This window comes from Pseudanabaena cinerea FACHB-1277, from assembly GCF_014696345.1.
Lineage (GTDB): Bacteria > Cyanobacteriota > Cyanobacteriia > Pseudanabaenales > Pseudanabaenaceae > Pseudanabaena > Pseudanabaena cinerea.
The window spans coordinates 1-54188 of sequence record NZ_JACJPY010000022.1; the positions used below are offsets into that span (position 1 = coordinate 1).

Annotated in this window: 50 protein-coding genes and 2 pseudogenes; 44 read left to right on the forward strand and 8 right to left on the reverse strand. The window is 40.3% G+C overall.

Features of this window, described 5'->3' with window-relative positions:
- Positions 1-380 precede the first annotated feature (380 nt).
- Positions 381-644, reverse strand: a complete 264-nt coding sequence (locus tag H6F44_RS08930) for a hypothetical protein (protein WP_190350607.1) — start codon at positions 642-644, stop codon at positions 381-383.
- A gap of 228 nt (positions 645-872) precedes the next feature.
- The gene (locus tag H6F44_RS08935) at positions 873-3497 is read right to left on the reverse strand and encodes a DEAD/DEAH box helicase (RefSeq protein WP_190350608.1); all 2625 of its coding nucleotides are present in this window, start codon (positions 3495-3497) and stop codon (positions 873-875) included.
- A gap of 162 nt (positions 3498-3659) precedes the next feature.
- On the opposite strand from H6F44_RS08935, the gene H6F44_RS08940 reads away from it, so the two are divergent.
- On the forward strand, positions 3660-4370 hold the full coding sequence (locus H6F44_RS08940; protein ID WP_242016505.1) for a Uma2 family endonuclease: 711 nt from the start codon (positions 3660-3662) through the stop codon (positions 4368-4370).
- Positions 4367-5029, forward strand: a complete 663-nt coding sequence (locus H6F44_RS08945; RefSeq protein WP_199302053.1) for a GIY-YIG nuclease family protein — start codon at positions 4367-4369, stop codon at positions 5027-5029. Before H6F44_RS08940 ends, H6F44_RS08945 begins: the two co-directional genes overlap by 4 nt.
- 42 nt (positions 5030-5071) lie before the next feature.
- On the opposite strand, the gene H6F44_RS08950 is transcribed toward H6F44_RS08945, so the two are convergent.
- Both H6F44_RS08950 and H6F44_RS08955 read right to left on the reverse strand, forming a co-directional pair.
- Complete coding sequence (locus tag H6F44_RS08950) at positions 5072-5593, reverse strand: adenine phosphoribosyltransferase (RefSeq protein WP_190350609.1); 522 nt, start codon at positions 5591-5593, stop codon at positions 5072-5074.
- A 233-nt stretch (positions 5594-5826) separates the two neighbouring features.
- A complete protein-coding gene (locus H6F44_RS08955) occupies positions 5827-7491 on the reverse strand; it encodes a CTP synthase (RefSeq protein ID WP_190350610.1) in 1665 nt (554 codons plus the stop codon).
- A gap of 178 nt (positions 7492-7669) precedes the next feature.
- Between H6F44_RS08955 and H6F44_RS08960 the strand changes: the two genes are divergently transcribed.
- The 6 genes from H6F44_RS08960 (at position 7670) to purD (ending at position 15539) form a co-directional block, all read left to right on the forward strand.
- Positions 7670-8908, forward strand: coding sequence for a PQQ-dependent sugar dehydrogenase (locus tag H6F44_RS08960; protein ID WP_190350611.1), 1239 nt, complete (start codon positions 7670-7672; stop codon positions 8906-8908).
- 123 nt (positions 8909-9031) lie between these two features.
- Positions 9032-10087 (forward strand): ABC transporter permease, encoded by a 1056-nt coding sequence (locus H6F44_RS08965; protein ID WP_190350612.1) that lies wholly within the window; start codon positions 9032-9034, stop codon positions 10085-10087.
- Positions 10088-10131: 44 nt separating this feature from the next.
- Positions 10132-11403 (forward strand): DUF3352 domain-containing protein, encoded by a 1272-nt coding sequence (locus tag H6F44_RS08970; protein WP_190350613.1) that lies wholly within the window; start codon positions 10132-10134, stop codon positions 11401-11403.
- Positions 11404-11419: 16 nt separating this feature from the next.
- A complete protein-coding gene (locus H6F44_RS08975; protein ID WP_199302054.1) occupies positions 11420-13501 on the forward strand; it encodes a diguanylate cyclase domain-containing protein in 2082 nt (693 codons plus the stop codon).
- A gap of 104 nt (positions 13502-13605) precedes the next feature.
- Positions 13606-14211: a chromophore lyase CpcT/CpeT gene (locus tag H6F44_RS08980; protein WP_190350614.1), complete on the forward strand. Its 606-nt coding sequence runs from the start codon at positions 13606-13608 to the stop codon at positions 14209-14211.
- A 53-nt stretch (positions 14212-14264) separates the two neighbouring features.
- A complete protein-coding gene (gene purD, locus H6F44_RS08985) occupies positions 14265-15539 on the forward strand; it encodes a phosphoribosylamine--glycine ligase (protein WP_190350615.1) in 1275 nt (424 codons plus the stop codon).
- Positions 15540-15574: 35 nt separating this feature from the next.
- Here purD and H6F44_RS08990 read toward each other — a convergent pair whose 3' ends face one another.
- Positions 15575-16075: a hypothetical protein gene (locus tag H6F44_RS08990; protein ID WP_190350616.1), complete on the reverse strand. Its 501-nt coding sequence runs from the start codon at positions 16073-16075 to the stop codon at positions 15575-15577.
- 570 nt (positions 16076-16645) lie between these two features.
- On the opposite strand from H6F44_RS08990, the gene H6F44_RS08995 reads away from it, so the two are divergent.
- Positions 16646-17647: a ribonuclease T2 gene (locus H6F44_RS08995; RefSeq protein ID WP_206754448.1), complete on the forward strand. Its 1002-nt coding sequence runs from the start codon at positions 16646-16648 to the stop codon at positions 17645-17647.
- Positions 17648-17817: 170 nt separating this feature from the next.
- On the opposite strand, the gene scpB is transcribed toward H6F44_RS08995, so the two are convergent.
- The gene (gene scpB / locus H6F44_RS09000; protein WP_242016506.1) at positions 17818-18441 is read right to left on the reverse strand and encodes an SMC-Scp complex subunit ScpB; all 624 of its coding nucleotides are present in this window, start codon (positions 18439-18441) and stop codon (positions 17818-17820) included.
- An 81-nt stretch (positions 18442-18522) separates the two neighbouring features.
- Between scpB and H6F44_RS09005 the strand changes: the two genes are divergently transcribed.
- Positions 18523-18783 (forward strand): chlororespiratory reduction protein 7, encoded by a 261-nt coding sequence (locus tag H6F44_RS09005; protein WP_190350618.1) that lies wholly within the window; start codon positions 18523-18525, stop codon positions 18781-18783.
- A 7-nt stretch (positions 18784-18790) separates the two neighbouring features.
- Here the strand turns inward: H6F44_RS09005 and H6F44_RS09010 are convergent, their stop codons facing one another.
- Positions 18791-19567, reverse strand: coding sequence for a DevA family ABC transporter ATP-binding protein (locus H6F44_RS09010; protein WP_190350619.1), 777 nt, complete (start codon positions 19565-19567; stop codon positions 18791-18793).
- 217 nt (positions 19568-19784) lie between these two features.
- Between H6F44_RS09010 and H6F44_RS09015 the strand changes: the two genes are divergently transcribed.
- The 34 genes and pseudogenes from H6F44_RS09015 (at position 19785) to H6F44_RS09180 (ending at position 53012) form a co-directional block, all read left to right on the forward strand.
- Positions 19785-20399, forward strand: coding sequence for a hypothetical protein (locus H6F44_RS09015; RefSeq protein WP_190350620.1), 615 nt, complete (start codon positions 19785-19787; stop codon positions 20397-20399).
- 561 nt (positions 20400-20960) lie between these two features.
- Positions 20961-21224 (forward strand): hypothetical protein, encoded by a 264-nt coding sequence (locus H6F44_RS23140; protein WP_242016507.1) that lies wholly within the window; start codon positions 20961-20963, stop codon positions 21222-21224.
- Positions 21225-21394: 170 nt separating this feature from the next.
- A complete protein-coding gene (locus H6F44_RS09025) occupies positions 21395-22240 on the forward strand; it encodes a PD-(D/E)XK nuclease family protein (RefSeq protein WP_190350622.1) in 846 nt (281 codons plus the stop codon).
- A gap of 14 nt (positions 22241-22254) precedes the next feature.
- A complete protein-coding gene (locus tag H6F44_RS09030; protein ID WP_190350623.1) occupies positions 22255-23049 on the forward strand; it encodes a Uma2 family endonuclease in 795 nt (264 codons plus the stop codon).
- A gap of 457 nt (positions 23050-23506) precedes the next feature.
- The gene (locus H6F44_RS09035) at positions 23507-24790 is read left to right on the forward strand and encodes an ABC transporter ATP-binding protein (protein WP_199302055.1); all 1284 of its coding nucleotides are present in this window, start codon (positions 23507-23509) and stop codon (positions 24788-24790) included.
- On the forward strand, positions 24787-25554 hold the full coding sequence (rfbF, locus tag H6F44_RS09040; protein WP_190350624.1) for a glucose-1-phosphate cytidylyltransferase: 768 nt from the start codon (positions 24787-24789) through the stop codon (positions 25552-25554). Before H6F44_RS09035 ends, rfbF begins: the two co-directional genes overlap by 4 nt.
- The gene (rfbG, locus tag H6F44_RS09045) at positions 25548-26633 is read left to right on the forward strand and encodes a CDP-glucose 4,6-dehydratase (RefSeq protein WP_190350625.1); all 1086 of its coding nucleotides are present in this window, start codon (positions 25548-25550) and stop codon (positions 26631-26633) included. The genes rfbF and rfbG overlap by 7 nt, the downstream gene beginning before the upstream one ends.
- 90 nt (positions 26634-26723) lie before the next feature.
- Complete coding sequence (locus H6F44_RS09050; RefSeq protein ID WP_190350626.1) at positions 26724-27959, forward strand: class I SAM-dependent methyltransferase; 1236 nt, start codon at positions 26724-26726, stop codon at positions 27957-27959.
- On the forward strand, positions 27956-28498 hold the full coding sequence (gene rfbC / locus H6F44_RS09055; protein ID WP_190350627.1) for a dTDP-4-dehydrorhamnose 3,5-epimerase: 543 nt from the start codon (positions 27956-27958) through the stop codon (positions 28496-28498). Before H6F44_RS09050 ends, rfbC begins: the two co-directional genes overlap by 4 nt.
- 28 nt (positions 28499-28526) lie before the next feature.
- The gene (locus tag H6F44_RS09060) at positions 28527-30197 is read left to right on the forward strand and encodes a glycosyltransferase family 2 protein (RefSeq protein WP_190350628.1); all 1671 of its coding nucleotides are present in this window, start codon (positions 28527-28529) and stop codon (positions 30195-30197) included.
- Positions 30198-30462: 265 nt separating this feature from the next.
- Complete coding sequence (locus H6F44_RS09065; protein WP_190350629.1) at positions 30463-30903, forward strand: DUF29 domain-containing protein; 441 nt, start codon at positions 30463-30465, stop codon at positions 30901-30903.
- Positions 30904-31068: 165 nt separating this feature from the next.
- The gene (locus H6F44_RS09070) at positions 31069-31902 is read left to right on the forward strand and encodes an NAD-dependent epimerase/dehydratase family protein (RefSeq protein WP_190350630.1); all 834 of its coding nucleotides are present in this window, start codon (positions 31069-31071) and stop codon (positions 31900-31902) included.
- A complete protein-coding gene (locus H6F44_RS09075; protein ID WP_190350631.1) occupies positions 31899-32966 on the forward strand; it encodes a class I SAM-dependent methyltransferase in 1068 nt (355 codons plus the stop codon). Before H6F44_RS09070 ends, H6F44_RS09075 begins: the two co-directional genes overlap by 4 nt.
- Positions 32959-33663 (forward strand): cephalosporin hydroxylase family protein, encoded by a 705-nt coding sequence (locus H6F44_RS09080; RefSeq protein ID WP_199302056.1) that lies wholly within the window; start codon positions 32959-32961, stop codon positions 33661-33663. The genes H6F44_RS09075 and H6F44_RS09080 overlap by 8 nt, the downstream gene beginning before the upstream one ends.
- Positions 33664-33708: 45 nt before the next feature.
- Positions 33709-34314 (forward strand): DUF3782 domain-containing protein, encoded by a 606-nt coding sequence (locus tag H6F44_RS09085; RefSeq protein WP_190350633.1) that lies wholly within the window; start codon positions 33709-33711, stop codon positions 34312-34314.
- A gap of 2 nt (positions 34315-34316) precedes the next feature.
- Positions 34317-34517 (forward strand): annotated as a pseudogene (locus H6F44_RS23990) (CmcI family methyltransferase); the annotation flags it as partial.
- A 45-nt stretch (positions 34518-34562) separates the two neighbouring features.
- On the forward strand, positions 34563-34988 hold the full coding sequence (locus H6F44_RS09095; protein WP_190350657.1) for a DUF29 domain-containing protein: 426 nt from the start codon (positions 34563-34565) through the stop codon (positions 34986-34988).
- A 32-nt stretch (positions 34989-35020) separates the two neighbouring features.
- A pseudogene (locus H6F44_RS09100) lies at positions 35021-35311 on the forward strand (DUF3782 domain-containing protein); the annotation flags it as partial.
- A gap of 761 nt (positions 35312-36072) precedes the next feature.
- Complete coding sequence (locus H6F44_RS09105; RefSeq protein WP_190350635.1) at positions 36073-37020, forward strand: glycosyltransferase family 2 protein; 948 nt, start codon at positions 36073-36075, stop codon at positions 37018-37020.
- Between the two features lie 23 nt (positions 37021-37043).
- The gene (locus H6F44_RS09110) at positions 37044-38144 is read left to right on the forward strand and encodes a glycosyltransferase family 61 protein (protein ID WP_190350636.1); all 1101 of its coding nucleotides are present in this window, start codon (positions 37044-37046) and stop codon (positions 38142-38144) included.
- Between the two features lie 113 nt (positions 38145-38257).
- Entirely contained in the window at positions 38258-39313 is a 1056-nt protein-coding gene (locus tag H6F44_RS09115) for an NAD-dependent epimerase/dehydratase family protein (RefSeq protein WP_190350637.1), read from the forward strand.
- A 48-nt stretch (positions 39314-39361) separates the two neighbouring features.
- Positions 39362-40120: a Uma2 family endonuclease gene (locus H6F44_RS09120; RefSeq protein WP_190350638.1), complete on the forward strand. Its 759-nt coding sequence runs from the start codon at positions 39362-39364 to the stop codon at positions 40118-40120.
- 29 nt (positions 40121-40149) lie between these two features.
- Positions 40150-40890: an FkbM family methyltransferase gene (locus H6F44_RS09125; protein WP_190350639.1), complete on the forward strand. Its 741-nt coding sequence runs from the start codon at positions 40150-40152 to the stop codon at positions 40888-40890.
- Positions 40891-40914: 24 nt separating this feature from the next.
- On the forward strand, positions 40915-42096 hold the full coding sequence (locus H6F44_RS09130) for a glycosyltransferase family protein (RefSeq protein ID WP_190350640.1): 1182 nt from the start codon (positions 40915-40917) through the stop codon (positions 42094-42096).
- A gap of 13 nt (positions 42097-42109) precedes the next feature.
- Positions 42110-43291 carry a glycosyltransferase gene (locus H6F44_RS09135; protein ID WP_190350641.1) on the forward strand — a complete coding sequence of 394 codons (1182 nt, stop codon included), beginning with the start codon at positions 42110-42112 and terminating at the stop codon, positions 43289-43291.
- Between the two features lie 5 nt (positions 43292-43296).
- On the forward strand, positions 43297-44577 hold the full coding sequence (locus tag H6F44_RS09140) for a glycosyltransferase (RefSeq protein ID WP_190350642.1): 1281 nt from the start codon (positions 43297-43299) through the stop codon (positions 44575-44577).
- A gap of 14 nt (positions 44578-44591) precedes the next feature.
- Positions 44592-45689, forward strand: coding sequence for a glycosyltransferase family 10 domain-containing protein (locus H6F44_RS09145; RefSeq protein WP_190350643.1), 1098 nt, complete (start codon positions 44592-44594; stop codon positions 45687-45689).
- Between the two features lie 15 nt (positions 45690-45704).
- Positions 45705-46394 carry an acyltransferase gene (locus H6F44_RS09150; RefSeq protein WP_190350644.1) on the forward strand — a complete coding sequence of 230 codons (690 nt, stop codon included), beginning with the start codon at positions 45705-45707 and terminating at the stop codon, positions 46392-46394.
- A gap of 66 nt (positions 46395-46460) precedes the next feature.
- Positions 46461-47408, forward strand: a complete 948-nt coding sequence (locus tag H6F44_RS09155) for a hypothetical protein (RefSeq protein WP_190350645.1) — start codon at positions 46461-46463, stop codon at positions 47406-47408.
- Between the two features lie 155 nt (positions 47409-47563).
- Entirely contained in the window at positions 47564-48295 is a 732-nt protein-coding gene (locus H6F44_RS09160; RefSeq protein ID WP_190350646.1) for an FkbM family methyltransferase, read from the forward strand.
- 82 nt (positions 48296-48377) lie between these two features.
- Positions 48378-49241 carry a glycosyltransferase family 2 protein gene (locus tag H6F44_RS09165; protein ID WP_190350647.1) on the forward strand — a complete coding sequence of 288 codons (864 nt, stop codon included), beginning with the start codon at positions 48378-48380 and terminating at the stop codon, positions 49239-49241.
- Positions 49242-49256: 15 nt separating this feature from the next.
- Positions 49257-50477: a glycosyltransferase family 4 protein gene (locus H6F44_RS09170; RefSeq protein WP_190350648.1), complete on the forward strand. Its 1221-nt coding sequence runs from the start codon at positions 49257-49259 to the stop codon at positions 50475-50477.
- A 13-nt stretch (positions 50478-50490) separates the two neighbouring features.
- A complete protein-coding gene (locus tag H6F44_RS09175) occupies positions 50491-51837 on the forward strand; it encodes a hypothetical protein (protein ID WP_190350649.1) in 1347 nt (448 codons plus the stop codon).
- A 341-nt stretch (positions 51838-52178) separates the two neighbouring features.
- On the forward strand, positions 52179-53012 hold the full coding sequence (locus H6F44_RS09180; RefSeq protein ID WP_199302058.1) for a glycosyltransferase: 834 nt from the start codon (positions 52179-52181) through the stop codon (positions 53010-53012).
- Positions 53013-53038: 26 nt separating this feature from the next.
- Here the strand turns inward: H6F44_RS09180 and H6F44_RS09185 are convergent, their stop codons facing one another.
- A complete protein-coding gene (locus tag H6F44_RS09185; protein WP_190350651.1) occupies positions 53039-53803 on the reverse strand; it encodes a class I SAM-dependent methyltransferase in 765 nt (254 codons plus the stop codon).
- Positions 53804-54188 lie beyond the last annotated feature (385 nt).

A 54188-nucleotide genomic window follows, 5' to 3' on the forward strand; every position in this document is an offset into this window, starting at 1 on the left:
GCTTGATCGTCTAACAGTTCAGTTAGGGGAAACTTGATCATGTTTATGTCTGTTGTTGCGTCAAAACTTTTTTCCTATTTTACCATTTCACCTATTTACCCACATGAGCGAAGTATTCCAATATCGTCCATTCCTTTACCGATGGGACTACTATCCGCACTTGGATCAATGGGTTTGGAGTCTATCATGTATTTGTCGTCAATGCAGATAGAAGATGCCAATATGCTGGATTTGTTGGCTGGGTACACATTGCTGGACTGCAAACAGCTATAGATAAAGCAAAGAAAATATTTTGAGATTATCAACTTTAGAAAATATAAAAATATACCTAGTTAAACACGAGGCTTAAATAATACCCTATTGGACTTAGATAAGAATGGTCAGCTTTGCTTATCTAGAATTAATATACCTGTTCCACAGGCTACTGTATGTTCAAAAAATTCTTCAGAAACTTTACATGATTCAGAGTGAATACCTTCAACCTTATCCCGAACAAGTTGAATTGTTTTTCTACTTTGCTCAACAAAAACTAGGACATCTGAATAGGTATAAACATGACCATTGATTAAATGCCATATTGCGTCAAGGTACTCAAAAGTGAAACCCTCCCTAAAAGGTGTTGGAGAATTTGCTTGCTCAGACATTTTTGCTTTGAACTTAGAACCAATATCTCGAACCTTGTGAGATACAAATGGATTTACTTTTTAGAGGGACGATCGCTGTTTGGTTGATTTTTTAGAGAGGCGAACGCTGGCTGGTGCAAGATACTGAGATGTTTGCGAGGAATATTATTTCCTATCACATTTCAGAATTATTGATTAAGAAAATCTATAACGCTACTTTTAGAAATTAGTCAGTTAAATTTATTTACCTTAAATAACCTCATTGACAGGGAAGCGATCAATCATTTGGGCTGCCTGTTTTGCCGCTTGATATAACTGTGGTGGTAAATGTGGCACATGGGGAATTTGGTAGAGCAGGTCAATGGTGCGGCGCATTAATCGCACAATGTCTCCCTCATCGAGATTGGTGTTTTGGCAAAGTTCTGTCCATTCCATTCCCAATGCCCATTGCTCCACTAATCCCGTTAGCTCATAGTCTAGCCATGCAGGAATATCCACCTTACGATCGCGCTGTACTCTAAACAACTCACGGCGGCGATCGCCCAAACCATCGAGGGCATCTTCTACGGTTGGCGATAAGCCAAATTTGATCCAGTTGTCAGGGCGACTGTTTTCACTGACGATCGCCGCACAGACAGTGGCGAGATGATGGGAAGAAAGCCTATCCATTTCGCCAGAGAGAAGGGCGATCGCCAACCATAATTCATTCTCACCCCGCAGCGCCGCCACCACTTGACCTGTTTCGGTGGGTTGCGTACCTTCTAGGCATCCATAGTCTTGGAGAATATTCACCAAGCTCATAAATTCTTGCCAATGTCTTTGGCGGCGCTCATTGACCATTTCCTGTTGAAACTCAATTTGGCGCTGAAGTTGTTCGAGGCGGTTGACCTTCTTAAAAATTGCGCCGCGATCGGGCATTTTGGCAACAGGATGTTTATTCATTTCCGACTCTAGCGCCACCACCCTAGCTTGCTGCGTGATCACCTCTGGCGCGAGATCGGGCGCTGCTAAGGGCTGGATTTGTTGGGCGATCGCTAGGCTAGTTTCATCGCCATTGAGAGACTGTCCTAAGCGCAATGATAACTTCGCAGGATATTCGATATCTCCATCTAGCAATAAGTCTGTGCCAACCTGCACGATATCTTTGTAACCCACCACGTACCAGCGATTGTCTTGACCAAGACAGACAAACCAAGGAAACTGCCCTGAGCCTTGCACCTTTGCCGCCAGTACTGTATGCACGATCAGCCCTTTACTGGTGCGAATGGTGAGGGGCGAACCCGATAGCAAATAGGGGGCGTAGGAAGCTAGATCATGGAGCCGCATTTCTTCCGCCTGTTGTGCCAGCATTTTGAGAATGCGTTTTTCTTCCCGTAGGCGATCGCGCAACTTGTCATAGGCTTCTAACTGAGTTAGGTCAATATTCGCTAGATCATGTTCTAATTTGGCAATTTGCGCTGTAATTGCTTCGAGATTTTGAATTTGGGGTGCGAGATTGAGATCCGCTAAATACTGCCCAAAACTGCGCTCCACTAAGTCTCTGGCTTGATCGAGGGAATGGGTTTGCAAGAGATTCATCACCATGCCATAGCTAGGCGCAAATTGACTAACGAGGGGGTCAGCGCCAGAGGTGGCAAGGGTTGCCGCTTCTCGCGCACCTTCAAAGGGAGTCTGCACCGTCACCACATAGCCCACCTCATCCATGCCGCGCCGTCCTGCTCTGCCTGCCATTTGCAGAAATTCGGAGGCATTTAATAGCCGATGTCCGCGATCGGTGCGCTTGGATATACTAGAAATTACCGTAGTTCTTGCGGGCATATTAATCCCTGCGGCAAGGGTTTCGGTGGCAAAAACCACTTTCACCAATCCTTGCTGAAACATTTCCTCCACAAAGCCTTTCCAAGCAGGTAAAATCCCCGCATGGTGTGCCGCTACACCGCGATAAAGTGCGTCAATATGCACGGATTTACCAATCTCTGGATTAGCGGCAACAAAATTATCAATTTGCGGTTTCAGACGTAAATATTCTTCCGCATTCACTAGGGATATACTGCCAAGTTCGGTAATTGCCTTTTCGCAACCTCGGCGGCTAAAAATGAAATAGATGGCAGGTAACATATCCCTCTGGCGGAGATGGGATAAAACTGTGGTAATGGTGGGAACGATTTTATGGCGTTCTTCTTTAGTGGGAGGCTTATTGGTGAGTGGCTTTAGGCGCGGATTGATTTTTTGATTAGAACTATCGAGTAATGGGAAAAAGCCTTTGGTATTACAGAAGGAATGTTGTAACGGCACGGGGCGAAAATCAGAGTAAATTAGTTCCGTTTTTCCATGCACTTTATTTAGCCAATCCGTTAGCTGTTGGCTATTTGCCACCGTTGCTGAGAGTGCCACTAGCTGCACTTCTGTTGGGCAGTAGACGATCGACTCTTCCCAAACTGTCCCGCGCTGGCGATCGTTCATGTAGTGGCATTCATCTAGCACCACCACTTCCACATCAAGCAGGGATGTCCCCACTTCACCGATGGGCGTACCATAGAGCATATTCCGAAATATTTCCGTGGTCATCACCAAGATCGGCGCATCGCGGTTTACCGACATATCGCCCGTCAGTAAGCCGACCTTATCATCACCAAACTGTTGGCGAAAGTCGCGCAATTTTTGATTGGAAAGTGCCTTAAGCGGCGTTGTGTAAAATACGCGCCGATCGCCTGCGAGGGCGGCATGGATGGCATATTCACCAATGAGGGTCTTGCCTGAGCCTGTGGGCGCACAAACTACGACGGATCTTCCTGCTTGCAAGGCAGCGATCGCCTGTATTTGAAATGGGTCAAGTTCAAAGGGATATAGCTCTTGAGGGTCTAATGCTTGCACGCACTTATGCCTGAATAAAAGTTTAGAAATGAATGTTACAACCTAGAGGGCTGTAACCCAAATCCAAGAAATTTTTGAAAGCATTGCGAAGCAATGCCTGTCAAAGTTTTCTGGGGGTTGTTATATAATATATTACTGCTTAGGATTACAGGACTAACTAATATGGCGATCGCCACAAGTATTACAATTCCCAGACCTAGTAATGCCAACATGATTTCTGAAGTTAGCCCAGAAGTTATTAATTGGCAACAGGCGAATTGGCAGGATTATTTACGCTTTCGTGATGCCAATAATTCAGAAATAAACCGTTGCTTCTTTAATATTAGTTATTTATTCATTGAAATGGGTCAAGAGGGATTAACACACGCGAAAGTTAGTGATTTATTTATTTTTTTGTTGGTATTTTGGTTTAGCCGCAATCCAGAGATCATAGCGGAAACCTTTGGACGCTGCCTGATGGAAAAAGCACCACAACAAGCGGCGGCTCCTGATTTAGTTTTGTATGTGGGCGATCGCATCCCCGTTTGGCAAGAAGGCGAGCCAAGACGAATCGACCTGCATCAATGGCGCGTGCCAGACCTAGTGGGCGAAATTTCTGACACCACCCTAGCGATCGATCTCGATCAAAAGAAACGGCTATATGCAGCTTTAGGAATTCCCGAATATTGGGTAATTGATGCAAAGGGCAGCCAAGTTTTGATCTTTCAATTACAGGATGATGGCATTTATGTAGAGACAACTGCATCATCTGTGCTGAAGGGGTTGCCCGTAACCATACTCAGGCAAGCTTTACAAAAGCTACATCAAACCACCAATGTGAGAGCCGCGAGTTGGCTCATGGATCAAGTCGAGCAGTTACGGAATCAGGCATGAGCGAATCCGCCGATCCCTATAGGGTTGGGGCTAATGACCCTAGATCCATTCCCGAAACCTATCAACAAGAATCGCTGTTTGCAGGTTACGAATATCGCAGTTTTAAAGGCAGCTTGCGAGATAGTGGCGTTGGCTATGGCATGAGCGCAGCCTCTTTGCAAATTTGGAAAGAAGCGATCGCCAATTATCAACATTCCGCCCTTAGCGCCAGCCCAACCACCCAAACCAGCCTCTTTGAACTACCTGTCAACTATTGCGATCCCGATGCCATTAATCCCTTTGCGCTATCATTCCATCCTGCCGAATTCTATCGCTTACCTGCTATGGATAGTGGTGATGCCTGTATTTATTTTGTAATCGATCGCCTAGCATCAATCCCCAAAACAACGCGATCGCCAATTTTGTTATACATCGGCGAAACCTGTCGCTCTAGCAAGCGTTGGCAGGGTGTCCATGATTGCAAGCGCTATGTGACAAATTACCGAGAGTTGCACCATACCCATAGCATTCCCACGCAGATCGTGATGAGCTTTTGGTGGGATGCCCCGTCAAAAAGCTCACAGCGCCAAAAGTTAGAGCGATCGCTGATCACAAAATGGCGATCTCCCTTCAATAAAGAAAACTGGCAAACTTGGGGAACAACTTTTTTCGCTCTCTGATGAGTCAAATCTGAGTCAGAATCGCTTTATGCCCCAAGCTACTTAATAACTCGCTAGGGAAATAATCGGCACATTGGGCAGTGATTTTCTGCCATTGAGAAAATCTAACTCGATGAGAAAGCCATAAGCCACTAGCTCTGCGCCAGTCTGCTCAACTAGCTTGGCTGTAGCCGCCGCAGTTCCTCCCGTTGCAATCACATCATCAATGATAATGACGCGCTTACCAGCAGCGATCGCATCTTGATGGATCTCTAAAGTGTCCGTGCCATATTCCAAAGCATATTCCACCCGAAAAACTGCCGATGGTAGTTTCTTCGGCTTACGCACTGGTACAAAGCCGCAACCGAGGGCCATTGCTAAAGGCGCACCAAGGATAAACCCCCGCGATTCAATGCCGATAATATAATCAATATTGTCTATGGATATTTCGGCAAACTTGGCTTGAAAGGCTTTGATAATCGATGATAGTCCTTGGGAATGCGCTAATAATGGCGTAATGTCGCGGAAAATGATACCTGCTTGCGGAAAATCAGGAATATCACGAATAACACTTTTAAAATCCATATTTTAATTTTCTGTCAAAGGTGTAGCTATATTACAGCGCTTTGCGCTGACTGAAAACCCAGAGGATTTTCTGAAAGGAGCGCGGGATGATGCTTTCAAAAAATCCTCTGTAATTCATACTGTACTTCATATATGTATGGAGACTATACAGAGATTACATTACAGCCTATTGAGGCTTTTAGTAGTACAGAAAGGTTCTTGAGGGCGGCGCTTTCAAAAATCCTTCTGGGGTTTCATTCAACATAAAGCGTTGTTGCCAAGGCTAACTCCTGCGCTTCTTCGGGATGTGACTCCTGCTGCTGTTTACGGTCTAAAGCGGCTTTGATCAAACCTTGAAATAAAGGATGCGGACGACTAGGGCGCGATTGGAATTCGGGATGGAATTGGGTGGCAATGAAATAGGGATGGCTAGGCAGTTCCACTGTTTCCACTAAGCGACCATCGGGAGAAGTGCCACTAATTACATAACCAGATTCTAAAAAGAGCGATCGATAGGCATTATTAAATTCATAGCGATGGCGGTGACGCTCATAGATGATCGCCTCGTTATAAAGCTGATGGGCTAAAGTATGCGGCACAAGGCGGCAAGCATATAGCCCCAAGCGCATCGTGCCGCCCAAATTGACGACATCCTGCTGCTCTGGTAATAGGTGAATCACAGGATTTTTTGACTCTGGCGCAAACTCAGCACTATTAGCATCGCTAAGATTGACCACATTTCGCGCCCAATCTATGACAGCACATTGCATTCCCAAGCAGAGTCCTAAAAAGGGAATCTGGCGATCGCGGGCATAGCTGACGGCGGCAACCTTGCCATTGACCCCACGATGTCCAAAGCCCCCTGGAACAACGATCGCATCAATATCACCGAGAAACTTTTCTGCACCATAGACCTCAATATCTTCCGAATTGACCCAATGCAAATTGATATTACTGTTCAAAGCGATCGCCCCATGTTTGAGGGCTTCGATTACCGATAGATAGGCATCGGAAAGGCGCACATACTTACCCACGATCGCCACTTCAACCGTATGCTCAGAACGATAGAGGCGTTCGACAAGGGTCTGCCAACTCCGCAAATCAGGCTGACGTTGGGGCATTCCCAATAGGCGCAAAACCTGTTCCGCTAGTCCTTCCCGTTCCATGGCTAAGGGAACTTCGTAAATACTTTTCACATCCTGTCCTGTCATCACACATTCGGGCTGAATGTTACAGAACTCAGAGATTTTATCCTTAATATTTTGCGGTAATTGGCGATCGCTGCGGCAGACTAAAATATCGGGCTGAATTCCCACTGATTGCAATTCCTTCACCGAGTGTTGCGTGGGTTTAGTCTTCATCTCCCCCGCCGAAGGTATCCAAGGCATGAGCGTAACGTGCATATAGACCACATTTTCCCGACCCACATCCTTACGAAATTGACGAATTGCTTCGATAAAGGGCAAAGACTCAATATCCCCAACCGTGCCGCCGATTTCCACAATCACCATATCAGGATTGCCATTGTTAGCAACCCGATGAATGCGATCTTTTATTTCGCTAGTGATATGGGGTATTACCTGCACCGTGCCACCATGATAGTCACCTCGGCGTTCCTTATTGATCACCGCTTGATAAATCGCGCCCGTGGTGACATTACTCAGCTTAGACATAGAAGTGTCGGTAAAGCGTTCGTAATGCCCAAGGTCGAGATCGGTCTCTGCACCATCTTCAGTGACAAAAACTTCACCATGCTGAAATGGACTCATTGTGCCAGGATCAACGTTGATGTAGGGATCAAGTTTGAGGATTGCGATCGAATAGTCCCGTGATTTGAGTAAGCGCCCCAAACTAGCGGCAACGATACCCTTGCCAATACTAGAGACAACACCGCCAGTCACAAAGATATACTTAGCCATAAAATTTCGTCTTTAGGTGCAATGGTTAACTTTTCTTGACCATGCTTAACAGAGTGATTATATAGCAGTCCTTGCTAATGATTACAGCGCTGCAAATAACCCCTCATTGGTTGTAGACTAATCGCGAACTAGCCAGTTTTACTAAATAAAGGCAACAAAATTTTAGAAAACTTATGCCATGCTAAAGCACTCATTACTGGTCGCGATCGCGATATTTGCTAGTAGTTGTTCTAATGATGCTGTCCCCAATCTAGATCGGGGTAGTAGCAACAATGCCAATCAAGTAACGGCGATCGCCTCACCCACTGCCCAAGAGCCGAAATCACCAGACAAATCACCAGCAAAATCACCAACAAAAGCACCTAAAGGCTATCAAAAAGTTACCGTTATCGAAAATCTAGAAAGACCTTGGGGGATGGCGGAGCTACCTGATGGCTCGATGCTGATTACCGAGAGAGCGGGACGGGTTAAACTTTGGCAAAATGGCAAGGTGCAGCCAGTGGCATTAGAACTTCCCAATCTATTTGCCTCTGGACAGGGCGGCTTAATGGATATATCCTTACACCCACAATTTAGCCAAAATCGTTGGGTATATCTGACCTATTCATCGGGAGACTCTCAGGCAAATCGTACTAACTTGCTGAGGGCTAAGTTTGATGGTCAGGCTTTCAGCGAAGTGCAGGTTATTTTTAGCGTCACCCCTGAAAAGTCTGGCAATCAGCACTTCGGCTCGCGCATGACATGGTTGAGCGATCGCACTATGTTGTTAGCGATCGGCGATGGCGGCAATCCACCACTACAACTAGCAGGGGAATTAATTCGCAATCAAGCCCAAAAGCTAGATAGCAGATTAGGCAAGATTCTACGGATCAATGATGATGGCTCGATCCCCATAGATAACCCATTTGTTAAGCAAACTGGAGCCGATCCTGCGGTCTGGAGCTATGGACATCGCAACATTCAAGGACTATTTGCCGATCGCCTGTCTGGAAAAATCTGGTCAACGGAGCATGGCGCTCGTGGCGGTGATGAGCTAAATCTGGTGGAGGTGGGCAAAAACTATGGTTGGCCCCTTGTCACCCATAGCGAAGAATATGCAGGTGGTGAGATTTCTAAAGAAAGGTCGCGTCCCGATATGTCCGATCCCAAAATCGTTTGGACTCCTGCGATCGCCCCCTCTGGTTTGGTGATATATAGCGGCGATCGCTTTCCTGATTGGCAGGGACAAATCTTTGCAGGTGGTCTGGTGTCACGGGATGTGCAGAGAATCAAGTATGCAAACAACCAAGCTAAAGTCCAAGAAGCGATCGCCATTGGGCAGAGGGTAAGGGATGTGCGCCAAGGAGGGGATGGTTTGATTTATATCCTTACCGATGAGCAGAATGGGCAGTTAATTAGGCTAGAGCCTGTATTTTAGTAAACGCGATCAAGGATTGTAGGGGCAGTTCATGAACTGCCCCTACAATCCGATCGCAGGGCGCTGTATATTGAGAAGGGTTTAAGCAAAATTTACCGATACCCTATAACCCTGCCTGAGCCTATGTCTAGTCGTCTCAAAGCCCTTCTTTATTACATCTCAGCGCGGCTGATGCTTGCGCCGATCATGATCTGGGCGATCGCTACCCTTGTATTTATCCTCATGCGGGCGACCCCAGGCGATCCCATTGATGCAATTTTAGGCCCTCGCGCCCCAGAAATCGTTAAAGAGGAATTGCGCCAAAGGGTGGGTTTAGCAGGATCTTGGCTATCGCAATATCAGCGCTATCTCTATGACCTTTGTCATTTCAACACCGAAAAATTTAAATTTGAATTTAGCCTTGGTAAATCCATCAGTTCAGGGGATAAACCCGTCTGGCAGATTATCAAAAATTTCTTTCCCGCCACAGCCGAATTAGCGATCTATGCTCTATTGATTGCCCTTGTAATTGGCTTGAGCGTGGGGATTTTTGCGGCGCTGCGTCCCAATACAAAATGGGATGTGGGCGGTCGGTTGTTTGGGATCGTGACCTATTCGCTGCCTTTGTTTTGGGTGGGGATGATCCTGCAATTAATCTTTGCGGTGCAGTTGGGCTGGCTGCCCATTGGCACAAGATTTCCGCCTAGTCTCGATCCACCTGAAAATATAATTGGTTTATATACATTAGACGCATTGCTCAAGGGCGACTGGGAGGGATTCTTGACTAGTCTCCAATATTTGACCTTGCCTGCACTCAGTTTAGGAATTGTGATTAGCGGTATTTTTGAGCGGATTGTGCGGGTCAATTTGCAGCAAACCCTGCAATCAGACTATGTGGAGGCGGCAAGGGCGCGGGGGATCAAGCCGATGGCGATTCTATTTAACCATGCGCTGAAGAATGCGATGATCCCTGTAATTACAATTTTGGGGTTAACCCTAGCTTCGATGCTGGGCGGTGCGGTGTTAACGGAGGTGACTTTTTCTTGGCCTGGGCTTGCCAATCGCCTGTTTGAGGCGATCGTGGGGCGAGACTATCCTGTGGTGCAGGGAATTGTGATATTTTTTGCAGTGATCGTGACAATCGTGAGTATTCTGGTGGATATTGTCAATGCTTGGATTGATCCGCGCATTCGCTATTAGTGGGCGGCGACAGCTATACTTCAAACCTCAATAGGCTGTAATTTATGAACATTCAAAATCAGCAGGCTAAGGCAAATCCTTTAAAAAAGATTGAACCCGTTTTGGTGGCGATCGCCTTAGTGTCGGCGTTGTTGTTGCTATTGAGTATGACGACAGTGGCGCAAATTGTGGGGGCAGATCCCCGTGAGCTAATCCGAGGCACGCGCCAAAATATGGCGCGAAACCCAGAGACAGTGCAGTTTATATCCAAGCGATCGCCATTTTTTATATCACTGTTGGTCAAGCCAGAGCGCTTGCAAACCTTTAGCCAACTTGCCACCAATCCTAGCGATCGCGGCAAATTGCGCCATCAATTAGATTTTTTTAAACAGCAATTGCGGCAAAATTGGCTATTGGATTATGAAAAGGATATTCAACCTTGGCTGGATCAAGAAATCACGATCGCCAAGGTTGATTTAATTAAAGATGCCTATCTATTGGCAATGACTGCCAAAAGCCCACAGCTAGCTCAACAGGGTTTAGAAAAATTGTGGCGGAGATTGGCGCTCACTGGTTCAGATTTGCGCTTTGAGCAATATCAGGGCGTGGTAATTGCCAAGGTTTTACCCCCCGAAGATCATCGCGATCGCCCCACCATTGTTGGCGCAAGCTTGGGTAAGTTCGTTGTCTTTGCCCAAGATGTGGCAGTACTCCATGATGCCATCGATAATCTGCGATCGCCGAGTTTAGCGATTAGTGGTTTAGATAGTTACCGCGATCGCCTAGAGCAAATTAATCAATCACCAAAAAATAATAATAAATCAAATGAAATCGCGATCGCCTATCTCAACTTTGAGCGCACCCTTGAGCCTAATGATATGGACAGCAGCCCAGTAAATTTACTTGTGGGTTTAGGTCTAGAGCGCGATCACCTAGTTGCTAATACTTTTTTTGAGTCACTATGCAATCAATTTGACAGTTCTAAAATGGGCGCAGATATATCCTGTTTACAGGGGAAATATAACTTGCGTATCTCTCCCAGTTCATATCTGGGCGCAAATATATGGCAGCATTTTGATTGGCTATTGACGGCTAATACCAAGTCGCAATTGCCTGAAGTTACCCCCGCGATCGCCCATCTAGATGTGATCGCCAGAAATTATTTCACCGTTGGCACAGTAGCGATCGGTGATCAACCTGCCACTGTATGGGCAGATCTAGCCGCCAATCCCACTGGGGTTGCTGGCAAAGTTGTGGCGGTTCATACTCAAACCCCTAATCAGATTATTTTCTCCAATTCATTGGTGGCGATCTCCTCAGCATTACAGACTCATTAGGTATGGATAGATTGCAATGACTTTTTCTCCTTGGCAAAAAATACGGGCGCGATTACCCGCTAGAGTGCCATTGAGGTCGATCTTGATTGTGCCATTGGTTTTACAGGTAATCTCAATGGTGGGCATAGTTGGCTACTTCTCCAATGCTGGGGTGCAAATGTCTGTTGAAAGTATTGCCAAAGCCCTGCTCGCCGAAAAAAGCGATCGATTCAATCATGATATGTATGTTTATTGGTGTGATCCCATCCTGATTTCCCCAGAGGCTAAGGATTTAATCCAACAGGGTTTAATTAGTCCAGAAGACTTAGTAATTGTTCAGCAACTATTAGCAAGGCGATTAAAGTTCTTTCCGCCCAATATCAATGGTCATATCAATGGTCATGCTTTTGCTGTCAATCGCCGAGGACGATTAATTGCATCTTCTAGTGCCGAAGCGGAGAGCGCCCCTCCATCAACGTCAAATCCTGTTGCAGAGATTGCGTCCACTTCACAGCACATACTTGCCACCAATAGTCGCGATCGCCGCACCCGTCAGATTGCCAAGCACCTAAGCGATCGCTTCAACAGTCTTGAGCAAATTAATCAAAATTACTTTTTTAGATTTGAAGATGCGGGAAGTAAATACTTTGTCAAGGTTTTTCCTTTGCAACCTCCCCAAGATAGCATGATGTCATTGGCTAAGGGACTCAAAGGCTCCAACCCCGCATCACAAGCGATATCTCAAAACAATCTAGATATTCTCCAAAAACTAGACCTTTTAACCATTATTGCCATTGACGAAGCTGCATTCACATCAGATCTGAGCAATAATACTAATACGATAATTTTGCTATGTGGCATCGCAGCGATTCTGGCGATCGTCATTGGGAGCATTACTTCTGATTGGATCATTCAGCCGATTTTGCAGTTAAATGCAGTCACCAAACAGATATCCAATATCTACTTTGTCAAGCCTAAATCGCAAACCCGAATTCAAGAAATACAAGAATTAAACAATTGCTTTGTGGAGATGACTGAGCATTTACAGAGTTCTTTTGAGTCTCTAGTTGATCAAAAGTTATACGTTTCCAACCTACTAGAAGCCATGCCCATTGGGGTAGCAATCCATAGTGCTGACGGTGCGCTCACCTATCTTAACGATGTGGGACAAAGTTTGTTAAAAACCAAGATCATAGCGGTACAAACAGCAGATAACCTGCATAGTACTTTTCAAATCTACATCGCAAATACTGATCAACTTTACCCCGTGGATCAATTGCCTTCTAGCCAAGCCATTGCTGGTAAAACTTGCTATTTAGACAACTTAGAAATTGTGCACGGAGATGAGCGCATTCCCTTAGAGGCAAAAGCCGCCCCTGTTTTTAGTATCGAAGGAAAAGTGAATGGGGCGGTGGTGGTTTTTCGCGATATTAGCGACCGCAAAAAAACAGAAAGAATTCTTGCAGATTACAATCGCAAGTTAGAGCAGGATGTGCAGCAACGTACCCTCGATTTGCAGCAGGAAATTCAAGAACGGCAACAAGCAGAATTGGCATTGCGGCAAATAGAAATAGAGCTAACTAACGCAAATCAGGAGTTAGCTAGACTCGCCAACATTGACGGCTTAACCAAAATTGCTAATCGGCGGGGCTTTAACCAGCGCCTCGAATTGGAATGGCGGCGCATGATGCGAGAATCTCAACCCCTTGCTTTACTTTTGTTTGATGTTGATTATTTCAAGCTCTATAACGATCATTATGGTCATCAACTAGGCGATCGCTGTTTAGAAAAGCTTGCGGAAACAGTGGATTTAATCATGCGCCGCCCTGCGGATATGGTGGCTCGCTATGGGGGAGAAGAGTTTGTAGTCATTTTGCCGAATACCAATCTTGAGGGGGCGGCGATCGTGGCTGCCTTGATTCACCAAGCCATTCGGAACTTAGCGATACCCCATCAGCGATCGCTAGTTAGTGAGATTGTCTCCGTGAGTTTAGGTATCTCTTGCTTTGTGCCGACCCTTGAGCGATCGCCTGATATTTTAATCAGCCAAGCTGATCGCGCCTTATACAATGCCAAACAGCAAGGGCGCAACTGTTCAAAGATTTTTGATGAGCATTAATATTTTAAGGGATAGCCATTTTAAAATATTCTTGAAAATATTCTTGAAAATATTCTTTAAAATATTCTTTAAAATATTCTTTAAAATATTATTTTTATACTTTGATGAGTACAACTACCCAGCCTCAAGATGTATATGTTCTCGCCCAGTGGTTAGCGGGAGATCATAGCAATTGGCAGCAAGCGATCGAAAATCCGCCATTTTTTGCCCATATAAGGGTCGGCATCCGCCCCCTGCCTAGCCCCATTACCTCCGAAGGCGTTTGGCTATTTCTCGAACAAGCCTATGATTTTGAATTGCATCATCCTTACCGCACTGCCGTACTGCACTTGATCTATCAAAACGATCGCATCGAAATGATCAACTATCGGCTCAAGGATGCTCAAACCTTCTTTGGGGCAAGCCGCGATCGTGATCGGTTGCAGGGGATCAATGCTGAGGCGATCGTCAAACTTGATGGCTGTACCCAACTAGTCCATCGCGCTGATTTACATACTTTTAAAGGTGCAGTCGAGCCTGGAAAGAAATGCTGCATCCACCGCAAAGGCGTAGATACATACCTAACTATTGAATTTGAGGTTACGGAAAACACTTACAGCAGCCTAGATCGTGGCTATGATGTCGTCACCGATGAGCGGGTGTGGGGTTCGATCGCAGGAGCCTTTGAATTTACGAAAAAAACTAGCTTTGATGCAGAAGTCATCCCTTAGGATTACTCCTCAAGGTATAATAACCATCTTAGAAATGATATTTAAGGTGAAATTTGAAAGTCCTTGTAGTTGGCAGTGGCGGTAGAGAACACGCCCTTGCTTGGAAACTTTTACAATCGCCCAACATTGATCGGGTATTTTGTATCCCTGGCAATGGTGGTACGGCAACCATGCCCAACTGTCAAAATGTCTCCCTTAGCATTGATGACTTTGAGGGAATGTTGCGCTTTGCTCAAGTACAGGGAGTAGGGTTTACGATGGTTGGACCTGAATTACCCCTAGCCCTTGGCATTGTCGATTATTTCCAAGCCGCAGAATCCTTGATTTTTGGTCCAACCCAAGAGGGCGCAATGATCGAGTCCAGTAAAGCTTGGGCGAAAACATTAATGGCGGAAGCGCAGATCCCCACTGCCGCCAGTGCGACATTTAATGATTTGGAATCTGCCCAAGCCTATGTCCAACAGCAGGGCGCACCGATTGTGATCAAGGCTGATGGTCTTGCCAGTGGCAAAGGTGTGACGGTGGCGATGGATATTGCTGAGGCGATCGCCGCCCTCGAGCGTATCTTTGCAGGTCAATTCGGCTCCGCAGGCGAAACCGTCGTCATTGAAGAATTTATGACTGGGCAAGAAGTATCCGTGCTCGCCTTTACTGATGGACAAACGATCCGCCCTCTCTGCCCCGCCCAAGACCACAAGCGCCTCGGCGATGGTGACACTGGACCTAATACTGGCGGTATGGGAGCCTATGCCCCAGCGCCAATCGCTACCCGTGAGTTGATGGCAAAAGTGCAGACAAGGGTGCTAGAACCAGCGATCGCCGCCCTCAGAGCCAGAGGTATTGATTATCGTGGTTGCCTCTATGCAGGATTGATGATTACTCCCGAAGGGGAACCGAAGGTTGTCGAATTTAACTGTCGCCTAGGTGATCCTGAGACACAGGCAATTTTGCCATTACTAGACACCAATCTTGATGAACTGATTCTTGCCTGCATTGAAGGAAAGTTAGCAAACTTCCCACCGCTCAAGTGGAAAAATCAAGCCGCAGTCTGTATAGTCATGGCGGCAGGGGGCTACCCAGACAAAGTTGACATGGGGCAGTTTATTACAGGCATCGGCAAGGCGGAAGACATTGGTGCGTTTGTATTTCAATCTGGCACTAGGCTAAAGAATAATGCCCTTGTCACCAACGGGGGTAGGGTTTTGGGCGTAACTGCCCTAGGCGACAATATTCGCCAAGCAATCACCAATGTCTACAGCGCCGTAGATTTCATCGCCTATGACGGAATGTATTACCGCAAAGACATTGCCAGTAAAGCAGTTGTATAGCGCCTTGAAACTGCTGTGAAGCAGAGCTTTCAAAATCATTCAGCCATGCTCAAATTAACAGTAATCGTTAATTTGAGTGAAGAATCTGTATGGGAATCATGGATTTGCTGAAGATAGCGATCGCCAATTGGCTCTGTCAAAACCCTCGATAGCAACTGCAATAATTTTGATGCACCATTGCTGATTTCTTGGCTAAAGTTTTCCCCTGCAAGGGGCAGATTCAAAGCATTAGATGGGATTGCTTGATAAGCGATCGCCGCAGAGTTAGCATAGACTTGTGGCGATCGCTGGCAATAGCGCCGCAGTACAACTTGCAAATTATTTTTAGTGACGCGATCGCCAAAAGCGTCTGATAGTAACTGCCATAACTTATAGCCCACATCACGGATATAAGCTGCATCATACCCTTCCACCTCTGCAATTTCTGCATAGGTTTTCCCCTCCCAAGTTTGCCGAAAAATCGCCTCTTGAATATTACTAAGGCTTTTATTTGCCAATACCGAATCAACAATATTGAGTGCGTCTTCAATAGTCATGATTTTCTCTCACCAATTCATTTTTTGTTTCATCTAGCAACGTTAAATTAGCACAATTTATTCAAAGCGGTTAAGCCATAGCACGATCTAAAAATAAACCTCAAAAACATTTATTAGTAGGGTTTTCAGAGATTGTCATATTTTTATATCAATCACAAAATTGTTTTTAATGATCAAAAATCTGATGTTTCATGACAATACTTAAGGCATTAACAAACAAGTTATGGGAACATAAAAAGTCATATCTTTTTTCTAACATTTTCTGACAAAAAACAACCTCATCCATTCCCACTCAAGCATGGATTTCCGAAATAAGCGGGAGTTGTATGACTATCAATCACTTCTAGCAATTCACTTGCGTCATGGCTAAAGAATTAACTTTACATCTGCAAAATTGCCAAAACTTGACTACGCATCACAATTCACGTAAAACCTTCAGTATTATTCGCAGACTCTGATTAAAATTACTTTGCAATTATTTGTTTACAATTATTTATTTTATAAATACTTTCCATGATCAAATAAATATGATATATTCTGATTAATGTTTTTGAGTATAAAATCACTAATATGAGATTTCTGATTGGATTATTGCTGTTTTTTTTAATGTTAGGACAACAATTGAGCTATGCCGATTACAACATTAAGGGAAGTTTTACGGCTGGTGAATGTACTGCCTATTCCAGCATCAAAGGTCAAAATGAACCAATAGAACTTGAATCAGGGAAAACCTATCAGGCTACAAGCCTGAACAAGCAGGACGGCGACTTTGTTGTTATCAAAGTTAATGGCAAAAGTAAATGGGTTACGAAAAGTTGTGGCACACTTGCTTTGAATGAAGCTAATTCTCCAGCGATCGCTGACACCGTAGATCCATCCAAACAAGCGCCACCAATAGGCACAGCCAATGGACAAGTGCAAGGCTGTCCAACTAAGGGCTGCGCCGCCAATTATTTGCTGTCTCTATCTTGGCAATCCTCTTTTTGTCAAACCCACCCCACCAAAGCCGAATGTATTAAGCAATCTGTTGATGGCTATGATGCAACTAATTTTACGCTGCATGGTTTGTGGCCAGACAAACTTTCCTATTGTGGCGTTGCTTCTGTGGATAGAGAAAATGATGAAAACCACAACTGGGAGCAATTGCCTCCAGTGATTACTGACGAGCAGACTCATCAAGATCTCACAGCTGTCATGCCCGGCATTATCTCAGATTTAGATCGCCATGAATGGTACAAGCATGGAACTTGTGATGGACGCAGCGCTGACCAATACTATGACATTGCGATTAATTTGCTAAAGGAGTTTAACGGCTCTCAAGTAAGAGAGTTAATCGCTAGCAATATTGGTCAGACCGTTACTTTAGAGCAGGTAAGACAAGCTTTTGACAGCAGTTTTGGCGAAGGTGCTTCCAATAGCTTGAATCTAAAGTGTGGTAAGGATGATGGATTGCTATCTGAAGTTCGCCTGAAAATTAAGCGCCCCCAAGAAGGACAAAAACTGGCAGAAGTTTTGATACCCAGTGGTGGACTTTCCTGCGATCGCGTCATTGTTGATGCTGTCGGACTATAGATCTTAATGAAAGGATAATCAACAAAAGTTACCTCCCATGGAGCGCACTATATTGACAACAATTACCGATTAAACTAACCACAAGAAAAACCTTGAAAACTTTGCTAAGCAATACTTTTGAGGTTTTTCTTAGTAGGGGGATCTGCAAAATGCTCTGGGATTGAATATTTCTAAAACAACTTAGTTAAATCATCGATTTCAAAATATTGATGAAACTTAGGGGTTAGCTGCAAAACTGACGATCGCCCCTCTGCTTGACGTTTCTTTTTAACAAAACCTTGCTCCACTAACTCTTGAACGTGCTGGTAAGCGCCTGCACCGCGCAACTCGATCAACTCTGACTGCACGATATTTTTCTTAAGAGCGATCGCCGCCAAAGTTCGCAAAGCACCACGCCCCAAATCTACGGGAATGAGCTTATTCACCAATTCATCAAATTCTGAGCGCAAACGCAAGGCAAACCCTGCATCGGTTTCTACGATCTCCAAAGCACTATCACGATGAGCATACTCTGTGATTAGGTCAATTAGCCCGATTTCTGCTTCAGCGACCTCGCACCCCAACACCTCAGCGATCGCCCCCAAATTCATCGTTTGCCCCTTAAGATAAAGCACTGCCTCCACTTTTTGTTTTAAGGAGTTATTACTAGGCAGTACTTGCGCGTCATCATCAGTCATGCTCACCATAGGCAATAGCGCCCTTGGCTGATCAATAGGTATTTCCAAATCCAGAATTTTTTCTGAATTTAACTCAACTGGTTCTTTGGCTTGTGTTAATGGCAATTCATTCGTCATGCTAAAATTTTAACCAAAGGAGGCATAAAGTACTGCTTTTACTATTCTTAACCTTTAAATTTTATTAGTTGGGATCACAATATGCCAAACAGCATGATGTACTACGAAGACACCTATGTGGTGCTGTCTCCCGATATGCAACAGCAGTTTGTCACTCAGCCCGAATTAGAACAGATTTTGCATAATTTACTGATCAATATTCAAGATGATTTGCCTAGAGATCTCCAAAATATCAAAACTATCCCAGAGCAGGTACAACGCCTAATTAAAACTGCCTGCGATCTTAACTGTGGCGATCGTGGCACATGGCAATGGTACGTTGTACGCCTTGACAAAATCTAGCGGGCTTTTACAACATAAATGTACGGGTATCATTAGTCACATCCGTATTCACGACATTATCAGATTCGAGATTACCATCGACTAGGTTGATGATGCGATCGGCAACATCAAGAATACGGTTATCATGAGTCACCATCAAAATTGTAATATTTTCCTCCTTTGCCATTTTCTGCATCAATGTCACAACGTCGCGCCCTGATTTCTTGTCTAGCGCCGCCGTAGGCTCATCGGCGAGAATTAATCGAGGATGATTGACCAACGCACGGGCGATCGCTACCCTTTGTTTTTGTCCACCAGACAAAGCATGAGGCTTATAGTCAACCCTTTCCCCCAATCCCAACTTCGTTAAAATGTCAGCAGATCGACTGGAGGGGGCAATATCGCTAATATCCTTGGGATACAGATCCGTAGACATCATCACATTTTGCCTTGCCGTCAGCGAATAAAAAAGGTTGTGCGCCTGAAAAATAAAGCCAATATTTTTACGTACTTGGACTAAATTCTTAGCGCCTAAATTTCTAAGTTCCTGCCCCAGTACCCTCAAGCTGCCATCTTGAACCGTCCGTAAAGCACCGATTAGAGTCAATAGCGTCGTCTTTCCAGACCCAGAAGGCCCAGTTAAAATCACAATCTGCCCTGGGTAAATATCAAGATTAATATTAAATAAGACCTGCTTAAATAAATCCCCCTCACCATAGTGAAAATTGAGATCACGAATTCGCACCGAAGGCTCTGTGCTTGGTGACTCAGCCTGTAGATTGTCTATAGATATAGCAGTTGTCATAGTCTAAAAGCAGCGAAATAGGGATCATCAATTATTAAAGAAGTCTTTTGGCAATAAGAGCATAAAAATACAAAATTTATTCAGATTGAGAATTAACTTGCCAATCTATACTAAAGATCAAACCAAGACTTTAGGCTTTTTGTATAATAGTCACAACACAAGTAACCATTATAGTTATTCAGCAACTACATAGCAGTTTTTGAAGGGTTCTAAATTTATGGCAACGCGAACCTTAGTTAAAAATTATCTCGCTCAATGGATGCAGATGGGCAAATCAGTCAGCCTATCCAGCCAAGGAGAAGATATTCACATATACAAAATACTGCAGGGAGAAAAGTATTCATCCCTCTTTAACAAGCTTTGGGACGAAATCGCCACCCACCAAGCCCACCAAGCCCACTTGAGTGGGACAGAGCAAACTATTAGTGAGTTACTAAGCAATAAGTGGGACATTATTGCTTGCGCCCGATGCAACCTGCTTGTACCCTGCATAGATATGGGACCTCGCGCCCCAGTCTGCTGCCCCTGCGATGATCTCCCCAATCATCCTAATCTCGACTCGGTTGCGCCCCATGTACCCGTCACGCTTGCTGAACATATTGACGAGCTATGCGATCGCCTAGAAATACTAAATAGCCGCAACAAAGTCGCCAACTCCTCAGAATCATTACATCCCGAACAAGACTCAACCTACAGTTCCGCCGAAGAAGATCAACAAACGATCAATAGCCTACGAAAGTCTATTCTAAAACTGGTCAAGGGGGATAACCACGCGCAGTCAGAGCCGCAAGCACCAACAATTGCCAAGCAAACAAACCAAGGAAACCTTTGAGCATTGTTGTAGCAAAAGCCGCTACAACAATGAGGGAAAGGGAGTAGGTTAAGAATTATTCTTGCTTTTAAAACATACGCCGCTATGATAAGTTGAGAGAGATTAAGCAATTATACGAGTAATGATGAGTGTAGATTGCTGATATGTTTACGATGAGATGACCTATATACTGAGTAAAAACCGAATGTAACCCTAAATATACTTGACAAAATACTTGACAAAAAAAACTAAACCTGAATAGTTGCCTTAAAAACACTTTCGGGCTTTAATAAATCCAAAATCTAATAGTCATAACTTTTTGTGTTTAGGAGTTGGGCTTTGACGGTCTTACGGATCTCAGCCCCTCCCCAAGTAACCTTCTTGTCCCATATATTTAGGAACATTCTTAAGGAGGTCTAATTGCGGAGAAGGTGTGACAAAAATCGTAAGCGCTCTAAGCGCAGGGAAATAAAATGTCCAATTCACGACTGCTACATGGACAGCGTTAGTCAAAAGCATCGATTGTTCGCCAATCAAGCTATTCATCTACAGCAGCGCGGAGTCAGCCGAATAGCGGCCTCAATGTTAATCACCACACACACGACTGTCTCTATGCAGGGCGAATGGCTGGAGGCCTTTTGGTGCGAAGAGTGTCAGCAAAAAAATTGGTACTATGTGCAGCAGACAGACAATGGAAAATACAGTATTTCCCTAGCACCTAGAGAGTTGTGGCAGCGAGTAACTGGCGTAATTGATGCAAATGGTAATCCTTCAGTAGGCGAGTTCACTCGCAAAAATGCGAGACAAGCCAGTAGCAACCTGCTTCAGCGATTTTATGACAACTAAGCTTACTATTTGCGTTTACCTTTAGACACCATTGCTTAATGTGTCTGTAAACCCATCTGCGAACTCAGATGGGAATGCCTTTGTGTTAAGGTTAGGGAAAAACTTAAGTTAGTAGTATATGCTCGGGTTATAAGACCAAAAGCGTCATACAGCTTTGCGAGATGTAATTTATGATTGAAGCTGAAATTAGGGCATTAATCCAAAAAGAATTACCTAGGGCGATCGCTGAAGAACCAGCAATACGGGATTTCGTGCTGCGTACCGTATCGGAATACTATACGCCCAAAACTGAGTTTGACCAGAAGTTTGATCGCGTTATGGCGGAACTACAGCGAGACAGAGAAGAACAGGCTCGCAAGTGGGACGAGAGTAACCGCAAATTTTATGCTTTTCAAGCAGAACAGGCTCGTAAGTGGGATGAAAACAACCAAAAATTTGATGCTTTCCAAGCAGAGCAGGCTCGTAAGTGGGACGAGAGTAACCGCAAGTGGGAGGAAAATAACCGCAAGTGGGAGGAAGATAGCCGCAAGTGGGAGGAAAATAACCAACGCCTTGACAGAATGGAAGCCCAGAACCACGCCACTTTAGCGGAGATTCAGAAAGCAAACCGTCGCTATGAAAGTACTATTGGGGCTTTGGGTTCCCGATGGGGACTCTATTCGGAGGCGAGCTTTCGCAACGGCTTAAAGGCGATTTTGGAGGAGTCCTTTGGGGTGGAGGTGATGAATCTGAATGAATATGATCATAATGGGGTGGTTTTTGGGCGACCCGATCAGGTGGAAATTGATGTGATCGTCAAAAATGGCGTTGTGATCCTTTGTGAACTCAAGTCATCGATGAGCAAGTCAGATATGTATGTGTTTGACCGCAAAGCTACTTTCTATGAAAATTTTCATCAGCGATCAGTAACAAGGAAAATTGTAATCTGCCCAATGGTTGATCATCGGGCGCTGCCTGTAGCGGATAACTTAGGCATTGAGATTTACAGTTATAGCGATCAGGTTAAGGAACTTTAATTTCTTATAAAATCATGAATTTAGCAACCCTTCCTCGGACTTCGGTTGATCTTGAGTTAATCACCTTACCAAATCAAGATCAACTTCCCTATGAAGACGGAGAAACGATGGAGACTCAGCGCCATAAAATGCAAATGGATCTGCTAATTGAAGGATTAGATCCTTGGTTGGAAAAGCGGGAAGATGGTTATGTCGGCGGAAATATGTTTATTTATTTCAGCCAAGCGCAACTTAAAAATCAAGATTTTAAAGGTCCAGATTTTTTTGCAGTCACTGGAGTTTCTAAGAAAGAGCGTAAATCTTGGGTGGTTTGGGAAGAGGAGAAGGCTCCTGATGTGGTAATTGAGCTGCTTTCTCCAAGCACCGCAAATTTTGATAAGACTGAGAAAAAGCAGATTTATCAAAATAAAATGAGAGTCAGTGAGTTTTTTTGGTACGATCCCTTTGATTCGGAAGACTTTGCTGGATTTTCATTGAATAGTGGCACTTACCAACCGATTGTGTTTAATGAGCAAGGATGGCTGATTAGTCAATCTTTGGGGCTCGCTTTGGTGCGTTGGTCTGGGAGCTATCGTGGAGTAATGGCGGTGTGGTTGCGATGGGCAACTTTGTCGGGAGAGGTGTTACTGACAGGTCGAGAGTTAGCCGAGCAAGAGCGTGAACGGGCTGAGCAAGAGCATGAACGGGCTGAGCAAGAGCATGAACGGGCTGAACAGGAGCATGAACGGGCTGAACAGGAGCGTGAACGGGCTGATAGATTAGCACAAAAGCTGCGATCGCTTGGTGTAGATTTAGATGCTGGTATTTAGAGCTTTAAGATTGAATGGCACAATCAGTTACAAGATTATGACCACTATCCCCCAAGAAGTTTGGCAACTCATCGGAGAACTTGTCTAGGCACAAAAGGAAACCGAGCGCAAGTTTCAAGAAATTGATGGCATACCCAAGCAAAGTAGGCAAGAAGTTGATCGCCAAATCAAAGAACTAGGAAAACAAATTGGTGGATAAGGAACGCATCCTCAAGGAAGGATTGTATGTAGCCCGTATTCATGACGAAATATTTGTAATTGATACTCCTAATGATCTTCAACCTAGGCACTGATAGTAGTTGTGCTATTTCTTAGTTATGAAAGGACTATAGCCAACAGAAAAGAAAATTGGCAACTAGGATGTAATACTGATATCATTCTCAACATAAGCATTTAGAAGTAATATTCTTACCATCCATAAAATACTAGACTATACAGCCAATACAAGCGACAAACTATGTCTGATTCGGTGATCCGTGTTGAAAATCTAAGCAAGAAGTATATGATTGGGCATCAGAAGCAGGAGCGCTATACAGCTTTGCGCGATGTTCTTTCCGACAAAGTTAAGGGGCTTGGTAATTTTTTTAATCGTCACGCTCAGAAGCAGGATGAGGCTTTTGAGGAGTTTTGGGCGCTTAAGGATGTGTCGTTTGAGATTAAGCAGGGCGATCGCGTTGGCATCATCGGACGTAATGGTGCAGGAAAATCTACTCTTTTAAAAATTCTCAGTCGCATCACCGAGCCCACATCAGGCAAAATCTCCATAAAGGGCAGGGTATCGAGCCTATTAGAAGTGGGGACAGGATTTCATCCTGAACTAACGGGAAGAGAAAATGTATTCCTAAATGGTGCTGTGCTGGGGATGGAGCAAATAGAAATCAAAAGAAAATTTGATGAAATTGTGACCTTTGCAGAGGTTGAAAAATTCTTAGATACCCCAGTTAAACGCTATTCATCAGGTATGTATGTACGTCTAGCGTTTGCAGTAGCTGCACACCTAGAACCAGAGATTCTGATCGTAGATGAAGTGCTGGCAGTTGGCGATGCCCAATTTCAAAAGAAGTGTCTAGGTAAGATGAAAGATGTAAGTGGCGAAGGTCGCACAGTTATTTTTGTGAGTCACAGTATGCCAACCATTACATCTCTCTGCTCAAAAGCAGTTCTTTTGGAGAAAGGGAAAATAGTTTCCCAAGGGAATGTGTCTGACATAGTAATGAATTACTATGCAAGTGATGGTAATTTCTCGCCAGCGTCTGTAACTTATGCAGAAAGAGATCGCCCCGTTGGTGATGAATATGTCAGAATGCTATCAGGTTGTATCGTCAATAGTAGTGGTGAAATCACGCCTGAAATTTCTATTAATGAAAATGCAAAGATTGTTCTTAAGTACCAAATACTTCAAGATAGTAATTACAAGTTTTTGCCTAACTTTCATTTCTATACAGCCGATGGAACCTGTGCTTTTATTACTTCTGTAGAGAAAATAGAAATATTGCCTATGGGAATTTATGAAGCTGAATGTGTTTTACCTATGAATTTCCTTAACGAGGGTGCATACTTTGTAGGTTTAGCTATAAGTTCCTTTGAGTCAGGAGTTAGAATTCATTTTTATGAACAGAATATTCTCTCTTTTAATATCAAGGATGCTCTTGATGGTGTAGGGCGATCGCATGGATACGTAGGACGAGTACCAGGGGTAGTTCGTCCTCAACTGAATTGGAACTTAGTGAAGGTGTCATGAAAGCAGTAATTTTGGCAGGGGGATTAGGTACGAGGCTAAGCGAAGAAACGCACTTAAAGCCTAAGCCAATGGTAGAAATTGGTGGCAAGCCAATTTTGTGGCACATCATGAAAACTTACTCTTTCCATGGAATTCAAGACTTTGTGATTTGCTGTGGCTACAAAGGCTATGTAATTAAAGAATACTTTGCCAATTACTTTTTACATATGTCTGATGTTACGTTTGATATGCAGTCAAATCAAATGGAGGTGCATCACAAGAAAGCAGAGCCTTGGCGCGTAACTTTGGTAGATACTGGCGAAGATACGTTAACAGGTGGCAGATTAAAGAGAGTTCGCGACTATGTTGGTCAAGAAACTTTCTGTTTCACCTATGGCGATGGGGTGAGCAATCTGGATATTAGTGCATTAGTTAAACTACACCATAGAGAACAACGCATGGCAACAGTAACTGCAGTGCAACCACCTGGGCGCTATGGCAATATTAATATTGTGGATAATGCCGTATTAAATTTCCAAGAAAAGCCGCAAGGTGATGGCAGTTGGATCAATGGCGGTTACTTCGTTTTAGAACCTGATGTTTTTGACTTGATTGAAGGCGATCAAACTAGTTGGGAATCAAATACGCTGCCGATTATTGCTAACAAAAATCAATTAGCAGCCTTTCAACACTATGGATTTTGGCAGGCTATGGATACCTTACGGGATAAAAGCTATCTAGAAAGTCTGTGGCATGAAAGTAAGGCTCCTTGGAAAGTATGGTAAGATTAGAAAATTTTTGGCAAGATAAAACAGTTTTTGTCACAGGACATACGGGTTTCAAAGGATCTTGGTTGTGTTTATGGCTGGAATTGCTAGGCGCTAAGGTGTTTGGTTATAGTTTGTCAGTGCCGACAGAACCGAACTTGTTTGAGCTAGTTAAGGGTGATCGCCTAACTTCGACTATTGCCGATGTTTGTAATTTGGAGCAGTTGACTCAAGCGATCCAAGCAGCCCAGCCTGAGATTGTGATCCATATGGCTGCCCAATCTTTGGTAAGGGAATCCTATAAAAATCCTGTGACAACCTATGCTACTAATATCATGGGAACTGTGAATGTGTTGGAAGCAGTCAGACAGGTTGGTCATGTTAAAGCTGTAATCATTGTCACTTCTGATAAGTGTTATGAAAATCAAGAATGGCTATGGGGATATCGGGAATCAGAGCCAATGGGCGGCTATGATCCCTATAGCAGTAGTAAAGGGTGTGCCGAGCTAGTCACAGCAGCCTATCGTAATTCTTTTTTTAACCCAAGCACCTATACTCAGCATGGTGTAGGTGTTGCCTCAGTTAGGGCAGGCAATGTAATTGGTGGCGGTGACTGGGCAAGTGATCGCCTCATTCCAGACATTGTTAAAGCTTGGCATAATGATCAAAAAGTAGTTATTCGTTATCCCCAAGCAATTCGACCTTGGCAGCACGTTTTAGAGCCTTTATCTGGCTATTTAAGCTTAGCCGTAAACTTGTATGAGGATGGGGTTAAGTATGGTGGTGCTTGGAACTTTGGCTCTAATGATTATGATGCGAAGCCAGTGGGCTGGATTGTGGCGGAAATGGCAAGGTTGTGGGGTGATCGCGCCGATTGGATTCAAGAGATCCAAAATCAACCCCATGAAGCGCATTATCTTAAACTCGACTGCGCGAAGGCTAAGCACTATTTGAATTGGCAACCAAAGTTAGATGTTACAACTGCTTTAAGTTGGGTAGTTGACTGGGCAAAGGCTTGGAAAGCTGCTGCTAATATGAGGGAATTTACGACTAATCAAATTATTGAATTTATGAAAATTTCTAGGCAACAAGTTTAATTAAAATTTGCGCTTTTGCATGTCATTATTAGCTATCTATCTTAGTTTTTTGTGTCGAAAAATTATTTATGATTTTATTTATGATTATTTATGTCCTATCATCAATGCCGCTTTTGTAAGACTGAGCTAAAACATACCTTTGTTGATTTGGGTATGTCGCCTTTGTCAAACTCCTATTTGAAGTCAGAACAGTTAAATAAAGCCGAAAGGTTTTATCCACTCCATGCTTATGTGTGCGATCGCTGTTTGTTAGTACAGCTAGAAGAATTTGAGTCTCCTGATCATATATTTAGCGATTATGCTTATTTTTCTTCCTATTCCGATAGCTGGCTTAAGCATTGTCACCAGTATGCCAACTTAATGATTGAACGGTTTGGATTTAATCAATCCAGTCAAGTTATGGAGATCGCCAGTAATGATGGTTATTTACTGCAATATTTCCAAAATCAACAGATTCCTGTTTTAGGAATAGAGCCTGCGGCAAATGTGGCGAAAGTGGCGATCGCCAAGGGAATTAGTACTGTAGTTAAGTTTTTCGGGGTGGCAACTGCTCAGGAGCTAGTTAGTCAGGGTAAACAAGCCGATTTGCTATTGGGCAATAATGTCTTAGCCCATGTTCCAGATATTAACGATTTTGTCGCAGGGATGCAGATTGTCTTAAAGCCTGATGGCATAATTACGATGGAATTTCCCCATGTATTGCAACTGATGCAGCAAAATCAGTTTGATACAATTTACCATGAGCACTTCTCCTATCTCTCTTTGCTGACAGTTTCGCAAATCTTTACTGCTCACGGCTTAACTCTATTTGATGTGGAAGAGTTGCCTACCCATGGAGGATCTCTACGAATCTATGCTAAACATCAGGACAACAGTGAGTTGGCGATTAGCGATCGCTTAATTGCTTTGCAAGCAAAAGAAAAAGATGCAGGTTTAGATCAAGTAAAAACCTATTTAGAATTTGGAGATCGTGCGATCGCCACTAAGCACAAATTATTAAACTTCTTAATCGAGATTAAGCGTCAAGGTAAAACCATAGTTGGCTATGGTGCTCCTGCTAAGGGTAATACTCTCTTAAATTACTGCGGCATTCGGACAGACTTTTTAGAATATACCTGCGATCGCAGCCCCCATAAACAAGGACTATTTCTCCCTGGTACGCATATCCCTATTCATGCCCCCGATCAAATCAAAGTCACCAAACCCGATTATGTTCTGATTTTGCCTTGGAATCTCAAAGACGAAATTCAAGAACAGCTTAGTTATATTCGTGAGTGGGGCGGACATTTTATTGTGCCGATCCCAGAGGTTGAGGTTTTAGGATGAAGTTCCTCGAAACTAAGCTCAAGGGAGCCTATGTGCTCAAAATAGAACCAATTATTGATCACCGTGGTTTCTTTGCGCGATCGTGGTGTCAACAAGAATTTAGCGATCGGGGCTTAAATCCTAACTTAGTCCAATGTAATATTTCTTTCAACCTTAAGAAAGGAACATTGCGGGGAATGCACTATCAAACTGCGCCCCACGAAGAAGCCAAATTAGTAAGATGCACCCAAGGCAAAATCTATGATGTAATTGTGGATCTCCGTCCCAATTCTGACACCTTTAAAAACTGGATTGCCGTAGAACTAAGTGCCACCAATCACCAAATGCTCTATATCCCTGAAGGCTTTGCCCATGGCTTTCAGACCCTAGAAGACAACACCGAAGTCTTTTATCAAATGGCTGAATTCTTCCATCCCGAATCAGCAAAAGGAATCCGATGGGATGATCCAGTATTATCCATTGATTGGCTTTTGACTGAAGATTTAATAATTTCTGCTAAGGATCAGCAGTATCCTTCTTTTCAAGAAACGAGCTTTTGAGCTAAATAGATAATTAAATAATTAATTTATGTCCCATCCACTGCTCTCTATAGTTATTCCAACCCGTCAAAGACATGACACTTTAGTCTATGCAATGGCAAGCATTTTAGATCAAGACTTTAAAGATTTAGAATTAATTGTAATGGATAACTTTAGTAGTCCTGAAACTGCGGAAGTTGTGGCTTCGTTTAATGATGCGCGAGTTGCTTACTATCGTTCTCCACAAAGACTCTCAATGACGGAGAACTGGGAGTTAGGACTATCCTATGCCACTGGAGAATATGTCTCAATATTAGGCGATGACGATGCTTTTATTCCCGATGCATTTGCATTGTGCGAAAGTCTTATAAATTCATACGAATTTAAAACTATTTCCTGGCAACCAAGTCTATACACTTGGTCTACCTTTATTGCTCCATGGCGGCGCGATCAATTATCTTTAGAACTAAATCAATCTGTTTCTATTTTAGATTCTAAATTTGTTTTAGGGCAAGTTTACGAAGGCTTAGCTAGTTATACTAACTTGCCAATGTTATATAACTCTTTTGTCCACAAAAGTATTATTAATTCGATTAAATCTCACTGCGGACAATATTTTCTTTCTTCCTGTCCTGACGTTTACTCTGGCATTGTCAATGCTTGGTTTTTAGAATCTTATTTCTTTTCTGTTCGTCCTTTATCTATAGCTGGAGCTTCGCATCATAGTACAGGATCTTCTTTTGCTTACAGGGAAATTAAAGAATCAAGTACACAGGTTAACCAGTTTTTAGCAGAGGTTAAAGAAGATGACTTTAATAATCCTCATTCACAATTAATACCTACTGACAATCTTGAAATATCAATTGCAAATGTACTACTGCACGCTAAAGATAAGTTTTTCCCTGAAGACCAAACTATTCAACTAAATATTTTTAACCTCCTTCAATCTATCGCAGATCAAATTAATCGCAATAATTCTACCTATGAAAGAACATTTGAATATATCAAGGCTTTAGCTGAAAAGCATAATATCTCCTTGACTAAGTTAAAAATACCTCCAAAGCTTACTCAAAATAAAGTTTTTGTGTCCCATCAAGGAATAGTTGAGAGAGAGTCAGGCTTTATTGGATTAGTAATAAATTGTAAGCAAGCAAATGTAACGAACGTCCTTCAAGCTTCAAAATTAGCGCAATCAGTATTGCCAAGTAATGAATCGTTTTTAGATGTTTGTCGGGACTTATTACATACTAATGAAACTGAGAATCATAAAAGCATCTTAAACACCTTAAACCTAAGAAAAATCAATCTAGCAATTTTCCCTGATTGGCAAGTATCAGCAGATTTAATTATTTTCGAGCTAACTTCTATAATTAAAACTATTGTTACGCATCCATTAAGCAAACAAATTAGTCTTTTAATTTACGTTGACGACCAAAGTGACTTGCAAAAGGTTGATGAGATCATCTCTGATATATTAATTCAAATAGTATTAGATGAAGACTTACAGTTCAGTGAAGATACTGAGCCATCTATTTCTATATTAGAAAATTTTAGTCAATCTGAGTGGCTAGAGATTGCTGCTAGTTTGCATGGGATTATTTTAATGACTCATGAAAATCAAAATATACTCAATCAAATAAATATTTATCATCAAGAGTCAGGCAAACTGCCGCTTAAGCAGATTAAAAATATATCAGTACTTACTGAAATATTAGATTAAATAGATTAAGCACAACACTCAATGAACTTATTAGCCGTAGCCTCACTCTCCCCTAAACTGTAACGCTCTATCTAAGAAATATCCCATGACAAAGCCTCACATATATTTATTATACAAAACCTTCAATTACGGAAATAGAAGTGGGCTATTCCACTGATGCGGCGCGTAATGGTTGGGGCGATCGCTGGTTTTAGATTTTAATCAGGCTAAGCTACTCACCAATAAATATGTTAGTTTTGTGTCAGAACACTTTTACAAAGTCGCAATGAGTACCTTAAGTTCTTTATACCAGTCAGATTTTAATCTCTGGCTAGAAAAAAATCTTACTCTGCTTAAAGAGAGGGGGTTTGCTCAGTTGGATGTCGATAACTTAGTAGAAGAAATAGAGGATATGGGCAACAATCGCAAAGATGCTTTAGAAAGTAATCTTATGCGAGTTTTTCAACATCTATTAAAGTGGAAGTACCAACCGCAAAAAAGGACGAATAGCTGGAGAGCTTCAATTACCGAACACTCATTACGCCTAAACAAAATTTTTAAGAAAAGTCCTAGCCTTAGGCGTTATTTTGAAAATGTGTATGAAGAATGCTATCAAGATGCTCGCTTGGTGGTTTCACGGGAAACGGGAATAGACATCAATATATTCCCTGAAGTTTGCCCATTCAAGTCTGATGATGTGCTTAATCCCGATTATTTGCCAGAATAATCTTGATAAGAGTATCCTTTTTGAAGTTTCTTGGTCAAATTTTGATGACTAAACCACGCATCTATTACACCAAACCTTCCATAACTGAGCTAGAGGTGGGCTATGCCACTGACGCAGCGCGTAATGGTTGGGGCGATCGCTTTTTATCAGGCAAACTTTAATATCATGACTAGTATTGCAATTACTGGTGCTACTGGATTTGTTGGGCGGCAAGTACTAAAATATTTATCTCAAGGAGATCATAATATAAAAATCCTTACTAGAAAGCCTCAAATTGCAGATCAATATCAAGTAAATATTAAAGTAATAGAAGTAGAAAATCTATTTCATGAAAAGATTGAGCTTTTAACAGAAATCTTAAAAGATGTGGAAATACTAATCCATCTAGCTTGGTATGCTGAACCTGGTAAATATCTAACTTCTTCTTTAAATATAGATTGCCTAACTGGTACACTTAACTTAGCTCAAGCATTTTCCCTAGCAGGTGGTAAGAGATTTATAGGAATTGGTACTTGTTTTGAATACGATCTTGATCAATGTTTGCTAAGTGTTGATACTCCTTTAAAGCCAAAAACTATTTATGCAGCTTCTAAGGCTTCAGCATTTCAACTTTTAACACAGATTTTATCAATTTCAAAAGTTGAATTTGTGTGGTGTCGTTTATTTTATCTTTATGGTGAAGGAGAAGATTATAGAAGATTTGTTCCTTATCTTAAGCAACAGTTAAGTAATGGAGAAATAGCTGAATTAACTAGCGGCGAGCAAATCCGAGATTTTTTGAATGTTCAGGATGCGGCTAGAATGATTGCAGAAGAAGCGTTAGGTTCTCATCAAGGAGCAACCAATATATGTTCAGGCATACCAGTGACAGTGCGACAACTAGCTGAAAAAATCGCCGATCATTTTAATAGAAGAGATTTACTTAAGTTTGGATCTAGACCAGATAATCTAATTGATCCGCCCTGCGTAGTAGGTGTGAGAGGAAGAATAACAAGATGAGACAAAACTCAAAACATCGGATTCTATATAAAGTTGAGCAGTTGCCAATTTTTCAAAATCGGATGTATGACTCAGAAATAGAAGCTAAAAACTGCCCAAAAGGAGACGTTTGTCTAATCGAAAACCTTGAAACAGGACTAGTTTATAATGAGAGCTTCATCCCTGAGTTAATGGTATACGATCAGCGTTATCAAAACGAACAAGCCGTTAGTCCCTTGTTTCAACAACATCTTAGCAGTGTTCTATCAATTATCGAAAGTACTATAGGTAAAGAAGAGATAGTAGAAGTTGGCTGTGGTAAAGGTTTCTTTTTAGAAATGCTCTTCAAAGAAGGATTTCAAGTAATTGGATTTGATCCGACTTACGAAGGTTCAAATCCTGTTATAGAAAAAAGATATTTTACATCAGATGTTGGTATTCAAAGTAAAGGTATAATTCTGCGCCATGTTCTTGAACACATTCAAAATCCTATTGATTTCCTTTTTCAATTAAGAGACGCTAATGGAGGGCATGGGAAAGTATACATTGAAGTTCCCTGCTTTGACTGGATATGCCGTCACCGCGCTTGGTTTGATATTTTTTACGAGCATGTAAACTATTTCCGAATATCAGATTTCTATCACATGTTTAGTGAAGTAATAGATAGTGGCAAGCTGTTTGGCAATCAATACATCTATGTTGTAGCAGAATTATCAAGCCTACAAATCCCTAAATTTGACAATTCAAGTAGTGTATATTTCCCAACTGATTTTCTGAGAAAATTAACAGATTATCAAATAGTAGAACAAGCTAAAGCAGCTATTTGGGGAGGAGCTTCAAAGGGTGTGATTTTTGCTTTACTTAAGTCTCGAATAGGCCATTTCGTAGATGTGGTTATAGACATTAATCCAGCTAAACAAAACAAATATCTTCCTTCTACAGGAATTAAAGTAAGTTCTCCTGATAAAATATTTGATTTGCTTCCTGACAAGTCAACTATTTTTGTTATGAACTCTAATTATTTAGAAGAAATCAAAAAAACGTCCAAATATCTTTTTAATTACGTGAGCATTGATAATGAATAAATCTGACGATTCTAAGTTGGCAGCTATAGCAAGCTCTTTCTTAACTGCTTCTATCGAGCCCAAGTATTCCTACAACTATTCTTGGCTTGGTCGCCCTATTATTCAATATCCGCAGGATATGGTGGCAATGCAAGAATTGATCTGGAAAGTACAGCCAGATCTAATTATTGAAACTGGTATTGCTCACGGTGGATCGTTGATTTTTTCAGCTTCGATTCTTGAGCTAAATGCAATTTGTGGCGGTTGCCAAGATGCTGAAGTATTGGGGCTAGATATTGATATTCGCGCCCACAATCGCGAAGCCATTGAAGCACACCCGATGTTTAAGCGGATTTCCATGATCCAAGGATCAAGTATTGCCCCTGAAGTTATCGAGCAGGTGAAGGCAAAGGCAGCAGGCAAGCAAAAGATTTTGGTGTGTCTGGATAGCAACCACACTCATGATCATGTGCTAGCAGAGCTAGAGGCATATGCGCCATTAACCTCTGTGGGTAGTTATTGTGTGGTGTTTGATACTGTGATCGAAGACTTACCTGATGATATGTTTGGCGATCGCCCTTGGGGTGTGGGCAATAATCCGAAAACCGCAGTCTGGGAATACCTCAAGGCCCATCCAGAGTTTGAAATTGACAAGAGCATTCAGCACAAACTCCTGATTACGGTTGCGCCAGATGGCTATTTGAAGAGGGTCTATTAATTTAAGATATAACACCACATAGCGCAATCAAAAAATTAAAAGATCATGACTACTACCCCCCAAGAAGTTTGGCAGCTCCTCGGAGAACTTGTCCAATCTCAAAAAGAAACCGACCGCAAGTTTCAAGAAACTGACCGCAAGTTTCAAGAAACTGACCGCATACTCAATCAAAGCAAACAAGATACCGATCGCCAAATTAAAGAACTAGGAAAACAAATTGGTGGATTAGGTAAAAAGTTTGGTAGTTTTACTGAAGGTTTAGCTTTGCCTTCAATGGAAACAATCTTGCGCGATCGCTTTGGCATGGAGATCATCAGCCCCAGTGTGCGTGCCAGTAAACAAGGGCAGCACCTAGAAATTGATGTACTTGCCTATGCTAATGGTGATATCAACACAGCCTATATTGTGGAAGTCAAAAGCCATGCAAGGGATGAAGCTATCGAACAGTTAAAAAACCTACTAGAAAGATTTCCCGTCTTTTTCCCTGAACACCAGCACAAAAAACTATATGGTATCCTTGCTGCTGTTGACCTGTCATCTACAATGAAAGAACGCACTCTCAAGGAGGGGATATATGTTGCTAGTATTCATGATGAAGTGTTTGAACTAGATACACCTTTAGACTTTCGTCCCAAAAACTGGCAAGTTTAGGCGATCGCCCTTGGAGTGTGGGCAATAACCTGAAACCCGCAGTCTGGGAATACCTCAAAAATCATCCAGAGTTTGAGATTGATAAGAGCATTCAGCACAAGATCCTAATTACAGTTGTGCCAGATGGCTATTTGAAGCGAGTGAAGTGTCATATCTCTGACTTGAATAGCCACAGCTTGGATGTAGGATATAATCAACAGTAAGACTCAAAATTAGATTCACCTTCTTATAGAAACTTATAAGTTATGATCAAAACTTTGTATGAACAGGACTATGGACTCTGGGCAGAAAAGATGGCAGATTTGTTGGAGTCAGGTCGGTTTTCGGAGTTAGATATTGCAAATTTAGTTGACGAGGTGCGCGATTTGTCAAAACGGGAGCGTGATCGCTTATTAAGCAGCATGCGTTTGATTGTGCATCATTTGCTGAAGTGGGACTATCAACCACAAAAAAGATCTAAAAGTTGGGTGGGAACGATTCAACGGGAGCGCAAAAATATTGCTTTGTATTTAGAAGATAGTCCCAGTTTAAAACGTTATTTGACTGAGCTATGGCTAAATAAAATGTATGGCGTAGCTTGTGATGATGCTTTTGGGGAGACTGGCTTAACATTTCCTAAAGCATGTCAATATAGTGTTAGTGAGATTTTGGAACGAGATATCAGCTTAAATTAGAAACGAAAGTTTTATGGTGGCTACAACTAACTATTAATGAGGTTTGGCAACTATTAGGCGAATTGATCCAATTGCAGAAAGAAACAAAAAGATTGCTTCAGGAGCAAAGTCAAAAAACCGATAGACAAATCCAGCAGGTTAATGAGCAAATTGGCAAACTGGGTAATCGACTAGGAGAATTTGCTGAAGGGCAAGTCCGTCCTGCCGCAGTGCATCTATTTCAAGAGAGAGGCATTGCGGTTAGGGAATTATCGGCTAATATTTCTGTTCAAGACGGGGATGAAGGCATTGAGATCGATCTGTTAGTTGTTAATGGCTCAGAATGGTTATTCTTAATGATCTTAAATTTTAGCCAAGGGTCTGGTAGGTTAAGGCGATCGACAAACGTTTTGATAAAACTTTGATCAAACACAGAGAGGGCAATACTGAAATTATGGAAACACTGCTTTACATAGATGATTTTTACAGTTGTGCTTGCTGATCAGCCCAACTGTGATTATTTTTTCCCAGATAGCCAATTCATAGGCTAGTAAAGCAATACTTGCTCCGATGCTTTATGAGAACATTAGGACTAGATAGTCTAGTACCAGAATCAATGGTGATTGCTACCAATTTCGGCATCTGGGCACTGGTTCCGCCCAATGAGGAGCAGAAAGTCTTATTCAGCAAGGAGTGTAGGAATCTGTTGTCAAAGCTGGTTAACGTGGTTTTTGAGCAAAAAGTGCCTGTACACCCTGTTTTTGTGTTAGGTTACTGCCATACAAGATTCTTTTAATTAAAACCATAACCCTTGCTATGCTTGGCTTTTACTTCCTCACTGGGCGGAACCAGTGCCGGCATCTGCGTCACATTTAATGACAAAACAGTATTCAAAACCACTGACTGGGTTGGTATACAACAAGAGCTATCTATGCGCCAAAGACTTAGCGATCGCTTGAGGTCTTTGGGTATTAATCCAGAAGATGTAACTTAAAAATGATATGGAAGGACTATAGTAAATGGGCAGAAACCATGTCTAGTTTGGAATCAGGAGACTTAGTTAAGGTTGTTGCCATAAAATTTTTTACGTGATTTTTTAATTCAGATGCCTATTAACAATGAAAAACAGCCTCTAGTTAGTGTTGGTATTCCAACTTATAATAGAGCAGCTACGTTAGTTAAAGCTATTGAATCTGTATTACAACAGACTTATAGCAATATAGAACTAATTATCTCTGATAATGCTTCTACCGACGAAACTCAATCTATATGTGAAAAATTCTGTAATCTCGATCAAAGAATAACTTACATTCGTCAAGAAAAAAATTTGGGGGCAGCCAATAATTTTAATACTGTTCTAGAATTCGCTAAAGGAGAGTACTTTATGTGGTTAGGTGACGATGATTGGATTTCTTCGATGTACATAGAAGAATGTATAGGTATTCTGAGTCTAAATCTTGGTTATTCATTAGTCTCTGGCACTGTAAGTTACTTTGTTGGCAACAAATATTTAGGAGAAGGTAAACACATTAACTTGGAACAGAATGATAGATATGACAGGGTGATTAGATATTACGATCAGGTAACTGATAATGGTGTTTTTTATGGAGTAATGAATAGAGAGCAAATACTTAGCATATCCATGAGAAACACACTAGGAGCAGACTTACTGATGATTGCTGCAATGGCATTTTTAGGAAAAGTAAAAACACTAAAGAATGTTTCTTTAAGAAGAGAAAGCAGAGAAAATGAGGGATTAGAAACTCTTGTTAAGAGGCTTGGTTTATCACAATTTCATGCTAAATACCCAACACTCAGTTATACAATATCAGCATCTAGTGACGTATTTATTAACTCAAGCTATAAGCATTTAGCACTTAATCAAAAAATGTTATTGTTTATTAAAATTACATCATTTTTTGTCTTTTATCGTCTTTTACCTCACACTAGAAATAGTCTTGTATCGTTTATCGCGTCAATAACACCAAAGTTACTATATCCATATTTTCGTAGAGTTTATCGTATTCTTCAGACTATACTGTGTAAACTATAAAGAGGAATAAATTTAAAAAATATATGCAAAAAAAAATTATTAAAAAGCTTCTAGGCAAAATATATTATGGTGCCAAGCCTCAAATATGCATGGATGTTATAGCGTGGGCAAAAAAAAGAGGTTTAGATACTATTGAGACCTATCCACCAGTTTTATGTGAAGTTGAGCCCTATGTAATAGAAGATCCATTAGCAAAATCACATTTTGATATTCATTATGATGTACTATGCCGTCCACAGGCTTTGGTTTTAATTAAAAATGCGATTATTAAAGATGCCGATGGTTTAGTTCAATTGCCAGACGGACAGGTATGTTATGAAGGAAACTGGCATTTACCATACTTATTAGAAAATCCTGCATATCGTCGCTATTTTGCTAGAAAACGTTATTTAAAGGGAAATATCTATTCTTTATTATCCCTATGGTCGAAAGAGTTTTATCATTGGTTCTACGATGTTTTACCTCGACTTGAGTTTGTTTTACCGCACCTTCCTAGTGATACAAAATTCCTAATTCAAGAAAATCCCCATAACTATCAATTAGAATCGCTACAAGCTTATGGAATTGATTTAGATAGGTTAGAGATACAATCTAATGGTTTAGATACAAAAGTAGAAAGGCTTTGGTTTGCAAATCCTATTGGAGTTACTGGCATGAGTTCAGCATATCCTTTACAGGTTGTATCAAATAGGCTTAAGAGGTTTTTCAAAATAAAAGATGTTGGGATCAAAAAACATAGAATTTATATTTCGCGAAAGTTAGCTGGTTGTAGAAGAGTTGTAAATGAAGTAGTACTAGAACCTATACTAAATGAATTTAGATTTGATATCATACATTGTGAGCATTTATCCTTAGTTGAGCAGATACAACTTTTTGCTAATGCAGAAGCAATCGTGGGTCCTCATGGAGCTGGAATGATACATATGATATTTGCTCCAAACAACATCTCAACAGCAGAGATCAGTCCACTTTCTGCTTCTATACCACCTTGCTATGCTATTTTGGCAAAACAACTTGGACATAAATTTACTAGATTAGATGCTGATTTATCATCTGATCTTACATTATCTGATATGAATCTTGAACCTGCAAAACTCTGTGATTGGATAAAAAGTCTTTCTTAGTTTTGTCATACCTTAATTAATCACTTATATAATGATTGATATGACTTAGGCAAAAAGATCATCTAAGTAGTCGATAAAACTATATTGCATATTAAGACTTTAATTAACTACTTATGAAAAAACTTTTAGTTACAGGTTCGTCTGGATTGATTGGTTCAGAGGTTTGTATTTATTTTGCGAACCAAGGCTGGCAGATTCATGGTGTTGATAATAACCAAAGAGCCGTATTTTTTGGTACTCAAGGTGATACGCGATGGAATCAGCAAAGATTGCAGTCACAAATTAAGGATTTTGTGCATCATGAGCTAGATATTCGCGATCGCCAAGGTATTCTTAAATTAATTGAAAACGTGCGTCCTGATGCGATCGTGCATACTGCCGCCCAGCCTAGCCACGATCGCGCGGCGGCAATCCCCTTTGATGATTTTGATACCAATGCTGTCGGTACATTAAATCTATTAGAAGCAGCAAGGCAGTTTTGTCCAGAGTCTGCTTTTGTGCATATGTCCACCAATAAGGTATATGGAGATCGCCCTAACACGATCGCCCTCAAAGAGTTAGACACCCGATGGGATTATGACGATCCTGAGTATGCAGAGGGCATACCAGAAACTTACAGCATTGACCAATCCAAGCATTCTCTATTTGGTGCGTCTAAGGTTGCCGCCGATATCATGGTGCAGGAGTATGGGCGTTATTTTAATATCCCTACCTGTTGTCTGCGTGGAGGTTGTCTGACTGGTCCCAATCATTCAGGTGTGGAACTACATGGTTTTTTGAGCTATCTGGTCAAGTGCAACCTAGAGGGCAAGGAGTACAAAATATTTGGCTATAAAGGCAAACAGGTAAGAGATAACATTCACTCTCTAGATGTAGCTAAATTTATCGAGTCATTTATCAATGCACCGCGTATTGCTGAAGTCTATAATCTTGGTGGTGGTAAGGCGAATAGCTGCTCTATCTTAGAGGCTTTTAAACTAGCCGAAAAATATAGTGGTAAGGCAATGCAATATATTTACCTTGATGAAAACCGTATCGGCGATCATATTTGCTACTATTCAGATTTAAGAAAAATGCGATCGCACTATCCTAATTGGGATATCACTATTTCTCTTGAAGAAACTATTCAACAGATTGTTATGTCTTGGCAAAAGCGTTTATTAGCATAGAAAATGTGAAATGTGTAAAATCATGCAAGTTGCGGGAACGAGTTGGTAATGTATCAGAATCAGGGTAATAGACCAATCTATGAACCTTTGCCCCCCCAAGAGGCATTGCCAACTATGTACGATCTGCCCAGCGAAAATCCTGAGGAGCCTGGATTGCCTGACGAATTTCATTTGTTACAGCCTGAACTATTACGCATTACTTTTCGCCCACCCACCTATCCAGATGATAATTTCTTTACTGCCAGCGATCTCAACTTATACTACGATCCTAGGCATCCACAATGGTACAAACGTCCAGACTGGTTTGCGGTATTAGGTGTGCCGCGCTTTTATGATGATTCGGGTTTACGCTTAAGTTTTGTGACATGGCAGGAGGGCAATGCTCCCTTTATTGTTGTTGAACTAATTTCTCCTGGTACAGAAAATGAAGACCTCGGCAATAATTTACGCGAAATTAATAAACCGCCTAACAAATGGACTGTTTATGAACAGATGTTGCGTATCCCCTACTACTTTGTCTATAACCGCTATACCAATCAGTTTCAATGTTTTGGTTTAGTCATGAACCGCTATCAACCGTTACCCATAGAAGGTTTGGGCGTATGGTTAGAAGAAGCTGGTCTAGGTTTGGGGCTATGGCAAGGAGAATATCAAGGTATTAATCGGCTATGGTTACGCTGGTATGATCAAAATCATGAGTGGCTACCCACACCAGAAGAACTCCAAAAACAAAGGGCTGATACGGCTGAGTCAGAACTAGCAAGGTTAAAACAATTGCTTTTGGATCGGGGTTTAGAGATTTCCTAACAAATCATAAAATTTATTTGCAGCATAATATGAAAACCTTAAAAAGCTTAAAACAGTCTTTTTCTTTATTGTTGAGAGAAAAAGTCTTACACCACTATCTAATTCCCTACAGTAGATTTGGAGTCCCCGCTTGCATTCTTCAATACATTGAAGATAAAAAAACTCCTTTATCAGTAATTGATATTGGTGCTTCAAGAGGAACATTTACCCAATCTTTGCAAATAGTTTATGGTATCAAAAAAGGACTGTTAATTGAGCCTCAACCTATCCTATGCGATCAACTGAAGCAAAAATTTGCAGACCCTCAATTTGTGATTTATGAATGTGCGATCGCCGATAGTGAGAGAACTCAAAAAATGGAAGTTCTAAACTGGGACTATAGCTCTTCGTTACTAGAAGTTAAGAGAGACATAGATAATGTCAATTCTATTTTAAATTTAGAAGTTAATCAGACAATTGATTGTAAAGTAAGGACACTTGACAATATACTTCAAGAAATTCACTGGAAAGAAACCATTGATTTACTAAAAATTGATATCCAAGGTGCAGAGCTAATGGCTCTTAAGGGAGCAGAACAAACATTAAAACGGACGAAGATGATATTTACTGAAGTATCATTCCGTCGCTTATACGAGAATGCTCCAGTTTTTCAAGAGGTATACGATTATTTGCACGACCAAGGCTTTAAACTATTGACAGTTTCTGATGGTTTTAGAGGAGCAGATGGAGATTTATTACAAGCGGATGCACTATTTTGCCAAGATTTATAATCAGTAGAGTAAGAGTAGATATTTATGACAACTATTTTTTTGTCTGAAATGTGTGCTGAAGCAATTCATGGGGGGGGGCTCACTTTACATCGAATTTTAGGTAAAGAACTAGATAAGTTTGACGGTTTTGTCAAAGTAGTAAACTATGACAATGAACCAGAGATAAGTTTAGATAAAATAGACCACTATATTATTTTTCCCTTTGGTAAATTTAGACAATGGCTTAGTAAAATTCTTGGTTGCACATTAGCTTACAAAATATTTAAAAATAATTTACTCAGAAAAATCCATAGTTATCGAATTGCACATCAATTAATTCAACAAAGGACTATAACTAGCTCTACTAAAATGCTAGTATGCCCTCAAGGTGAATTTAGTCTCTATGTCGTTCAAAAAATTAACAAATTGCTCAATGTACCCTATGTGACTTGGGTAATGGATGATCACTTAGTTAAATGGCAGAACGGCAGTTGGATTTACCAATATGATCACGAACAATTAATGCGAGAACATCTACAAAAAGCAGAACAAGTATTTGTAATCAGTCCCAATTTACAGAAATTCTACAAACAAAAGTTTGGCATAGATAGCCAAGTATTATTTTCTCCATGTGAATATGTATCTGAGCCATTTCATAGAGTAATCGATCATAATGAGAAATTATCTCTAGCATATTTCGGTAGCATTAGTATCTGGCAAAAAGATGCTCTTGAATCTCTAGCTCCTCTCATTGAAGAAAATGTAATAAGCTTAGATATATTTACTAATAATCAAGCATCTGTACCTATTGGGTTACAAATAGCAGGAGTAAATATTTGTAAGCCTATATCACCCAAACTAGTCGCCTTAGAAATTAGAAAATATGATGGAGTAGTTATTCCCATTGGATTCAGCGAAGATGTTTATAACATGTCCTATTTTAATATAGCTACTAAAATGTCTGAGTGTGTTGGAAGTGGCATCCCAACTTTAGTAATTGGTGCTGAAGATTCAGCTATGGTTAGTTTCTTAAGTGATTATGGTGCAGCAGTTCTAGCTACTAGTACTAACAAAGCAGATCTTGCAGCAGCTATTTCTAAGCTCAAAGATCCTGTCATCAGGCAAAAAGTTTTAGCCAATGCTTACAATGTAGCTCAAATTGATTTGAGTGTAGATAAGATGCGAGAGCATTGGAGTTATGCTAGTCAATTACTAAATTTAGCTTAATAATAACTAAACAATGACAGATATTGCTTTTGTAAAGCCTCAAATAATAGTCATATCTTCAGTTGCTCCTGAGTTAACAAGCGCAGGTCAAGTAATTTTACATCGTCATTTAAGTAATTTGACTGATTGGGAAGTAAGTGTAATATCTAACCCTTATCAATTTACAAATTCTGTTAAGGATAGATGGCAAACTAGGTTAATTAGAAGGCTAGAATATACAAGATTTCATCGACTTAGCTATGATTTACAGGTTTTAGATCAAGGAAAGAGTTGGCTTAATATCGTAAATGATGCTCAAAAGCTATACACAAAGGATATTCAAAATAGCATTGTTTTAACTGTTGCTCATGGTGATGGATGCTGGGCGGCTCAAAGTTTTGCCCAAAAATATAAACTGCCTTTAGTATCTATTTTTCATGACTGGTGGCCAGATATTCCTAATATTCATAGACCATTAAAATCTTTGTTATTACAAAGGTTTAGACAACTCTATCTAAAATCTGATTTAACACTTTGCGTTTCCGAAGGTATGCAGGAAGCCTTAGGAGAGCATAATAACAGTAGCGTTCTTTACCCTATACCCGAACATCTTAATAATGTTGCTCCGTTTACTGCTAGTCAAAAAACTAATCCAGTTGAGTTTTTAAAAGTTATATATTTTGGCAACTTATATGACTATGCTGATGATTTAGGGAACTTATTAAACTTAACTAAAAGTAACTCTAAAGTACGAGTAGAGGTGCGTGGATCTAATCCTAACTGGACAACAGAGTTTAAGCAGGAAATGCGCGATCGCAACTTGTGGCTTGACTTTGCACCTCGTAAGGATTTAAATAACTGGTCAATTAGCGCTGATGCTTTTTTAGTAGTGATGAGCTTTGATCCAAATTTGCAGAAACGTATGGAAACTAGTTTTCCTTCTAAGTTGCCTGAGTATGCTCAGTTTGGTAAACCGATAGTTATTTGGGGTCCTGAGTATTGTTCGGCGATTAAGTGGGGTAAAACAGGCGATCGCGCTGTTTGTATAACTGATAAAGATCCAAAAACATTGGTTACAGCCTTAGAAAATTTACAACAGCAACCCAATCTACTAAAACATTATTCTCAAGAAGCAAAATTTGCGTCTCAAAATGAATTTAATCCTGTTATTATCCAAAATCAGTTTTTAGAATCTATGCAAAATATTTTGCAATAAATCCATTGAATCTTTCCATAAATACTCCTCAACCTTACATAGAAATGTATTCTGTCTGCCATTTAACTACTGAATTAACAGGAGGATCAGGAATTGCTACTCAACGTATTCATAAAGCCCTACTAGCAAAAAATATATCCAGTAAACTTGTGTTTCGTAAGGGAACAAGTCAGCTATTACATAGTAATAGAGATCATCGCCATACATCGATAATATGGCGTAATCTCGAATCTATTGCTACTACCCAACAATGGAAACAAATAGATTCTGAAAGAAGTTTATTCACCAAACCTCAATGGATTTATCAAACTAAGCTGCAAGATATTGCGCCCAAAGCGTCACTTATTAACTTACATTGGATATCCCGATGGCTTGATCAACCCAGCTTTTTTAACTCGATACCCTCAGATATTCCTGTGGTCTGGTCACTCCATGATATGAACCCAATTACAGGAGGTTGCCACCATGCCTTAGATTGCGATCGCTTTACTAGTCATTGTGCCAACTGCCCTAGCCTTAAAAAGTCTGGCGATCGCGATCAATCTTGGCAAAACTTTGAAATTAAAGCCAAGCTTTACCAAAAGCTAAACTTACACCTTGTCGGTAACAGCACTTGGACAACCGCACAAGCTCAAAAGTCTGCCCTTGGCAAATATGCGCGATCCATTCGCACTATTCATTTGGGTATTGATACTAATGAATATCAACCCATCGACAAAGCGATCGCCAAAGCTGCCTTAAAAATCAACCCTAATCAGTTAGCGATCGCCTTTGCCTGTGCTGACCTCAGCGATCGCAACAAAAACTTAGCGATTTTAATCGAAGCTATCAATGAACTCGCAAAACATCAATTAATTACTCTCATCATCTTTGGCGCAGGACAAATACCCACCCTCAACTCACAGATAAATATTATTAGCCTTGGACATCTATCCTCATCCCATCTGCAAAGCCTAGCCTATTCTGCCGCCGATATTTTTGTCATGCCTAGTCGAATTGAATCCTTTGGATTAACAGCCCTCGAAGCAATGGCCTGTGGCACACCTGTACTAGCATTTCGCACAGGTGGCATTCCTGATCTTGTGCATCATCGTGAGACAGGCTGGCTGGCGGATCAAATTAGTTCAGTGCAGTCCCTATATCAAGGACTAGAATGGCTTGCTCACCATCCTCAAGAATGTCTAGCAATGGGTAAAGCGGCACGCGATCGTGTTGAAAAAGAATTTAGCTCTCAACTTATGGCAGATCGTTACATCAGTCTCTATCAAGAACTTTTGCATAGGTGAAAGCTATACATAAAATGAAGAGAGTTCTCGTCCGCCCATCCTTTCAAGACTGGTGCAATAACAAATTATTCACACAAGGTACTTCTTTCTCATCGGTTTACCAAGAAGCATTTTCGCTCTGGAAGCAACAAGCTGCTCAACATGGCTTTCAGCTTGATACTTGGGATCAAGCCCCATTAGACTCAGCTGACATCTTTTGGTTTTTAGATCTTCCTCCCACCCGCCGCGAATTTCAAAAAATTTGCGCTCAACTCAAGCCTAACACTCCTAAAGTTCTCCAAATTCTTGAAAGCCCCTTTCTCGCAATTCATGCACTGCATCAGTTAAATACTCAAGATTTTGATGCTGTCTTAACCTATCAACATCCCAAACTCGGACATTTTCCAAAAAACTATCATCATTACCGCTTACCCAATCAAATCCGTTATCCCCAAACTAATATTCCCTTTGCAGAACGCAAAGGTTTATTGCTGATCAATAGCAATCGCATAGAAGGCTTCTTAGCAATGCGTCAAGTCGGATTAGCAGGACTCCCAGCCATAGGCAAATTTCTATCAGGTTGGCATTGCTCAATACCTATGTTTCGTGAAGCGATCTTTGGCGAGCTATATTCCCACCGCCGCCAGATCGCTAAACTTGCCGAGTCTTTGGCTCCTGATTTTTTGGAGCTTTATGGAAGAGGCTGGAATGGTGAACAGATATCATGGTGTCCCCTCTATATCAATCGTCCCTATAAATGTTGGCGAGGTATTCCCAATATTTCTAAATGGCAACTCTGCGAAAAGTACAAATTTGTACTTAGTTTCGAGAATTTTCAAGGCGATCTAGGTTATATTAGCGAGAAAATATTTGATCCACTTATGTCTGGCTCAGTACCAGTATACTTAGGCGATCGCCGCATTAGCGATTACATTCCATCAGAAGCCTTTGTCGATGCCAGAGATTTTTCTTCCTATCAGGAAATGTTTAAATATTTGATTAACCTTCCCGAAAAAACATGGCAAAAAATGCGTGATGTGGGAGTTGATTACTTAAAATCAGTACAATTCCAAGCATTTAGTTCCCATAGATTTGCCGAAACAGCGCTAAATGTCTTATTAAGCATAGTATAGGCACAGTTTCACTATATGGCTTTTCATAAAATCAAAGAATATCTTCGCAACTCTCAAGCTTTTAGAACCATTTATGCCAAACTTTTGAGCAGAGGCAACCATATTAAGCTCAATGGCAAGAACAATCATTTTGATAGGGCAGAAGCTATTTTAAAACAATGTTCTATTAAAATTATTGGAGATAATAATTTCGTCTCAATTGCTAGAGGATGTACTCTCCAAGGTGTCAAAATCGTTTTGCAAGGAGAAAATCTAAAATTGAAAATTGGTAGAAGCGTTTTTATCGGTCAAGGCTCAGTATTATGGATGGAAAATAGTGATGGGCTGCTAGAAATTGGTGAATATAGCTCCCTAGAAAAAGTAGGAATAGCCGTATCAGAAGGTAAGCAAATTACACTTGGGAAAGACTGTCTAGTTTCTTACGATGTTGATATTAGATGTAGTGACTCTCATGGAATATTTGATCAACAATCTAAACAAAGAATTAACCATGCTCAAGATATAAAAATTGCCGATCACGTATGGATCGGTGCAAAATCGATGATTCTCAAAGGTGTCACCATCGAGTCTGGTGCAGTAGTTGGGGCTGGAGCTGTAGTCACTAAGTCGATCGCGTCAAATGCGATCGCGGCGGGCAATCCTGCTAAGACGATCAAAACTGATATACTATGGACGCGATCGCGCAATGATTATTTAGATCAATAAATATTAGGATTCATTAATCACCAAATAATAAAAGCAAATTAATTTAAATAAACCAAAATCAACAATATGACAGAACCCTTTGGTATTGTGACAGCCTGTTGGTCAGGAGACTACTTCCTTGCTAAAGCAACCTGTGCTAGTATTCGACACTTTCTAGGCGATGTCCCTATATGCGTAATTGTCGATGGAGATTTTTCAATTCAAGAACTTATTGATATTTATAACGTTCAACCTCTTTATCTATCTCAATTATCTAATCCAGATCTTCGTAAAATCTGTCCTGGCTCAGGGCGCTCCAAACTAGCTGCTATTTGGGAAGGACCATTTGAGCGTTTTCTATACTTAGACAGTGATGCGATTATTTGGGGAGACTTACTGACACAAGTTAATTTATCTGATATAGACTTTGTTGTTATGCGTCCTGATTTGTATGGAGATTTATCAAAGCAGGAAGTGTGTAAGTGGTTTTTTGATGTTGATCAAATTCTTACAATTAATCCTCATTTTCAATGGCAAAAACAGCCCTACTTTTGCTCAGGAGCCTTTGTAGCTAGACGAAACTGTCTTGATTTACAGGAATATTTAAAGCTAGAAAATTTACTAAATAGATCTCCAGACCTATTTAAGTTTTGGGAGCAAGGTATAGTTAACTACATGGTTTTTTCTTCTCATCAAAAAGGAGCATTGACATATAAAGTAGTTGACCTTCAATTAGTTACAGCAGACTATACTAAGATTACATTAGAGCAACTATTTAAATGTAATGTATATAATCCACCTAAAATCACAGATAAACCAGTTATCATCCATTTCTGCGGCAATAAGCCATTGATTTATATCAGAAAATCATTTAGTCAGCCTTTTACTGCTTTTCGATTAGCTCACTATAATAATCTTTATAAAAGCAAGAATTTTTATAGTAATAGATTTATGTCTTATATTTTTTCTTGGTTAAATATTATTTTAGATGAATTTCTATTGTTAAGCACAAAGTTTTTGAAGAAAATTAATTAAACTCATTTTATGCGACAAGAATGAAATCAATAATTTTGTGATGATCTATATACATCTAAAATCTTAAAAAAAGATTAAAATTAATTGTCTAATTTCTAACTTAACTATCTTGCATTTCATTAGGCGATACTCAGTTCTAAATTTTTTCTTTAAATATGAAAAATCTGTCAATCAAAATTTCTACATTACTAAAATCATTGCCACTAATTCATAATCTACTAAGAAGAATATATTGTATTTTTTTTCCTGGAATAAGATTTAGAACCGAAGAAAAACTTGCTCATCTCAATCAAGTTTTTGTATTAAAAATTGGGGCTAATGATGGAGTTTTAAACGACCCATTTTCTGATTTTCTAATGTTTGACACTAGATTTAGAGGGATTTTAGTCGAGCCTATTCCACATTATGCTCAAATGCTTCGTGATAACTATTCAGACACCAACCGTTTCAAAGTTGAAGAATCTGCAATATTTGAGGAAAGTACATCTATTTCAATGTTTTTGGTAGATGAAGAAGAATCTAGCAGAACAGGTCAAAAGATTGAGCCTTGGTTAAGAGGTGTAGCTAGTATAGATAAGTCACACGTTATAAAGCATTTATCTTCCAATTTACATAAATACGTTAAAGAGATACCTGTTTCGACCTTAACTGTTCCTGATTTGTTGTCAAAATATTGTATCAATCACATTGATCTACTTCATATAGATGCAGAAGGATTTGACTATATGATTCTTAGACAGTTTGACTTTGAAGAAATACATCCTAGAGTTGTATTGTTTGAGTGCAAACATCTTTCTCCTGCTGATAGGATCAAATCTAAGGAATTAATGGAAAGCCATGGTTATTCAGTTTATTTATACGAAACCGACTTTCTTTGCCTTAATTAGTCTTCATTTTTATTTAATCTCTAAAGATGACATACATACTTTTGAATTAGATTAAAGTTTTAGAAAGTAACAGTGAGCATCAATGCTAAATATTTCAGTTGTAATTCCTACTTACAAGCGATTAAAAGTACTTCAGTTATGTTTAGAAAAAATACTTACCTCAAATCCTCTTCCAAGTGAAATAGTTATACACATAGATTTTGGAGATCAGGAAACAAAAAATTTTCTTGTTCAAAAACAATACTCTTTAGTTCGTTGGATTACTAGTGAAACAACTCAAGGACCTGGTGGAGGTCGCAATAAACTAATCAGAGAAGCTAAATATCCCATAATTGCCAGCTTTGATGATGATTCTTGGCCTATTTCTCCTGACTATTTTCAAGTGGCTTTAGATACTTTTGCTAAATATCCCAAAGCAGCCGTTATCTCTGCTCAAGAAATCCGTCGTAATAGTCGTCAATTGAACCAATCAAAAAGCGATCGCATTCAGGAAGTATCCTGCTTTCAAAATTGTGCTTGTTTAATTAGAAAGGAAGCCTTTATGCAGACTTCTGGATATATTCCCCTCCGTTATGCCTATGGTATGGAAGAAGCAGATGTTGCACTGCAAATTTTAGATAAAGGTTGGCAAATTATTGAAGTTCTAGATTTGCAAGTATTTCATGATACAGAACTAGAGCATCATGCAAGCCCTGAAATTAATGCTGCTCATATCGCCAACACAGCCTTACTAGCTTATTTACGATATCCTGCTAAATATATTATTCTTGGTATCTTACAGGTTCTCAATAGATTACGATACACCTTAAGTCAAGGTAGATGGGATGGCATCCTAAAAGGAATTTTACTTATTCCCAATTTATTGTATAAATACCGCAGTCAGAGAAAGCCAGTTACACCTCAAACAATGCAACTAAGCCGAAAGCTTGCTAAATCTAGCAGATAAATAGACACTAAATTAATGAATAGATATTCTCATTGGATTTGTTGTCAAATTGGGGCTAGAGAAAATTATGCTATTCCTAGGGCATTACACAAAAATCGAAAATTAGAATACTTAATAACTGATGCTTGGCTATCGCCACATAATCCTGTAAAAGCGATCGCACCTAAATCATTACAAGAAAGATACACATATGATTTAGATAGTGCTAATAAATATGCCTTTACTACTGATTTAATTCGATTTGAATTACAAAACAAGCTCAGTAAAACGTTAGGTTGGCAATTAATTATCAAGCGCAATTTTTGGTTTCAACAGAAAAGCTTGGAAAAATTAAAAAAAGTTGCTAATTCTCTTAATCAAGCCAACTATCCTATTGTTTTATTTTCCTATAGCTATGCCGCTTTAGAATTATTTAAATTTGCTAAACAGCAGGGTTGGCTAACAGTTTTAGGACAAATTGATCCTGGTGTAGAAGAGGAAAAAATAGTTTTACAAGAATATCAGGAACATCCAAATTATGCGCCAAATTGGCGACCTGCACCACTAGATTACTGGCAAAACTGGCGAGAAGAATGCGACCTAGCAGACGCAATACTTGTTAATTCCTCTTGGTCTAAGCAACTTTTACAAAACTCTGGCGTTAACAATCAAAAAATTCACATATTACCCTTAGTTTATAGCCCTTCAGTTCTATCCAATGATTTTATTCGCGAATATCCAAATTCGTTTAGCGAAAATCGACCTATAAGGGTGTTATTTTTAGGTCAAGTAATTTTAAGAAAGGGAATTATTGCAGTTTTAGAAGCAATTAAAATACTTGAGCATTTGCCCATTGAATTTTGGATTGTTGGTTCCAGCCAAATTGAAATCCCCACATATTTTCAAAATCATCCCAAAATTATTTGGTTAGGTCAAGTGAACCGCAGTGAGACCATCACTTTTTACCAAAAAACCGATATTTTCTTGTTTCCCACGCTTTCCGATGGTTTCGGTTTAACTCAGCTAGAGGCTCAGGCTTGGCAACTGCCAATTATTGCTTCTCGCAACTGTGGTGAGGTTGTAACTAATGGTGTAAACGGTTGGGTTTTGGAAGAAGTAAGTGGCATAGCGATCGCTGATGTATTAAAAAGATGCATCGCACAACCAGAAAACTTGGTTAAACTTGCAAAACAAACTAAACTATCTTCAAAGTTTAGCATCGATAATTTGGCGACCAACCTAGCAAATATCCTTTAGCATCAATCCAGTTATGCCTGACACCCTAGATATTCCCTTTAGTTACTACACTGCCTGTGTAATAGTATGCGTTTTAATCCTAGAGTCAGTCAATAAGTTCCATAAAAGTTGGGCAATTCCTGCCTTAGCTATTTATGCAACTACAATTATTTGGTACTTCACAGAAGTATTTTACACTCCTGAGAGACTAGTAATATTTGATTCCTCCATCCTAGACCAAGGATTTTATCAAGTTATCATCTTTCTAGTAACATTTAGGCTATGCTTGCCAAGCATTACCAATGCTCTAACAAAGCGAGTTTATCTAAAAAACCTATCTGAAACCTCCCATAGATTTTCACTTAGTCCTGAACAACTACTTAAAATTTTTCTGATAATTTGGCTAATTTTACTGGTATATGGTATCAGTCAACTAAATTGGGATGTCTGGCAAGCTCTATTTCCTAGAGGAGGTCGTTGGGCTCCCAGACTTTGGAGTCGTGGAGGTGTTGGACAAGGATTTGATTTCGTTACTTCTGCTCTTGGTTATATCTACGCCTTAATCTGTGCCATGTTTGGCATATTAATATTCTTTCAGAAAAAACTAGAGCCACGAATTATTAATTTTTTAGTCATTTGTATTAGCTGGCCAGCATTTTATTTATCGGGGACAAGAAACTCTTTTTTAGCGGTGGCAATGCCTGCATATTTTACTTACTTAATCATATCTAAGCAAAAATGGGCTGCTAAGTTAATAGTCTCAATCATTTCATTCGCTGTAATCAACTACTTGTTTTTGATTGTAATTGCCCTAAGAAATACAGGTATAGATGCATATTTTGAAGGAGATGCTGTGATTAGTGAAGAAATTAAGCACCAAGGATTAAATATGTTTGAGGAGCTTTGTTTCATTAATACTTTTTACGAAAATGGCAAGCTATCATTGCAATATGGTATGGATTATGTTGCCGAAGCGCTTAATATTATTCCTAGATTCCTTTTGCCAGACAAACCTCTAATTGGTTATGAATACAATCTATTACGAAATCCTGAGAGTGGTATTCAAGCGACAATTTCCGCAGGTTTTGTTGGGCGAGGTGTATTAAACTTTGGTTCTTGGTTCGGTCCTATATTTGTTAGCTTGATTATGTCGGTTTGGTCAGGTTTCTTGGCACGTCTATGGATACAAAGAGAGTCTATTTTAAGATTATCTCTATTTTTGGTTGGTTTAGGTATTACGCCAAACTTGGGTAGAGATATTACTTTACTAGTTCTTTGGCCTATAGTATTCGGATATTTTATTATTATGTATCTTGAAAAAATGGAGAGACGATCGCAATCTTCTAGATTAAATAAACCACGCAAATCTTCTTATTTATGAATATTGATGCTTTTTCAAATACTGTTGTCTTGGAGACTAAAAATTTAAAAGTAGGCATTTTTTTCACCAATTTTGGTCCTTATCACATTGCCAGAGTGAAAGCTGCTAGAGATATATGCCAACCTTTAGGTATTAATATATTTGGTTTAGAAATAGCGCGATCATCAGTTGAGTATCCTTGGCAATCAAAGACTGATCATTTGAACTTTGATTTAATTACTATTTCCTCGGATCATAGATACGAACATATACCAAGGAAGAAGTTAATATCAGATCTAATTAAAAAATTAAATGAAATTAATCCTGATATTTTGCTTCTGTCTGGATATAGTGAAATTTCTATGTTAGTTGCACTTTTTTGGAGCAAAAGTCGTGGTAAAAAAGCAGTCTTGATGTCCGAATCTAAGCAAGACGATGCACCAAGATCTAGATACAAAGAATTATTTAAAAAATTTATTGTTAGTTTTTATGATGCGGCAATTGTTGGTGGTCAACCTCATCAAAGATACTTAGAAAATCTAGATATGCCAAAAGATTCTATATTCTTTGGCTATGATGTGGTCAACAATAATGATTTTGATCGAGATAAAATTCGACATTTACCTAGACCAATTAAATTTCCATTTTTTCTAGCGATCAACCGCTTTATTCCTAAGAAGAATTTAATCTTTTTGCTCTCTGCCTATGCTCAATACCTACAGCGAGTTGATCAAACTTCAGCATGGCATTTAGTTCTCTGTGGTGATGGCGAAATGCGATCGCAAATAGAACAAAAAATTTTTGAACTCGGTATTCAAGACCAAGTTCACCTAACAGGTTTTTTGCAGCAAGCGGAATTGCTACCTTACTTTGCCCATGCCAAATGCTTTGTGCATACTAGCACGACAGAACAATGGGGGTTAGTTGTCAATGAAGCTATGGCAGCAGGCTTACCCGTACTAGTTTCTAATCGCTGTGGATGCTACGAAGATCTATTAATTGAGGGAATAAATGGCTTTGGTTTCGATCCTGAAGATCAAGCAGAACTAACAAATTTAATGCTCAAAATGTCTGCGAAGTACATAGACCTAGAAGAAATGGGAAAAGCGGCTTTGATGCACATCCAGAATTTTTCGCCTAACTATTTTGCTCAAGGTGTGCAGAATGCGATCGCCTTTGTCTCGAATAAAAGCTAATTTACATTGCTAATCTATATTATTTTTTATACCATTTTATTTCCTAGTAAGTAAATTGCTTCGGAACCAACAAATCTAGCAATACTTTCAAGGAAAATTTCCAAGAAATAATTTAATTTAGGAGGCAATCTATTATCCAAAAATTGTAATCCCATAGAAAATTTTCGATATGACTCGATTTCCAGATTAGCTAGGTCACATAATTGCAATAGATCTTTGTGTCTATAGTATTTAATCATGTATCCATTTTTGGCATAGTAGCTTTTCTCTGTTAAATACTTAACAATCGCCGTCACTGGATTATCAAGCAAAGTTGACTGCAAAATGATTTTACCGTTTGGAGATAGAACTTTATGCATGAGCTGAAGTAAACGGGGCGCATCACTAATGTGAGCTATCAGTCCAGAACATATAATTAGATCATAAGTATCAGCTCTATCAGACTCCAAAAAATCATATACATCAGCGTGTACTGTCTCTAGAACTAGATCATTCTCAACTACAGACTGACAATTTTCTCTAGCGAGTTCCAACATTTTCTCGGAAATATCAACCAGCACCACCCTTGAAAACTTACCAAATTTAATAATCTGGGCAGTTATTTGTCCATCCCCCACAGCACAATCTAGTACACTTCCCGATAAATTAGCAGACATACTAGATATTATGTCCAATCTTTTGTTGAAGTTGTAAGTTTTGCCCGACTTATTTTGTTTATCGAAATACTGCGAATAGATGGAAGATGTTTTATCAAAAAACTTCTGAACTATAACTTCTTTTTTATCATTCATATAGATAAGTCATGTTTTGAGAATTACATTGTTATGTAATTGTTATTTTAGTTGCTGGCTTTTACTAAATTATAGTATCCCTATTTACATATATTGACAATATATTTTTTTGAATTAGAAAATATCTAACAAAATAGAGCAAAAGCTATCAAAAAAAGCATAAAAGCATAAAATTAGTTTATGTTTTTAGATCTTGTTATATAAGCAAGTAACCAACATAATAAAATGAAAAAAAATACAAGAGTATTAATGGTTGTTCCAGCCCTAGGAGAAGTGTACGGGGGCTGACGGGGCGACAAAAGATATGGGAAGTATGAGTAGATGGGGATTTGAGGATTTAAGATAAAAAAGATAGGTCAAGTCATAGTAAGTATGACCTATCTAG

Coding starts and splice junctions, on each gene's coding strand:
- H6F44_RS09175 (WP_190350649.1), top strand. CDS start 50,491: ATGCCTGACACCCTAGATATTCCCTTTAGTTACTACACTGCCTGTGTA.
- H6F44_RS09070 (WP_190350630.1), top strand. CDS start 31,069: ATGACTAGTATTGCAATTACTGGTGCTACTGGATTTGTTGGGCGGCAA.
- H6F44_RS09030 (WP_190350623.1), top strand. CDS start 22,255: ATGAATTTAGCAACCCTTCCTCGGACTTCGGTTGATCTTGAGTTAATC.
- H6F44_RS23140 (WP_242016507.1), top strand. CDS start 20,961: ATGTTAATCACCACACACACGACTGTCTCTATGCAGGGCGAATGGCTG.
- H6F44_RS09025 (WP_190350622.1), top strand. CDS start 21,395: ATGATTGAAGCTGAAATTAGGGCATTAATCCAAAAAGAATTACCTAGG.
- H6F44_RS08980 (WP_190350614.1), top strand. CDS start 13,606: ATGAGTACAACTACCCAGCCTCAAGATGTATATGTTCTCGCCCAGTGG.
- H6F44_RS09105 (WP_190350635.1), top strand. CDS start 36,073: ATGCCTATTAACAATGAAAAACAGCCTCTAGTTAGTGTTGGTATTCCA.
- H6F44_RS09015 (WP_190350620.1), top strand. CDS start 19,785: ATGGCAACGCGAACCTTAGTTAAAAATTATCTCGCTCAATGGATGCAG.
- H6F44_RS09170 (WP_190350648.1), top strand. CDS start 49,257: ATGAATAGATATTCTCATTGGATTTGTTGTCAAATTGGGGCTAGAGAA.
- H6F44_RS09050 (WP_190350626.1), top strand. CDS start 26,724: ATGTCCTATCATCAATGCCGCTTTTGTAAGACTGAGCTAAAACATACC.
- H6F44_RS09110 (WP_190350636.1), top strand. CDS start 37,044: ATGCAAAAAAAAATTATTAAAAAGCTTCTAGGCAAAATATATTATGGT.
- H6F44_RS08955 (WP_190350610.1), bottom strand. CDS start 7,491: ATGGCTAAGTATATCTTTGTGACTGGCGGTGTTGTCTCTAGTATTGGC.
- H6F44_RS09010 (WP_190350619.1), bottom strand. CDS start 19,567: ATGACAACTGCTATATCTATAGACAATCTACAGGCTGAGTCACCAAGC.
- H6F44_RS08930 (WP_190350607.1), bottom strand. CDS start 644: ATGTCTGAGCAAGCAAATTCTCCAACACCTTTTAGGGAGGGTTTCACT.
- H6F44_RS09005 (WP_190350618.1), top strand. CDS start 18,523: ATGCCAAACAGCATGATGTACTACGAAGACACCTATGTGGTGCTGTCT.
- H6F44_RS09150 (WP_190350644.1), top strand. CDS start 45,705: ATGGCTTTTCATAAAATCAAAGAATATCTTCGCAACTCTCAAGCTTTT.
- H6F44_RS09080 (WP_199302056.1), top strand. CDS start 32,959: ATGAATAAATCTGACGATTCTAAGTTGGCAGCTATAGCAAGCTCTTTC.
- rfbF (WP_190350624.1), top strand. CDS start 24,787: ATGAAAGCAGTAATTTTGGCAGGGGGATTAGGTACGAGGCTAAGCGAA.
- H6F44_RS09155 (WP_190350645.1), top strand. CDS start 46,461: ATGACAGAACCCTTTGGTATTGTGACAGCCTGTTGGTCAGGAGACTAC.
- H6F44_RS08975 (WP_199302054.1), top strand. CDS start 11,420: ATGACTTTTTCTCCTTGGCAAAAAATACGGGCGCGATTACCCGCTAGA.
- scpB (WP_242016506.1), bottom strand. CDS start 18,441: ATGACGAATGAATTGCCATTAACACAAGCCAAAGAACCAGTTGAGTTA.
- H6F44_RS08965 (WP_190350612.1), top strand. CDS start 9,032: ATGTCTAGTCGTCTCAAAGCCCTTCTTTATTACATCTCAGCGCGGCTG.
- H6F44_RS09125 (WP_190350639.1), top strand. CDS start 40,150: ATGAAAACCTTAAAAAGCTTAAAACAGTCTTTTTCTTTATTGTTGAGA.
- H6F44_RS08940 (WP_242016505.1), top strand. CDS start 3,660: ATGGCGATCGCCACAAGTATTACAATTCCCAGACCTAGTAATGCCAAC.
- H6F44_RS09160 (WP_190350646.1), top strand. CDS start 47,564: ATGAAAAATCTGTCAATCAAAATTTCTACATTACTAAAATCATTGCCA.
- H6F44_RS09085 (WP_190350633.1), top strand. CDS start 33,709: ATGACTACTACCCCCCAAGAAGTTTGGCAGCTCCTCGGAGAACTTGTC.
- H6F44_RS08995 (WP_206754448.1), top strand. CDS start 16,646: ATGAGATTTCTGATTGGATTATTGCTGTTTTTTTTAATGTTAGGACAA.
- H6F44_RS09035 (WP_199302055.1), top strand. CDS start 23,507: ATGTCTGATTCGGTGATCCGTGTTGAAAATCTAAGCAAGAAGTATATG.
- H6F44_RS08990 (WP_190350616.1), bottom strand. CDS start 16,075: ATGACTATTGAAGACGCACTCAATATTGTTGATTCGGTATTGGCAAAT.
- rfbC (WP_190350627.1), top strand. CDS start 27,956: ATGAAGTTCCTCGAAACTAAGCTCAAGGGAGCCTATGTGCTCAAAATA.
- H6F44_RS09145 (WP_190350643.1), top strand. CDS start 44,592: ATGAAGAGAGTTCTCGTCCGCCCATCCTTTCAAGACTGGTGCAATAAC.
- H6F44_RS09115 (WP_190350637.1), top strand. CDS start 38,258: ATGAAAAAACTTTTAGTTACAGGTTCGTCTGGATTGATTGGTTCAGAG.
- H6F44_RS09075 (WP_190350631.1), top strand. CDS start 31,899: ATGAGACAAAACTCAAAACATCGGATTCTATATAAAGTTGAGCAGTTG.
- H6F44_RS08950 (WP_190350609.1), bottom strand. CDS start 5,593: ATGGATTTTAAAAGTGTTATTCGTGATATTCCTGATTTTCCGCAAGCA.
- rfbG (WP_190350625.1), top strand. CDS start 25,548: ATGGTAAGATTAGAAAATTTTTGGCAAGATAAAACAGTTTTTGTCACA.
- H6F44_RS09060 (WP_190350628.1), top strand. CDS start 28,527: ATGTCCCATCCACTGCTCTCTATAGTTATTCCAACCCGTCAAAGACAT.
- H6F44_RS09185 (WP_190350651.1), bottom strand. CDS start 53,803: ATGAATGATAAAAAAGAAGTTATAGTTCAGAAGTTTTTTGATAAAACA.
- H6F44_RS08945 (WP_199302053.1), top strand. CDS start 4,367: ATGAGCGAATCCGCCGATCCCTATAGGGTTGGGGCTAATGACCCTAGA.
- H6F44_RS09180 (WP_199302058.1), top strand. CDS start 52,179: ATGTTAGTTGCACTTTTTTGGAGCAAAAGTCGTGGTAAAAAAGCAGTC.
- H6F44_RS09130 (WP_190350640.1), top strand. CDS start 40,915: ATGACAACTATTTTTTTGTCTGAAATGTGTGCTGAAGCAATTCATGGG.
- H6F44_RS09120 (WP_190350638.1), top strand. CDS start 39,362: ATGTATCAGAATCAGGGTAATAGACCAATCTATGAACCTTTGCCCCCC.
- H6F44_RS08970 (WP_190350613.1), top strand. CDS start 10,132: ATGAACATTCAAAATCAGCAGGCTAAGGCAAATCCTTTAAAAAAGATT.
- H6F44_RS09065 (WP_190350629.1), top strand. CDS start 30,463: ATGAGTACCTTAAGTTCTTTATACCAGTCAGATTTTAATCTCTGGCTA.
- H6F44_RS09135 (WP_190350641.1), top strand. CDS start 42,110: ATGACAGATATTGCTTTTGTAAAGCCTCAAATAATAGTCATATCTTCA.
- H6F44_RS09165 (WP_190350647.1), top strand. CDS start 48,378: ATGCTAAATATTTCAGTTGTAATTCCTACTTACAAGCGATTAAAAGTA.
- H6F44_RS08960 (WP_190350611.1), top strand. CDS start 7,670: ATGCTAAAGCACTCATTACTGGTCGCGATCGCGATATTTGCTAGTAGT.